The sequence below is a fragment of the Erythrobacter sp. genome, from assembly GCA_019739335.1.
Lineage (GTDB): Bacteria > Pseudomonadota > Alphaproteobacteria > Sphingomonadales > Sphingomonadaceae > Alteraurantiacibacter.
In genome coordinates this window covers 3,051,473-3,107,327 of the sequence record CP073261.1, presented here as the reverse complement: position 1 = coordinate 3,107,327, position 55,855 = coordinate 3,051,473, and the positions used below count along the sequence as shown (strand labels likewise).

55 protein-coding genes (2 of these 55 cut by a window edge) are annotated in these 55,855 nt (G+C 62.4%); 37 read left to right on the top strand and 18 right to left on the bottom strand.

Annotation, left to right across the window (positions count from 1 at the left end):
* The 3 genes in view from recN to ligA are tightly spaced (at most 24 nt apart) and all read left to right on the top strand, a layout consistent with a single transcriptional unit that may run on beyond the window.
* Window positions 1-337, top strand: the 3' portion of a protein-coding gene (gene recN, locus JY451_15225; protein ID QZH74971.1) for a DNA repair protein RecN. The gene continues 1,328 nt to the left of window position 1, outside the view; only the last 337 of its 1,665 coding nucleotides appear in the window; the start codon falls outside the window, past its left edge; the stop codon is at window positions 335-337.
* The gene (locus tag JY451_15220) at window positions 337-606 is read left to right on the top strand and encodes a hypothetical protein (GenBank protein ID QZH74970.1); all 270 of its coding nucleotides are present in this window, start codon (window positions 337-339) and stop codon (window positions 604-606) included. Before recN ends, JY451_15220 begins: the two co-directional genes overlap by 1 nt.
* 24 nt (window positions 607-630) lie before the next feature.
* Entirely contained in the window at window positions 631-2,700 is a 2,070-nt protein-coding gene (ligA, locus tag JY451_15215) for an NAD-dependent DNA ligase LigA (protein QZH74969.1), read from the top strand.
* 33 nt (window positions 2,701-2,733) lie between these two features.
* Here the strand turns inward: ligA and JY451_15210 are convergent, their stop codons facing one another.
* The 5 genes from JY451_15210 to JY451_15190 form a co-directional block, all read right to left on the bottom strand.
* On the bottom strand, window positions 2,734-3,405 hold the full coding sequence (locus tag JY451_15210; protein QZH74968.1) for an SDR family NAD(P)-dependent oxidoreductase: 672 nt from the start codon (window positions 3,403-3,405) through the stop codon (window positions 2,734-2,736).
* Between the two features lie 66 nt (window positions 3,406-3,471).
* Entirely contained in the window at window positions 3,472-4,011 is a 540-nt protein-coding gene (locus JY451_15205) for a DUF2459 domain-containing protein (GenBank protein ID QZH76757.1), read from the bottom strand.
* A 134-nt stretch (window positions 4,012-4,145) separates the two neighbouring features.
* The gene (locus JY451_15200) at window positions 4,146-5,051 is read right to left on the bottom strand and encodes a 50S ribosomal protein L11 methyltransferase (GenBank protein QZH74967.1); all 906 of its coding nucleotides are present in this window, start codon (window positions 5,049-5,051) and stop codon (window positions 4,146-4,148) included.
* Complete coding sequence (locus tag JY451_15195; protein QZH74966.1) at window positions 5,048-5,962, bottom strand: MBL fold metallo-hydrolase; 915 nt, start codon at window positions 5,960-5,962, stop codon at window positions 5,048-5,050. The genes JY451_15200 and JY451_15195 overlap by 4 nt, the downstream gene beginning before the upstream one ends.
* Window positions 5,952-6,677, bottom strand: a complete 726-nt coding sequence (locus JY451_15190; GenBank protein QZH74965.1) for an SDR family oxidoreductase — start codon at window positions 6,675-6,677, stop codon at window positions 5,952-5,954. The genes JY451_15195 and JY451_15190 overlap by 11 nt, the downstream gene beginning before the upstream one ends.
* Before the next feature lie 484 nt (window positions 6,678-7,161).
* Between JY451_15190 and sdhC the strand changes: the two genes are divergently transcribed.
* Genes sdhC through JY451_15165 form a run of 5 tightly spaced genes read left to right on the top strand, consistent with a single transcriptional unit; the run spans window position 7,162 to window position 10,774 of the window.
* Window positions 7,162-7,542, top strand: a complete 381-nt coding sequence (gene sdhC, locus JY451_15185; GenBank protein ID QZH74964.1) for a succinate dehydrogenase, cytochrome b556 subunit — start codon at window positions 7,162-7,164, stop codon at window positions 7,540-7,542.
* Window positions 7,543-7,550: 8 nt separating this feature from the next.
* The gene (sdhD, locus tag JY451_15180) at window positions 7,551-7,967 is read left to right on the top strand and encodes a succinate dehydrogenase, hydrophobic membrane anchor protein (protein ID QZH74963.1); all 417 of its coding nucleotides are present in this window, start codon (window positions 7,551-7,553) and stop codon (window positions 7,965-7,967) included.
* Window positions 7,967-9,811, top strand: coding sequence for a succinate dehydrogenase flavoprotein subunit (locus JY451_15175; GenBank protein ID QZH74962.1), 1,845 nt, complete (start codon window positions 7,967-7,969; stop codon window positions 9,809-9,811). The genes sdhD and JY451_15175 overlap by 1 nt, the downstream gene beginning before the upstream one ends.
* Window positions 9,812-9,842: 31 nt before the next feature.
* Window positions 9,843-10,337 (top strand): hypothetical protein, encoded by a 495-nt coding sequence (locus tag JY451_15170; GenBank protein ID QZH74961.1) that lies wholly within the window; start codon window positions 9,843-9,845, stop codon window positions 10,335-10,337.
* Between the two features lie 41 nt (window positions 10,338-10,378).
* Window positions 10,379-10,774, top strand: coding sequence for a VanZ family protein (locus JY451_15165; protein QZH74960.1), 396 nt, complete (start codon window positions 10,379-10,381; stop codon window positions 10,772-10,774).
* Here the strand turns inward: JY451_15165 and JY451_15160 are convergent.
* Window positions 10,746-11,372 carry a peptidylprolyl isomerase gene (locus JY451_15160; protein ID QZH74959.1) on the bottom strand — a complete coding sequence of 209 codons (627 nt, stop codon included), beginning with the start codon at window positions 11,370-11,372 and terminating at the stop codon, window positions 10,746-10,748. The two genes, JY451_15165 and JY451_15160, sit on opposite strands and share 29 nt — an antisense overlap.
* A 117-nt stretch (window positions 11,373-11,489) precedes the next feature.
* Between JY451_15160 and JY451_15155 the strand changes: the two genes are divergently transcribed.
* Window positions 11,490-12,899, top strand: coding sequence for a cell envelope integrity protein CreD (locus JY451_15155; protein QZH74958.1), 1,410 nt, complete (start codon window positions 11,490-11,492; stop codon window positions 12,897-12,899).
* 22 nt (window positions 12,900-12,921) lie between these two features.
* On the opposite strand, the gene JY451_15150 is transcribed toward JY451_15155, so the two are convergent.
* From JY451_15150 to JY451_15135, 4 genes are read right to left on the bottom strand one after another with little or no spacing between them, the layout of a single operon-like run.
* A complete protein-coding gene (locus JY451_15150; GenBank protein ID QZH74957.1) occupies window positions 12,922-13,485 on the bottom strand; it encodes an ATP-dependent Clp protease proteolytic subunit in 564 nt (187 codons plus the stop codon).
* A gap of 36 nt (window positions 13,486-13,521) precedes the next feature.
* Entirely contained in the window at window positions 13,522-14,688 is a 1,167-nt protein-coding gene (locus JY451_15145) for an alpha-hydroxy-acid oxidizing protein (protein ID QZH74956.1), read from the bottom strand.
* Between the two features lie 24 nt (window positions 14,689-14,712).
* Entirely contained in the window at window positions 14,713-15,339 is a 627-nt protein-coding gene (locus tag JY451_15140) for a DUF1109 domain-containing protein (protein ID QZH74955.1), read from the bottom strand.
* Complete coding sequence (locus JY451_15135) at window positions 15,336-15,884, bottom strand: sigma-70 family RNA polymerase sigma factor (GenBank protein QZH74954.1); 549 nt, start codon at window positions 15,882-15,884, stop codon at window positions 15,336-15,338. Before JY451_15135 ends, JY451_15140 begins: the two co-directional genes overlap by 4 nt.
* 157 nt (window positions 15,885-16,041) lie before the next feature.
* Between JY451_15135 and JY451_15130 the strand changes: the two genes are divergently transcribed.
* Window positions 16,042-16,446 carry a BlaI/MecI/CopY family transcriptional regulator gene (locus JY451_15130; protein ID QZH74953.1) on the top strand — a complete coding sequence of 135 codons (405 nt, stop codon included), beginning with the start codon at window positions 16,042-16,044 and terminating at the stop codon, window positions 16,444-16,446.
* Window positions 16,443-18,287 carry a hypothetical protein gene (locus tag JY451_15125; GenBank protein ID QZH74952.1) on the top strand — a complete coding sequence of 615 codons (1,845 nt, stop codon included), beginning with the start codon at window positions 16,443-16,445 and terminating at the stop codon, window positions 18,285-18,287. Before JY451_15130 ends, JY451_15125 begins: the two co-directional genes overlap by 4 nt.
* A gap of 14 nt (window positions 18,288-18,301) precedes the next feature.
* On the opposite strand, the gene JY451_15120 is transcribed toward JY451_15125, so the two are convergent.
* The gene (locus tag JY451_15120) at window positions 18,302-18,949 is read right to left on the bottom strand and encodes a hypothetical protein (GenBank protein ID QZH74951.1); all 648 of its coding nucleotides are present in this window, start codon (window positions 18,947-18,949) and stop codon (window positions 18,302-18,304) included.
* On the bottom strand, window positions 18,909-19,769 hold the full coding sequence (locus tag JY451_15115) for a neutral zinc metallopeptidase (protein QZH74950.1): 861 nt from the start codon (window positions 19,767-19,769) through the stop codon (window positions 18,909-18,911). Before JY451_15115 ends, JY451_15120 begins: the two co-directional genes overlap by 41 nt.
* A 77-nt stretch (window positions 19,770-19,846) precedes the next feature.
* Here JY451_15115 and JY451_15110 point away from each other — a divergent pair, with 77 nt between their 5' ends.
* From JY451_15110 to JY451_15095, 4 genes are all read left to right on the top strand, one after another.
* Window positions 19,847-20,602: a 3-hydroxybutyrate dehydrogenase gene (locus JY451_15110; protein ID QZH74949.1), complete on the top strand. Its 756-nt coding sequence runs from the start codon at window positions 19,847-19,849 to the stop codon at window positions 20,600-20,602.
* A 153-nt stretch (window positions 20,603-20,755) separates the two neighbouring features.
* The gene (guaB, locus tag JY451_15105; GenBank protein QZH74948.1) at window positions 20,756-22,207 is read left to right on the top strand and encodes an IMP dehydrogenase; all 1,452 of its coding nucleotides are present in this window, start codon (window positions 20,756-20,758) and stop codon (window positions 22,205-22,207) included.
* Window positions 22,204-23,382, top strand: coding sequence for an RsmB/NOP family class I SAM-dependent RNA methyltransferase (locus tag JY451_15100; protein QZH74947.1), 1,179 nt, complete (start codon window positions 22,204-22,206; stop codon window positions 23,380-23,382). The genes guaB and JY451_15100 overlap by 4 nt, the downstream gene beginning before the upstream one ends.
* A 63-nt stretch (window positions 23,383-23,445) precedes the next feature.
* Window positions 23,446-23,943: a tetratricopeptide repeat protein gene (locus tag JY451_15095; protein QZH74946.1), complete on the top strand. Its 498-nt coding sequence runs from the start codon at window positions 23,446-23,448 to the stop codon at window positions 23,941-23,943.
* A gap of 82 nt (window positions 23,944-24,025) precedes the next feature.
* Here the strand turns inward: JY451_15095 and JY451_15090 are convergent, their stop codons facing one another.
* Window positions 24,026-24,508, bottom strand: a complete 483-nt coding sequence (locus JY451_15090; GenBank protein QZH74945.1) for an RNA pyrophosphohydrolase — start codon at window positions 24,506-24,508, stop codon at window positions 24,026-24,028.
* 145 nt (window positions 24,509-24,653) lie between these two features.
* Here JY451_15090 and JY451_15085 point away from each other — a divergent pair, with 145 nt between their 5' ends.
* The 4 genes from JY451_15085 (at window position 24,654) to JY451_15070 (ending at window position 30,343) form a co-directional block, all read left to right on the top strand.
* On the top strand, window positions 24,654-26,639 hold the full coding sequence (locus tag JY451_15085) for a 2-oxoacid:acceptor oxidoreductase subunit alpha (GenBank protein ID QZH74944.1): 1,986 nt from the start codon (window positions 24,654-24,656) through the stop codon (window positions 26,637-26,639).
* 47 nt (window positions 26,640-26,686) lie between these two features.
* A complete protein-coding gene (locus tag JY451_15080; GenBank protein QZH74943.1) occupies window positions 26,687-27,721 on the top strand; it encodes a 2-oxoacid:ferredoxin oxidoreductase subunit beta in 1,035 nt (344 codons plus the stop codon).
* A 109-nt stretch (window positions 27,722-27,830) separates the two neighbouring features.
* Entirely contained in the window at window positions 27,831-28,934 is a 1,104-nt protein-coding gene (locus JY451_15075; protein ID QZH74942.1) for an NADH:flavin oxidoreductase, read from the top strand.
* Between the two features lie 125 nt (window positions 28,935-29,059).
* Window positions 29,060-30,343 (top strand): sugar transferase, encoded by a 1,284-nt coding sequence (locus JY451_15070; GenBank protein QZH74941.1) that lies wholly within the window; start codon window positions 29,060-29,062, stop codon window positions 30,341-30,343.
* Between the two features lie 4 nt (window positions 30,344-30,347).
* On the opposite strand, the gene JY451_15065 is transcribed toward JY451_15070, so the two are convergent.
* Window positions 30,348-31,574, bottom strand: coding sequence for a glycosyltransferase family 4 protein (locus tag JY451_15065; protein ID QZH74940.1), 1,227 nt, complete (start codon window positions 31,572-31,574; stop codon window positions 30,348-30,350).
* Between the two features lie 82 nt (window positions 31,575-31,656).
* On the opposite strand from JY451_15065, the gene JY451_15060 reads away from it, so the two are divergent.
* The 6 genes from JY451_15060 to wecC all read left to right on the top strand — a co-directional run bounded on the left by JY451_15060 (window position 31,657) and on the right by wecC (window position 38,979).
* Entirely contained in the window at window positions 31,657-32,577 is a 921-nt protein-coding gene (locus JY451_15060) for a metal-dependent hydrolase (protein QZH74939.1), read from the top strand.
* 12 nt (window positions 32,578-32,589) lie between these two features.
* Window positions 32,590-33,981 (top strand): deoxyribodipyrimidine photo-lyase, encoded by a 1,392-nt coding sequence (locus tag JY451_15055; GenBank protein ID QZH74938.1) that lies wholly within the window; start codon window positions 32,590-32,592, stop codon window positions 33,979-33,981.
* Window positions 33,982-34,024: 43 nt separating this feature from the next.
* Window positions 34,025-35,266: a class I SAM-dependent methyltransferase gene (locus JY451_15050; GenBank protein ID QZH74937.1), complete on the top strand. Its 1,242-nt coding sequence runs from the start codon at window positions 34,025-34,027 to the stop codon at window positions 35,264-35,266.
* Entirely contained in the window at window positions 35,263-36,504 is a 1,242-nt protein-coding gene (locus tag JY451_15045) for a beta-lactamase family protein (GenBank protein QZH74936.1), read from the top strand. Before JY451_15050 ends, JY451_15045 begins: the two co-directional genes overlap by 4 nt.
* Before the next feature lie 88 nt (window positions 36,505-36,592).
* Window positions 36,593-37,714, top strand: a complete 1,122-nt coding sequence (gene wecB, locus JY451_15040; protein QZH76756.1) for a UDP-N-acetylglucosamine 2-epimerase (non-hydrolyzing) — start codon at window positions 36,593-36,595, stop codon at window positions 37,712-37,714.
* Complete coding sequence (wecC, locus tag JY451_15035) at window positions 37,711-38,979, top strand: UDP-N-acetyl-D-mannosamine dehydrogenase (protein ID QZH74935.1); 1,269 nt, start codon at window positions 37,711-37,713, stop codon at window positions 38,977-38,979. The genes wecB and wecC overlap by 4 nt, the downstream gene beginning before the upstream one ends.
* Window positions 38,980-39,048: 69 nt before the next feature.
* Here the strand turns inward: wecC and JY451_15030 are convergent, their stop codons facing one another.
* Both JY451_15030 and JY451_15025 read right to left on the bottom strand, forming a co-directional pair.
* A complete protein-coding gene (locus JY451_15030; GenBank protein QZH74934.1) occupies window positions 39,049-39,399 on the bottom strand; it encodes a PilZ domain-containing protein in 351 nt (116 codons plus the stop codon).
* 112 nt (window positions 39,400-39,511) lie between these two features.
* The gene (locus tag JY451_15025; GenBank protein ID QZH76755.1) at window positions 39,512-40,249 is read right to left on the bottom strand and encodes an acyltransferase; all 738 of its coding nucleotides are present in this window, start codon (window positions 40,247-40,249) and stop codon (window positions 39,512-39,514) included.
* 123 nt (window positions 40,250-40,372) lie between these two features.
* On the opposite strand from JY451_15025, the gene JY451_15020 reads away from it, so the two are divergent.
* Genes JY451_15020 through JY451_14980 form a run of 9 tightly spaced genes read left to right on the top strand, consistent with a single transcriptional unit; the run spans window position 40,373 to window position 49,100 of the window.
* Window positions 40,373-40,999 (top strand): class I SAM-dependent methyltransferase, encoded by a 627-nt coding sequence (locus tag JY451_15020; GenBank protein ID QZH74933.1) that lies wholly within the window; start codon window positions 40,373-40,375, stop codon window positions 40,997-40,999.
* Window positions 41,000-41,048: 49 nt separating this feature from the next.
* A complete protein-coding gene (locus JY451_15015) occupies window positions 41,049-42,593 on the top strand; it encodes a hypothetical protein (GenBank protein ID QZH74932.1) in 1,545 nt (514 codons plus the stop codon).
* Entirely contained in the window at window positions 42,590-43,669 is a 1,080-nt protein-coding gene (locus JY451_15010) for a glycosyltransferase family 4 protein (GenBank protein ID QZH74931.1), read from the top strand. Before JY451_15015 ends, JY451_15010 begins: the two co-directional genes overlap by 4 nt.
* A gap of 10 nt (window positions 43,670-43,679) precedes the next feature.
* The gene (locus JY451_15005; GenBank protein QZH74930.1) at window positions 43,680-44,063 is read left to right on the top strand and encodes a hypothetical protein; all 384 of its coding nucleotides are present in this window, start codon (window positions 43,680-43,682) and stop codon (window positions 44,061-44,063) included.
* Window positions 44,063-44,947, top strand: a complete 885-nt coding sequence (locus JY451_15000; GenBank protein ID QZH74929.1) for a sulfotransferase domain-containing protein — start codon at window positions 44,063-44,065, stop codon at window positions 44,945-44,947. Before JY451_15005 ends, JY451_15000 begins: the two co-directional genes overlap by 1 nt.
* 13 nt (window positions 44,948-44,960) lie before the next feature.
* Window positions 44,961-45,845, top strand: a complete 885-nt coding sequence (locus JY451_14995) for a sulfotransferase (GenBank protein QZH74928.1) — start codon at window positions 44,961-44,963, stop codon at window positions 45,843-45,845.
* 16 nt (window positions 45,846-45,861) lie between these two features.
* Complete coding sequence (locus tag JY451_14990) at window positions 45,862-46,662, top strand: sulfotransferase domain-containing protein (protein QZH74927.1); 801 nt, start codon at window positions 45,862-45,864, stop codon at window positions 46,660-46,662.
* Window positions 46,655-47,674, top strand: a complete 1,020-nt coding sequence (locus JY451_14985; protein ID QZH74926.1) for an NAD(P)-dependent oxidoreductase — start codon at window positions 46,655-46,657, stop codon at window positions 47,672-47,674. Before JY451_14990 ends, JY451_14985 begins: the two co-directional genes overlap by 8 nt.
* A gap of 13 nt (window positions 47,675-47,687) precedes the next feature.
* On the top strand, window positions 47,688-49,100 hold the full coding sequence (locus JY451_14980; GenBank protein ID QZH74925.1) for an oligosaccharide repeat unit polymerase: 1,413 nt from the start codon (window positions 47,688-47,690) through the stop codon (window positions 49,098-49,100).
* Between the two features lie 184 nt (window positions 49,101-49,284).
* On the opposite strand, the gene JY451_14975 is transcribed toward JY451_14980, so the two are convergent.
* Window positions 49,285-50,010: an SDR family NAD(P)-dependent oxidoreductase gene (locus JY451_14975; protein QZH74924.1), complete on the bottom strand. Its 726-nt coding sequence runs from the start codon at window positions 50,008-50,010 to the stop codon at window positions 49,285-49,287.
* A gap of 1 nt (window position 50,011) precedes the next feature.
* The gene (locus JY451_14970; GenBank protein QZH74923.1) at window positions 50,012-51,502 is read right to left on the bottom strand and encodes an amidophosphoribosyltransferase; all 1,491 of its coding nucleotides are present in this window, start codon (window positions 51,500-51,502) and stop codon (window positions 50,012-50,014) included.
* A 405-nt stretch (window positions 51,503-51,907) separates the two neighbouring features.
* Between JY451_14970 and JY451_14965 the strand changes: the two genes are divergently transcribed.
* The 3 genes from JY451_14965 to JY451_14955 form a co-directional block, all read left to right on the top strand.
* Window positions 51,908-53,296 carry an O-antigen ligase family protein gene (locus JY451_14965; GenBank protein QZH74922.1) on the top strand — a complete coding sequence of 463 codons (1,389 nt, stop codon included), beginning with the start codon at window positions 51,908-51,910 and terminating at the stop codon, window positions 53,294-53,296.
* Window positions 53,297-53,383: 87 nt separating this feature from the next.
* The gene (locus JY451_14960) at window positions 53,384-54,082 is read left to right on the top strand and encodes a polysaccharide export protein (GenBank protein ID QZH74921.1); all 699 of its coding nucleotides are present in this window, start codon (window positions 53,384-53,386) and stop codon (window positions 54,080-54,082) included.
* Between the two features lie 40 nt (window positions 54,083-54,122).
* Window positions 54,123-55,855, top strand: partial view of a polysaccharide biosynthesis tyrosine autokinase gene (locus JY451_14955; GenBank protein ID QZH74920.1) — the 5' portion only. 430 nt of this gene lie beyond the right edge of the window; only the first 1,733 of its 2,163 coding nucleotides appear in the window; its start codon is at window positions 54,123-54,125; its stop codon lies off the right edge, out of view.

Below are 55,855 nucleotides of genomic sequence, written 5' to 3'. Positions count from 1 at the left end.
GAAAGTGGCGCTGGCCGAACAGGGCGGGGCGGCGACGGTGATCTTCGACGAGATTGATCGCGGCGTGGGCGGCGCAGTGGCCTCGGCCATCGGCGAACGGCTGGCGCGGCTGGCTTCCGGCGGGCAATTGCTCGCCGTCACCCACTCGCCGCAAGTCGCCGCGCGGGGCGGCACGCATTACCTGATCGCCAAGGCCTCGAGCGGCACGGTAACGCGCACTTCGGTGGCGCTGCTGGACGAAGGCGGGCGGCAGGAGGAGATTGCGCGGATGCTGTCGGGCGCGGAAGTGACGCCGGAGGCCAGGGCGCAGGCGGATCGGTTGCTGGAGGGGGTTTGATGGAAGTCGATAACCTATTCATAAAAGCGACTATCTGGTCATTGTTTGGGGTTTTCACCCTCGTTGGGGTCGCTTTTCTCGTCATTGGATTGTTTGCTCCGAATGCTCCCTTTTGGCCTGCGATCATCTGCGGGACATTTTTCATGGCATTTTCGTTTGCTGCTTTTCGCACCGCAGCCAGCCCAACTTGGGCTAAGTTTGTTATCCTTTTCGTACCAACTCTAGGCCTCACACTTATCATCCTTTGGCTGGCGACAGCACCAAAGTGACGCCAATCCACATGGTGTTCGCAAATGAACAATGAATCTCCCACCGAAGCCGAAGCCGCCAATGAGCTGATGCGGCTCGCCCGCGCTATCGCCCATCACAACCGGCTCTACCATGCCGAAGATTCGCCGGAAATTTCCGACGCCGACTATGACGCGCTGATCCGCCGCAATGCCGAGCTGGAGGCCGCGTTCCCGCATCTGATCCGCGAGGACTCGCCCTCGCGCGCCGTAGGGCATGAAGTAGCCGCCTCGCCGCTCTCCAAGGTCACCCACGCGGTGCGGATGATGAGCCTCGACAATGCCTTTGCCGACGACGAGGTAGCCGAATTCGTCGCGCGGGTGCGGCGCTATCTCAATCTGGCGGAGGACGCGCCCGTAGCCTTCACCGCCGAGGACAAGATCGACGGCCTCTCCTGCTCGCTGCGTTACGAGAACGGCGACCTGGTGCTCGCCGCCACGCGCGGGGACGGGCAGGTTGGGGAGAACGTCACCGCCAATGTCGCGCATATCGGCGATATTCCGCAGCGACTGGCGGGCGCGGGCTGGCCGCAGGTGTTCGAAGTGCGCGGCGAAGTGTACATGGCGAAGGCGGACTTTGCCGCGCTCAACGCCGCGCAGGCGGAAGCGGGCGGCAAGCTGTTCGCCAATCCGCGCAACGCGGCGGCGGGATCGCTGCGGCAGAAGGATGCCGGCGTCACCGCGCAGCGCCCCTTGCGGTTCTGGGCGCATGGCTGGGGGGCGGTCGAGGGTGCGCTGCCGGGGGCGACGCAGCACAAGGTGATCGGCGCGATTGCAGAATGGGGCCTGCCCGTCTCGCCGCTGTTCACCCGCGCGGCTTCGGTCGAGGAAATGCTCGCCCACTATCGCGCCATCGAACAGGCGCGCGCGGACTTGCCCTATGATATCGACGGTGTGGTCTACAAGGTGGACCGGCTCGACTGGCAGGCGCGGCTCGGCTTCGTCGCCAAGGCCCCGCGCTGGGCGCTGGCGCACAAGTTCCCCGCAGAACGCGCGCAGACCACGCTGGAAGCCATCGACATCCAGATCGGCCGCACTGGCAAGCTCACCCCGGTCGGACGGCTCACTCCGGTCACCTTGGGCGGCGTCACCGTTACCAATGTCACGCTGCACAATCGCGACGAAATCGCCCGGTTGGGCGTGCGACCGGGGGACCGGGTGGTGGTGCAGCGCGCGGGCGACGTGATTCCGCAGGTCGTCGAGAACCTGACCCGCGAGGAGGAACGGCCTGCCTTCGCGTTCCCCGATCACTGTCCCCAATGTGGCAGTGAGGCGGTGGCCGAGGAGGGCGAAGTCGATGTCCGCTGCACCGGTGGGCTGGTCTGCCCGGCGCAGCGCACCGAGCGGCTCAAGCATTTCGTCAGCCGCGCTGCGCTCGATATCGAGGGGCTGGGCGAGAAGACCATCGACCAGTTCTTTGCGCTCGGCTGGCTGGAAAGCCCCGCCGACATCTTCCGCCTCCACCAGCGCCGCGAGGCGATCCTCGCGCTGGAGGGGTGGAAGGACAAGTCTGTGGATAACCTGTTGGCTTCTGTGGAAAACAAGCGCGCGCCCGATGCGGCACGGCTGCTGTTCGGCCTCGGCATTCGCCATGTCGGCGCGGTGACAGCGCGGGACCTGCTGAAGAATTTTCATTCGTTGGAGGCGCTGCGCGAAACCGCCGAAAGCGCCCGCGCTGGCGATGCCGAGGCAGCGGCCGCGCTCGGTTCGATCGACGGGATCGGCGGGGCAGTGGTCGAGGCGCTGGGCGATTTCTTCCACGAAGAACACAACCGCCAGGTGTGGGACGACCTGCTGAGCGAAGTCTCACCGCCGCGCTACGAAGTGCAGACCGTCGATTCCCCCGTTGTCGGGAAGACGGTGGTGTTCACCGGCAAGCTGGAAACCATGAGCCGCGACGAGGCCAAGGCGCAGGCCGAACGGCTGGGCGCGAAGGCGGCGGGATCGGTCAGCGCCAAGACCGACCTGCTGGTGGCCGGGCCGGGCGCGGGATCAAAGCTGAAGAAGGCGGCGGAGCTGGGAATCGAAGTGATCGACGAAGCGGGCTGGGCGGAGATCGTCGCGGCGGCAGGGTGAGCGGGGTGAGCGGGGTGAGCGCCCGCATCCGCCCTAGTCGTTCGGCAGCAGGTTGATCTCGCGCACGCAAGAGGTGGCCGCTTGCGAGAGCGCGAAGATCACCGCGTTGGCGACATCATCGGCCTGGAGCTTGGTCGGCTTGCTCTCGTCGAAAAACGGCGTGTCCACCATGCCGGGGGTAATCAGGGTGCAGCGCCCGCCCCACTCGCGCATTTCTTCCGCCAGATTTCCCGCCAACCCCTGCACGAACCACTTGGTCGCGCCATAGACCGAGCCTTGCAGGTGAATGCGCCCTGCGTGCGATCCGGTGATCACGAAATGGCCCTTGGTCTTCCGGAGCTGTGGCAGGGTGGCGTGCGCGGTGGCGAGCACCGCAAGGATGTTGAGGTGGATCATCTCGTGCCATTCACCCGGATCGCCGGTCTCGATGCCGGGGTGCTTCACGCCCATTCCGGCATTGGCAAAGACAGCGTCGATCCCGCCGAACCGCTTCACGGCGCTGGCCACCGCTTCATCCAGTGCCGTGCGATCGGTAATGTCGCAGGGCAGGGCAAGCGCACGTTCGCCCAGTTCCTGCCGCAATGTCGCCAGCTTGTCGGCGGAGCGGGCCAGCAAGGCCACGTTCCATCCACTCCGGCTGGCAGCGCGGGCGGTTGCGGCGCCGATGCCGGAAGAAGCACCGGTGATGAGGAGTGTTCTGGTCATAGAGGAGGTCCGGGATTGCGAGAGGGTATGCGAAACGAATGATCGGATCGCGCAGGCGTTCCGCCGCTAGCTTGCCTCCGGAATCCACTTCATCACTCCGCCGGCCAGCGGGGTCCATGTACCCATCGGAATTCCCGCCTCGGCCAGTCGCGCACCGACCCAGGTATTGCAGGTGTTGATCGCCGAATAGTCAGAGAGCGCTTCGTAATAGGCATCGTCCGAATAGCTGCCCTGAAGGATTTCGCGCTCGCTTGCGGGCATGGCGGGCAGGTGGGCTTCGATGCTCGCGACCAGCCGCCCGTATTGCTCGTCGGAAATTCGCAGGCGGCGGTGGTTCTCGCCGGGAGCGGGACGGATATAGTGACTGAGGCGGATCAGGCCTTCGCCCCCGAAGGTGGAGATGCGCAGCGCGGTGAGGGGTGAGAGATCGCTCCACTCGGCCACGTTGAGGAACACTTCGCGCTCGCCGAACCCGATGGCGATGTGGGTGGGCATTTCCCCTGAGCGATGCGGGAGTGCGGCACTGGGGAAGGTCTGCCGCGAGTCCTTGGTTGTGCTGACAATCGGCACGATGATCGAGGTGTGGATGCCGTTGGTTTCGACCATTATATCGATTCCCTCGGCGGGTTCCTGCCAGTCGGAATCCTGCGGGATCGAACTGCCCAGCCAAGCGGCCAGCGGATAGCCCGCCAGCAATATGCCGAGCAGCGCCAGCAGCCCAAGAGCCGCCTTGCGCAGCTTCACCCGGTGAAGCGGTGCCGCAACCACAGGATCGACCAGTCGCCCGCGTGCAGGCGGTGTTGCAGGCGGAAGCCCGCGCGGCGGTAGGCGGCGCGCACCAGCGGTTCCTGCCGGATCAGCAGGCCGGAGAGCAGGATACTGCCGCGCGGGGCCACGGCTCCGGCGAAGTCCTGCGCCATTTCCACCAGCGGCCCGGCGAGGATGTTGGCGATCAGCAGATCGAACGGCGCTGCGGCTTGCAGCACCGGATCGTCCATTCCGTCGGCAATCACCATCGTCACTTGCCCGGGGCCGGCGCCCAACCGCACCCGGTTGCGCTGCGCGTTCTCGATCACCGAAGGCTCGCAGACCGGGTCGATGTCGCTCGCGGTCACCACCGCGTGCGGCCACAACGCCAGAGCGGCGAAAGCAAGCAGGCCGGTGCCGGTGCCGATATCGGCGACATGGCGCGGGTTCAGCCCCTGCTGGCGCATGGCATCGAGCATGACGAGGCAGCCCGCCGTGGTGTGATGGTGCCCGGTGCCAAAGGCCTGCGCGGCGGGAATGCAGAAATCGGTGACGCCGCGCGTAGCGGCGGGTGGATGATCGGGAGTGTGGACGTGGAAGCGGCCCGCGCGGATCGGCGCTACGGCGCGCTGGCTTTCGCTCACCCAGTCGGTATCGGGCAGACGCTCGGCGACGAGGCGCGGGGGCGTGCCGTCGAACAGGGCGCGCACTGCCTTGCGCTGCGCTTCTCCGGGCTTGGCGGGGACGTAGGCGTCGAGGCACCAGCAGTCGGGTTCGTCCGGATCGACTTCATATCCGGCGAGCACGATGGTCTCGTCCCAGTCATGCACAAGTTCGCGTCGGTCGAGCGCGGCCTCGACTTCGTCCTTTGAAGCGATTGCGGACAGTTTCCAGCTCATTGCGCCCCTTCCACTTGCTGCGCCTCCTCTGCCAGCCTGGCGGTCAGGCGGGCGTCCTGCAATTCGGCATATTCGGCGCAATTCATGCCGCTGGTGAGATCGCCCGCCAGCAGCTTGTCGCGCATCCCGCTGGCCGAGGGGTGCGGAGTGAGGAGCAGGTCGCAATCGAGATCCATCAGCCGGGCTAGACCTTGGCGGAACTCAGCGACATATTCGGGATGATCGGAGAAGCGGTAGCCATCGGCGCTGATGGCGGAGAGGCTGTCGGCATAGACGATGCTGAGGCAACGCGTGTCGTCGCAGCTTTCCCAGCGATAGCTGCGCGCTCCGGGTGTGTGACCGGGCGTAAAAATTGAATCGATCTCAAGAATGTCGAAACCGATTGAAGAACTCCCTTCGAGCCCTTCTTCAGTCATCACCGGCGTGAAGGGTTCGTTGATGGTGAACTGAGGGTCGGCGGGTGCTGCCCGCCCGGTCGTATAGCTTTCACCCGACTCCGGGCCTACCATCAGCAAGGCACCGCTCGCCTGTTGGAGCCGCGCCATGCCGCCAACGTGATCGTGATGCTCATGGCTGGCGAGCAACAATCCGATATCGACCGGATCGATGGCAAGCGCAGCGATGTTGTCGAGCACGACGCGCGCGCCTGCTTCCGTCCCTGAATCGATCAGTACGTGCTCGTCCTGCCCGGCGATCAGGATCGCGGAGATGCCGCAGGTGCCGACGTACCAGGTGTTGCCGTGAATGCGGAACAGCGGGCCGGGCTTGTCCCAGTCGTCCCAGTCCTCGCAGGCTGCTACCCAGGCCGCGCGCATTTCGGCGTCGGCCTGCTCCATCTCGTCGGCCTGCGCCAGCGCTGCCGATGGCAGGAGCAATGCGGCAATTCCTGCCCATACGAGTCTACCGGACATAGCTGGCTCCATTGGCATCGATCACCGCGCCGGTCATGCTCCCAGGCGCATCGAGCGCGCAGAATACAGCAATCGCGGCGATTTCCTCCGGCTCGGCAACCCGCCCCAGCGGAATATCCGCCAGCAGCCCGGCACCGCCTCGACTGGCGAGATAGTCCCCCGCCATCGCCGTGTCGGTGAACCCCGGCGTGACCGCGAAGCTGAGGATTCCTTCGCTCGCATAGCCGCGCGCGATGGTCTTGTGCATTGCTATCATCCCGCCCTTTGCGGCGGCATAGTGCCAGTGCGCGGGCGAATCTCCGCGATAGGCGGCGCGGCTGGCGACATGGACGATCCGGCCCCCATTGCCTCCTTTGGCATTCCCGCGCTCCTGCCAGTGGCGCACCGCAAAACGGCTGAGCTGCGCGGCGCTGGTGAGGTTGATCCGCAAGGTATCCTCCCAGCGATCCAGCCATTCGATATCACTGGCGTGAAGCGGGTTCTGTTCGAAGAATCCGGCGTTGTTCACCAGCACGTCGATCCGCCCGTCGAGCCGGTCGAGCGCTTCTTCCCACAGCATCTGCGGGGCGGGGGGATCGGCGAAATCGGCAGCGATCGTGCGGGCGTCCACGGCCCGCGTGGCATGGCCGATGACCGTGCAGCCGCGCTCCGCCAACTGCTGCGAAATCGCCCTGCCGATACCACGGCTGCTGCCGGTGACGAGAATGTGTGTCATATTGCCGCTTTAGCGCCGGGTGCCGGAGTGGCAAACCCGGAAGTGAGTCCCCGCGCAGGCGGGGACCTCGGCGATTTGCGGCTCGACCTTCAAGGAGGTCCCCGCGTGCGCGGGGAGTGCAGGCTAAGACCAAAGGTGCGCTTGTCACGCGCGCACCATCCGCTAAGAGCGGCGATCGATAGATGTGAACCACCGGGACGGAGCCGATTTTGGCCGAGTGCGAGGAGCGCGGAGGAAGCGATGCCAAAGCATCGTGACCGACAAGCGACGCTGCAATCGGCCAAAATCGGCCCGCCCCGGAGGGGTTGCCTTGGGAGGCCCCTCGGACAGCGTCGTCTTGCTTGGACGGGCCACCAGCCCGCCCTGCGCAAGACTCCTTGCCGAGAAGCCTCCCAAGGCAATCACGGTGGTTCACATCTATTGATCGCCGCTCTAGTGGAGCGCGACCTTTCAGGACACATCGGGACTCGCCCGGAGGAACACTATGGCCAACCGCCCGCTATCGCCGCATCTCAGCATCTGGAAATGGGGGCCGCATATGGCCACCTCGATCCTTCACCGGGTCAGCGGCAACGGCATGGCCTTTGTCGGACTGCCGGTGCTGCTGTGGTGGCTTGCCGCACTGGCGAGCGGGCCGGAGGCCTACGAGACCTTCACTTCTGCCGCCACCAATCCGCTGGGATATGTGGTGCTGGTCGGCTTGAGCTGGGCCTTTTTCAACCATCTGTCTTCGGGCGTGCGCCACTTCGTTCTCGATATCGGCGCGGGTTACGAGCTGGAGACGAACAAGCGCTTTTCGTGGGTCTCGATCGCGTCGGGTGTGGTGCTTACTGCGGCATTCTGGGCCGCGCTTCTTCTTTTCTAGGACTGATCATGGGTAGACGAACTTCTCTCGAACCCTTCGGCGGGAAGGGCACGGCCATCGGCCACGTCCGCGGTCTCGGCTCGGCGCATCACGGTGCGCACCATTGGCTGCTGCAACGCTTCACTGCGGTCGGCAACCTGGTGCTGATCGGCTTCCTGGTCATTTCCTTCCTGCTGCTGCCCGATCTGTCCTATGCCACGGCGCGGGACTGGGTGTCGCAGCCGGTGCCCGCGCTGGCGCTCGCGCTGATCATGGTCAACACCTTCTGGCACGCGCGGCTTGGCGTGCAGATCATGCTGGAAGACTATGTCGATACGCCGGGCAACAAGTTTGCCGCCGTGCTGCTGCTGAACGTGGCAATTTTCGCCGGGTCAGCGTTCGGGCTGTTCTCGCTGGCCCGCCTGGTATTCGGAGGAGCCGCATAATGGCCCGCAGCCAGACATTCGAAGTGGGCGGCCGCGCCTATCCGATTACCGATCATACCTATGACGTGGTGGTGGTCGGCGCAGGCGGATCAGGCCTTCGCGCGACGATGGGCGCGGCGGAAGCCGGGCTGAAAACCGCGAACATTTCCAAGGTCTTCCCCACCCGCTCGCACACTGTCGCAGCGCAGGGCGGGATCGCCGCTTCGCTGGGCAACAACAGCCCCGATCACTGGTCGTGGCACATGTACGATACGGTCAAGGGTGCCGACTGGCTTGGTGACCAGGACGCGATCGAATACCTCGCGCGCGAAGCCCCGCAGGCGGTTTACGAACTCGAGCACGCAGGCGTCCCATTCAGCCGCAATGCCGATGGCACGATCTACCAGCGCCCCTTCGGCGGGCACATGCAGAACATGGGCGAAGGCCCGCCCGTGCAGCGCACGGCTGCTGCAGCGGACCGCACCGGCCACGCCATGCTCCACGCGCTCTACCAGCAGAGCCTGAAATACGCGGCGGACTTCTTCATCGAATACTTCGCCATCGACCTGATCATGCAGGGCGAAGGCGCGAACAAGCGCTGCGTCGGCGTGATCGCGATGTGCCTCGACGATGGCACGATCCACCGCTTCCGCGCCCACGGCGTGGTGCTGGCGACGGGTGGCTACGGTCGCTGCTACTACACCGCTACATCGGCCCACACTTGCACCGGCGACGGCGGCGGCATGGTGCTGCGCGCGGGCCTGCCCTTGCAGGACATGGAATTCGTCCAGTTCCACCCCACCGGCATTTACGGCGCGGGCGTGCTGATTACCGAAGGCGCGCGGGGCGAGGGCGGTTACCTCACCAATTCCGAAGGCGAGCGGTTCATGGAACGCTATGCCCCTTCGGCGAAGGATCTGGCGTCGCGCGACGTGGTCAGCCGCTCGATGGCTCTGGAAATGCGCGAAGGACGCGGCGTCGGGCCGGAGAAGGACCACATCTACCTCCACCTCGATCACATCGATCCCAAGGTGCTGGCTGAACGCCTGCCCGGGATCACCGAAAGCGGCAAGATCTTCGCCGGGGTGGACCTCACCCGCCAGCCGCTGCCCGTCACCCCGACGGTGCATTACAACATGGGCGGCATCCCCTGTAACTACCACGGCGAAGTGGTGACGCTCGGGCCTGACGGGAACCCCGACCATGTCGTCCCCGGCCTGTTCGCGGTAGGCGAAGCGGCCTGCGTTTCGGTGCATGGTGCCAATCGCCTCGGCTCGAACTCGCTGATCGATCTCGTGGTGTTCGGCCGCGCGACGGGCTTCCGACTCAAGGAAACCATCACGCCGGGCACCGCGCATCAGGAGCTGCCGGGCGACAGCGCCGATTTCGCGCTGGGCCGCCTCGATCACTTCCGCTTTGCCGATGGCGGCTCCCCTACCGCGCAGGTGCGCAGCGAAATGCAGAAGACGATGCAGAAGCACGCCGCCGTGTTCCGCGATTCCGCGCTGATGAGCGAAGGCGTGCGCCAGCTTGGCGAAACCAACAAGCGGCTGCAGGACGTGAAGGTGCACGACCGCTCGCTGATCTGGAATAGCGACCTGATTGAGACGCTGGAACTCGATAACCTGATGGCGCAGGCAGCGGTGACAATGCACTCCGCTGAAAACCGCAAGGAATCGCGCGGCGCCCACGCGCACGAGGATTTCCCCGAGCGGGACGATGCCGAATGGATGAAGCACACCGTGGCCTGGTTCGATGGTTGGGGCGGCAGCGGCGGCGCGGTGGAGATCGGCTATCGCCCGGTGCACGAATATACGCTCACGGACGATATCGAATACATCAAACCGAAGAAGCGTGTGTATTGATGGGTGGATAGCAAAGCGAAGGGGACTTGGAATGGCTGTTGGCGACCGGGTTACCAAGCGGGGTTTTTTCACCAAGGCGCTTTATCTGCGCTCGCAACCGTCGCATGAACTCGAACAACGCTTGGGCTATCGCACGGGCCGGCTATCACAGGGCTGGTCACTGTTGTTTATGGACGATATGCTGACGGAAACCGACTTTGAATTCCGCGGCTACAGCCAGATGAGCGGCGGGGTAGCCCAGGGTCACCTTCCAAATCCCCCCGATCCGCGGAATTCCGAACAGTGGTTAAGGGATAACAATTTCGACCTGCCGCGCCTGAAGCAAAAGATCATTCGCGAAGTGTTCGCCTATACAGGCCATGAACGGCTGGCGAAGGTGGTCCCGCTGGCGGGCGAATTCGGCGAGGACGATTACCCGCCTGGCAGCGGAATTCCGCAATGGACAATCGTTCGCCCCAAGGGCGTGCAGTTCAGGGTTGCTGCCGAAATCGGACCGGGCATGGTCTATCTGGGAAACTATACCTGAGCATCTGGCGCAAATATCGGGCGCAGACGGAACGCAGGACGTTGTCGACCAACCTCATCATCCCGGCTTGGTCAACTGCAGTGCTGGCTATGCTCTATTTCGCTCTCGCCCCTGCAGAAGCGGGCGGGATCGGCGGCGCCGAATATCACGGCGTCGCCTTCATGTTGCTTGGCCTGTTCACCCCGGCGGCTTGGCCAAGACTGCAACTGGTGACGGTCTGGATGGGGCTGCTGGCACTGGCGGGGATAATTGAAATCGCTCAATTTCTCATGCTCGCTCGACGAGTGGCAAGTGCCGAGGACTGGTTCCTTGGTGCAGCAGCTGCCACTATTGGCGTGATCTGCTACCGGATCTGGATTTGGCTATATGCTCGCGTGCAACGAGAGCGATGTGAGGCGGCTGAAGAGCCTACTCCGCCGCCACCCGCGCCTCGGTAATCACTACCGGTTGCGCCAACATCTCCCCACGCATCCAGCCTTCGCCCTTGTCCGGATCGATCGGGGCGGCGTGGATCGCCTCGACCACGTCCATCCCTCCGGTAACATAGCCGAAAACGGCATAACCGTTGCGCCAAACCGGATCTTCGGCTTCGGGATCGGCATCGAGCCCGGTTTGGTCGCCCAGCATGATCGAGAAATCGCCCGTCGCGCTGCCCGACTCACCCATCGCCATGGAGATCGCGCCGCGGGTGTGGGTCAGGCCGGTCTGGGTGGTCGACTCGTGCGGGATCGGCGGCAGGGTTCGCTCCGGATCATTCTGGGCGCCGCCCTGGATCAGGCCGTTGGGCTGATCGCCCCACTCCAGCTTCATCGCCCGGTAGAACACCGCACCGTCGAACCGCCCTTCCTCGACATATCGGAGGAAATTGGCGGCGGTGAGTGGCGCGCGCTCGCTTTCCAGCGTGATGGTGATGTCGCCCATCGTGGTTTCGAGCACGACGTCAGTGGTGGCGAATATGGGAGCCGGTTCGGGAACCTCCTGTGCGGCGAGCGGAGTGGCGATGAGCAGGGCGAGCAAGGCAAGAAGTCTGGTCATGCCCCTGATTGTGCTGCGTATGGCCACAAGGTCAACAGCCTTTCAGACCATTCACCTGCCATTCAATTCATCGCTCACAATGCACGGTTCGTCGTATAGCTTTAAGGAGGTGAAGCGATGTCCCGAGAACGAAGCCCCGGCATGAAACTGTTCATGGCCGGACTGGTGGCAGCAGTGCTGATCGTGCCGCTGATGATGGTCTACGCGCTGGTCTGGGATCGCGAGAACCAGTCCCAAAACGCGCAGGCGCAGATCGAGGCAGGGTGGGGCGGGGCGCAGACCATCACCGGGCCGCTGCTCGTTATCCCCTATACGGGGACGGTTTCCGAAAGCGAGACGGTGAACGGCCAGCAACGCGAGGTGCGCCGCAGTGTGGAGCGGGAACTGTTTGTCTCGCCCGCGCGGCAGCAGGTGGAAACTGCCATCGATCCCGACCGCAAGGCTTACACGATCTATGAAAGCGTGGTCTATCAGGCCGATATCAGCGGCACGGCCAGCTTTGCGCTGGACGAGGAACTGGCGCGGCTCGGAGTGACGCGCGAGAGCCTGCAATTCGACCGCGCCGAACTGCGTTTCGGCATTTCCGACCCGCGTGGGCTGACCGACGGGGCGCAGGTTCGCGTGGGCGGGCAGGTGGTGCGGCTCAGCCCCGGCAATGGCCCGAACGCCACGGCCGGCGCGGGCTTTTCCGCCCCGGTTGCGTGGGACGGCGCTGCGCCCTTGCAGGTCAGTTGGGAATACGGACTGCGCGGCAGCCGCTCGCTCGCGCTGGTACCGCGCGGCGGGAAGACCGCTTGGACCGTCAGCTCGCCGTGGCCGCACCCCAGTTTCACCGGCGGCTTTTTGCCCGATGAGCGCGAGGTAAGCGCCCAGGGCTTCACCGCCACTTATGCCGGGATCACCAATCTCGCACTCGGCCAGCGGTTGCTGGCGCTGGAGGACGGCGGCATGGCGCTGATGGCCGATAACATTGGCTACGATCCCGCCTTTGCCATCGACAGCAACATGGCGGCGAGCGGTGGCAACTCGGGCCCGGTCAAGATCGGGCTGGTCGATCCGGTCGATCTCTACAGCCAGGTGGATCGGGCAGTGAAATACGGCTTCCTGTTCATCGGCTTCACGTTTGCTGTGTTCTTGATGTTCGACGTGGTGGCGGGGGCGCGGGTGGCGAGTGCCGAGTACCTGCTCACCGGCGCGGGGCTGGTGCTGTTCTTCGTCATGCTGCTGGCCTTTGCCGAGATGATTGGCTTTGCGCTGGCCTATGTTGTGGCAGCGGCGGCGATCATCGGGCTGCTGACGGCCTACAGCGCAGCGGTTTTGGGCACTTGGCGGCGTGCGGGCTTTATCGGCGCGATGTTGGCCTCGCTATACGCGCTGCTGTTCGTGCTGCTGAGCATGGAGACCTACTCGCTGGTGATCGGATCGCTGCTACTCTTCGCGGCGCTGGCGGGCATCATGTATGCCACCCGTTCGGTCGATTGGGCGCTAGTGCGGCGCAGTGAGGACGGGATGATGCCGGAGAGCTGAGAAGGGAGAAGAAGGAGCCGGGTCAGATCACCCCTGCGATCAGGCCCAGCTCCTTCGCTTCCTCGCAATTGACGTACCAGTTGTCGGGAGCGCGGCGCTGCACTTCCTTGAACGTGACCCGGCTTCCCTCGATGATGCAGCGAAAGCCTTCTTCCTCGATGGCAATTGAATGCTCGATCTCATTGAGTGCCGCCTTGAGTTGCGCGGTGCAGCTTCGCAGCGGACCGGAGAGATTGATCGTCCGGGAAATCTGCCGCTCGTGAATCAGTAGGCTTGTGCTCCTCGTCATGAAACGATGCGCGATTGGAAATCCTGCCATGAATGTCGCCCCGGCCGAATAAACAACCGCCTTGCCGAGAAAGGCCACGATACGCCCTGTCCCTCGCAGCAGGCGGACATCGTCGGCCATTGCCCGCGCGACTTCCGGATTGCCGCCTAGCGTGGTGATGGCGATCACCAGCATTCCTTCGGTAGGCGCAGCGGCGAGCTGGTTCCGGAATTCCTTGTACATGGCATCGTCCATGCTGCCGATGAGGCGCAGCTGCGGTGCCGCGAGAATATCTTCAGTTGAAATCGTATCGGCCATTCTGCCCAAACGCTGGCGCAGGCAGTTGGCTCCAGCCTAGCGTCGCCGCAAGTGATCGGAAGTGAGCTGGTCCACCCGGCTTACCCCCATCAGTTGCATTCCCCGGCGGATCTCGGTGTCGAGTAGACCAATGGCGCGATCCACGCCCGGCTGACCCGCGGCGGCCAGCGCGTAGAGGTACAGCCGCCCGCCGCTCACAGCTTTCGCGCCGGTCGCCAGCGCTTTCAGGACATGGGTGCCGCGCCGCACACCGCCGTCGAGGATGACCTCGACCCGGTCCCCCACCGCCTGCACGATCTCGTCGAGCTGGTCGAACGGGGCGCGGCTGCCGTCGAGTTGCCGCCCGCCGTGGTTTGAGACCATGATCGCATCCACACCCATATCCGCCGCCCGCCGCGCATCGGCCACCGACATGATCCCTTTCAGGCAGAAGGTGCCGCCCCAGTCATCGCGCAATTGCTCGGCTGCCTGCCAGTTGAGGCCGGGATCGAGCATCGAATTGAAGTAGTCCTGGATCGAAATCGCCTGCCCGCTGCCCGCCGCGACGTGGGTGGACAAATTGGGCAGGTCGAATTTCTCGCGGAACAGGAAGTTCAGCGCCCATGCCGGGTGCCTCGCGTAGGACAGCACGTTGGACGGAGTGAACCTCGGCGGAGTGGTGAAGCCGGTGCGCTTGCAGCGTTCGCGGTTGCCTGAAACTACCGTGTCCACTGTCAGCGTGATCGCATCGAACTTCGCCGCCTTCGCCCGCTGCGTCAGCGCCGCGTTCAGCCCGCGATCGCGATGGTAATAGTATTGCAGCATCTTGGGACCGGACCACTTTGCGCTCACTTCCTCGATGCTCACGGTGGAGAGGCTGGAAATGCCGAACCACAGCCCGTATTTCTCCGCCACCGCAGCAACTGCGCGCTCGCCGTGCCAGTGGAACAGTCGCTGGAGCGCGGTGGGGCTTAGCATGAGAGGCAGACGGCTCTCACGGCCCATGACGGTGATCGAGGGATCGACATTCTCTGCCCCCACCAGCACATCGGGGACCAGGTCGACTGCATCGAAGGCAGCGGTGTTGCGGTCCTTGGTGCCCTCGTCATCCGCGCCGCCGTCGATGTAGTGGAACACCGGGAAGGGCAGGCGACGCCGCGCCAACTCGCGGAAATCCGCGATATTGTGGCACTCGGCCAGCCGCCGGACTTTTCCGATTTTCATGAGCAGCACGCCTAGCGCGCCGCGTCACCAGCGCAAGAGCTTCGGCCCCGTCAGCCAGCCGATTGCCGCCATGGCCAGCATCGGCAGGCAGTAGAGGGTGGCCATGAACAGCATCCCGAGTTCGGGGCAGAACGGCGCATATGCCGTCATCGCCACGGCTCCGCCGAACAATCCTGCCACCAGCCCGGCGCGGCGCAGATCGGTGGGGGCAAGCGCCCTTACGGCCAGCACGGCTCCGGCAAATCCCAGCGGGCTCATCACCAGCATGGCAGTAAGGCATCGCCGCCATGTCGGAGCTTCAATCACGGGGCCGATCATCGCCAGTTCCAAGCCCAGTAGCGCGACCACCGGTATAAACGGAACGGCCAGCGCACCGATAGCCCAGCGGGCCGAGCGTCCCGGCTTACCGAGCACGATCAGCGCGCCGACGCTCAGGAGCAGCACGGCGATGGAGAAGCCCCATTTCACCGTGATTGGGCCGATTCCGTTGGCCCCGACCGAGGCAAATGCGCCATCCAGCACCAGCGCCACGCCCAGCACGCACAGAATCATCGCAGCCAGCAACGGCAGGGCAAAACGTCGCGCGGCCCCCTGCGGCGGTATTACACCGTCTTCGGCGAGCCGATCAATCAGGGCATCGATATCGGTCATTCCCCGCGTTCTTCCACCAGTTCCTTCAGCCGCAGCATTCCGCGATGCACACGCAGTTTCATTGCCGACACGCCGATGCCGATCTTCTCCGCTGCCTCGCGATTGGTCAGGCCATCGATATGGGTCAGACGGATCGCCTGCGCCTGCGCTTCGGGCAATTGCTCGAGCAGATCGGTAATATCGATTCCCGCAAATGTATCTGCCGCCACGCCCAGATCTGCGGTGTCATCAAGCACCAGCCGGCTGCGCCCGCGCCGCCGCCAGTGATCGATCAGTTTGTAATTGGCGATCGCAAAGATCCACGGCGCTACGGGCCGCCCCGGATCGAGCGTGTGGCGCTTGCCATGCAAGGCGATCAGGCATTCCTGCAACACGTCCTCCAGTTCGCTGTCCGCACCGATCTTCCGCGCCAGCATCGCGCGAATGCGCCGACTCGCCTCGGCCAGAAAATGTCGATAGGCGACACGGTCTCCACCGCGCGCCGCTGCCATCAAGCGATCGAGCGGCTCGGAATCAGCAGTTGGTGGAATATCGGTTCGTTCCATGCATCGATGCGGTTACCCCATTTCGCGCGCGTGGGCGAAGGGGTTACATCAAGGCCACATCCCGCTCTCCGGTTTCAAAGCACCGGTTGCATTCAACCAGCGTTCAGATTACAAACGTAATCGTAAGGCTGTCGATGCGACCATTTGGGAGGTCACAATGAGTGGGGATTCAGCTTCGGGTACTGGTGAAACGGGTGCCGAACGCATCAGCGATGCCGAGCACGCAGTGATGGAAGCGCTGTGGCGCAAGAGCCCGCAAACCGCTGCCGATGTCTGCGAGGCGATCTGTGCTGAACGCGGCTGGTCCATCCCCACGGTCAAGACGCTGCTTTCCCGGCTGGTGGCCAAGGGCGTGCTGGCGACGCAGCCTGATGGCCGCCGCTTCCTCTACACCCCGCTGATCGAACGTTCCGCCTATCTCGGCACCGAGTCGAAACGGCTGGTCGAGCGACTGTTCGGTGGTCGCGCCGCGCCATTGTTCGCGCATCTGGCGGAAAGCGAGTCGCTGACCCGAGAAGACATCACCGAGATCGAGCGCCTGCTGCGGGAGATGAAGAAATGACCGGCCTCTCCGACTGGATGATCGACACCTTCGTCTATACTGGCGCGCTGATCGCGCTGGTGCTGCTGGTCCGCCGCCCGGTGGCGCGGCATTTCGGCCCGCAATTGGCCTATGCCCTGTGGGCGCTACCGCTGCTGCGCTTTGTGATGCCGCCGATCACCTTGCCCGCGTGGATGAATCCGGGCGAGCCCGTGGAACAGGTGGCGCAAGGCACCGGGGCCGAGCCGCTCATGGTGGTTATCTCCGAAGCCAGCGCCGCTGCAGCGCCGGTTGCAGCCCCGTACGCCACCGCGCCCGCTGCCGAACCCCTGGCAGGCATTCCGCTTACCGAATTGCTGCTGGTCCTGTGGCTGGGCGGGGCGCTGTTGTTCCTGCTGGGGCGGACGCGCGATTACATCCGGATGCGCCGCGATCTGCTGGCCGATGCGCGCCCGATGGGCGAAGCGGGCAAGGTCCGGCTGGTGGAAACGCCTGCCGTGAGCGCGCCTGTCGCCTTCGGCATTCGCGACAAGGTCGTCGCGCTGCCGGTCGATTTCATGGCGCTGATCGACGTGAAAGCGCGCGACATGGCGATCGCGCACGAGCTGGCGCATCACCGCGGCCACGATCTTCTCGCCAACATTGCGGCGCAACCGCTGTTGGCCTTGCACTGGTTCAATCCGCTCGCCTGGTGGGGCTGGCGAGCGATGCGGATCGATCAGGAGGCGGCCTGCGATGCGCGGGTCGTTTCCGGGCGGGCGCGGCCGGAACGGGCGGCCTATGCCGAGGTTATCGCGGGCTTTGCTGCCGGTGAGCATCTCGCACTGGCTGCTCCGATGGCCTGCCCGGTGCTGGGCGAGAAGTCCATCATCCACCGATTGAGGAGCCTCACCATGTCCGACATTTCCACCCGTCGCCGCCGTATCGGCATCGTCGCGATCACGACCACCGCGCTGGCGCTGCCGCTGACCGCGTCGATCACTTACGCCCAGCCGGGGCAGGAGCAGGACGTCGATGCGCCTGCTGCCTCAAGCGACGAGAGCGAGATCGAGCGCCGTGTGGTGCGGATCGACCGCCGGATGGGCGGAGAGGGCGATGTCGAAGTGGAAGTCGACGATTCCGGTGAACACCATGTCGAAGTCACGGTCATCCGCGAAGGCGCCGAAGGCGAGGATGGCGAGCGCCGGATTGTCCGCCGGGTAGTCCGCCGCGGCGAACATGGCGACATGAGCGAGGCTGAGATCGAGGCGATGATTGCCGAAATGGAAGCCGAATTCGCCGGGCTGGACGCGGAAATCCAGCGCGAGGTCTCGCTGGCCATGGCCCACAGCGCCCGCGCTGCCGAAGCGGAAAACCGCTTTGTCGTCATCAACGAAGGCGAGGAGCGCCGCCACAATATCGACGCGCGGTGCGATGGCGAGAACACTGTGGTCCATCAGGACCTGGGCGATGGCCGCCGGGCGATGATAATCTGCCACAGCGCGATTCAGGCCCATGCCGCAAACGGTATCCGTGCAGCAATGGCGGCGATTTCAGCAAACGAACACCTTTCGGCAGAAACGCGCGCGGAAATCCGCCGCGAACTGGAAGAAGCCGCTGCCGAAATGGAAGCCGCGCGCGAAGAAATGGAAGCTGCGCGGATCGAAGCGCGGCGCGTATCTTTCCACGTTGCGCCTCCCGCTCCGCCCAAGCCTCCGCGTGCTGCGCCCCAACCCGTACGGGCATCGGTAGCCTACAGGTTCTCCGCCGAGCCCGCTCCGGCATTCCAGCCTGCCAGCCTGCTGGTCCCGGCAATTACGGAAGAGTGCAACGACACCGAGCCGCAGCGCACCACCCGCTTGGTGGCGCGCGTTACCGCCTGAGCCCGTCCGCCGGACTATTCGGCTGTTGGCTGGACGATGGCACGACTGACGAAGACCGTATCGTCGCCATCGCCAGTCATCGCCGTTGCGACAGTGTGCTGCGGTTGGGCATCCGCGTCCAGGCGCGCCACCATGTCGGGCGTGGCAGGACGCGCGGGGTAGGGGCAGCCGCGCGCCTCGCCCAGGCCCTTCAGGTAGGCGCGGCGCATCTGCCCGGCGACGATCGCCTCCCGGAACTCGAATTCGTGATTGTTCGCGCCCGATAGCTCGCGGATGATCCCGCGAAAGGGAATGAACATCCCCACTGCACGTTGTGCCACGCCGCCAGGTGTGAGCCGCCGCTCGCGCGCGACGCGGGTGTCATAGTCGTCCCCCAGTACCGCATCGAGATCGCCGATGCCGGAAAGGATGGCGGCGCAATCGGCCATTCCCCGGTTGGCATAGGGATCGCTGCGCGCCGCGATCAGGACAGCGGGAATCGGATCGCGAGCCAGGTTAAGATCCGTCAGCGGTGTCATCGCCGCATCGATCAGGTCGGGCTCGCGGTCGCTCACATCGTCCTGCGCCATTGCAGGTGTCGCGGTGAGCGCCAATCCGGCAGCGGCCAGCGCCGCCCGCACCTTAGCCCGCTTGCAGGATTTGCCGGTCACATTGCAGGTCATCGCCGCTCTCCATGCCGAGCCGCAGGGCGTTCATGCGCTGCTGGCTGGTCCCGTGGGTGAAATTCTCTGACGAGACGCGCCCGCCGGTCAGGGTATCGTCACCGATGGCGGCAGCGGCGTTCATGCCTTCTTCCAGATCGCCAGGTTCGATCAGGTTGCGGTTCTTGCCTGCCCACACGCCGGCGTAGCAATCGGCGTGCAGTTCCATCATTACCTGTAGCTGGTTGGCGCGGCGCGGGTCCTGCTGCTGGGCACTGCGGATCTGCCCGGAAATGCCGGTGATTGTCTGCACGTGGTGGGCATATTCGTGCGCGACGACATAAAGGCGCGCAAAATCGCCGCCGTTGCCCGCCATGCGCGCGAGTTCGTCGTAGAAGTTGACATCGATGTACATCGTCTCGTCCGCGGGGCAATAAAACGGCCCCATGCCGACCGAGCCGGGACCGCAGCCGGTGTTGAACTGCTGCGAAGTGGCAAAACGTAGCGTCGGCTGGCGGAATTCGAGGTTCTGTGCAGCGAACAACGGTTGCCAGGTGTCGTTGAGCGATGACAGCGCGTTACAGGTTTCAGTCGCATATTCATTCGATGAACAGATTGCCTGCGCATCTTCGCCGGAGGGAGCCTGGGTCACCTGTCCTTGTTGAGTGCCTTCTACCGTGGCGAGCATCTCTGCCGGGTCTACCCCGAACACCAGCGCGCCGATCAGCACGATCACGATGCCACCGCAGCCCAGCTTTCCGCCACCACCCAGACCGCCGCCGCCCCCGCCGCCAGTGGTGCCAACCTGGATATTGCCGGTATTGAATGGATTTAGCCTCATCGAAATCCCCGTGCCTGTTGCCCTGCTATCGCCCTGAACCTAGAGCCGTGGCGAATTCAACCCGCAAGGAGAACCAAATGTTCCTCGAAGGCAAGCGCGCACTTGTAACCGGCTCCACTTCGGGCATCGGCCTCGCCATCGCCCGCGCGCTTCATGCCGAGGGAGCGCAGGTTGTGCTCAACGGTTTTGGCGATGCGAACCAGATCGCGCAGCTTTGCGAGGAACTGGGCGCAACCCATTCGGGCGCCGACCTGACCGATGTCGCCGCGATCGAAGACATGATGGCGCAGGCGGGCGGTGTGGACGTGCTCGTCAACAACGCCGGGATGCAGCATGTCGCCCCGGTGGAGGACTTTCCGCCGGAGAAGTGGGACCGGATCATCGCGCTGAACCTCTCCGCCGCTTTCCACACCGCGCGGCTCGCGGTGCCGCACATGAAGCGCGCGGGTTGGGGCCGGATCATCAACACCGCCAGCGCCCATTCGACTACCGCCAGCCCGTACAAGGCCGCCTATGTCGCCGCCAAGCACGGGATCGCCGGGCTGACCAAGGTGCTGGCGCTGGAACTGGCGGAACTGAACATCACCGCCAATTGCATTTCACCCGGCTATGTCTGGACCCCGCTGGTGGAAAACCAGATCCCCGACACGATGAAAAGCCGCGGGATGACGCGCGAACAGGTGATCAACGACGTTATCCTCGAACGCCAACCGTCGAAGAAGTTCTCGCAACCGGAGGAAGTGGGCGCACTGGCAGCGTTCCTCTGCCGCGACGTGGCGCAGAACATAACCGGCGCCAACTACGAGATCGATGGCGGGTGGACGGCGCAATAGGAAACGGAGAGGCCGTAAGGGTATTGTCGGCGTTTGGTTCGACAATGCCAGGGACCCCCCGATCCTCTTTCTCTCCCCGCCCCCTAGCACCTGCCACATAGTGCGGTTACATGGGCCGCCACGAATCACCCGACACATGAAGTGGCAAACCCCATGGAAATCCGCACCGGCCTTACTTTCGATGACGTGCTGCTCCAGCCGTGCGCAAGCGATATCCTGCCCAGTCAGGCGAGCACGCGGACGCAGCTGACGCGGGGCATTGCGCTCAATATCCCGGTGCTTTCTGCGGCGATGGATACTGTCACCGAAAGCGAAATGGCGATCGTGATGGCGCAGCTCGGCGGGATCGGAGTGCTGCACCGCAATCTCACCATCGACGAACAATGCGCGGCGGTGCGCCGGGTCAAGCGGTTCGAAAGCGGCATGGTGATCAATCCGATTACCATCACTCCTGATGCAACGCTGGGCGAGGCGCAGGCGCTGATGGACCTGAACCGCATCAGCGGGATTCCCGTTACCGCTGCCGATGGCACGCTGTGCGGCATCCTTACCAATCGGGACGTGCGCTTTGCCGATAATCCCGCGCAGCCGGTGCGCGAACTGATGACGAGCGAGAACCTCGCCACCGTTTCCGAAGGGGTGACGCAGGAACAGGCGCGGCGCATCCTGCACCAGCGGCGGATCGAAAAGCTGCTGGTGGTGGACGCCGCCAACCGCTGCGTCGGCCTGATTACGGTGAAAGATATCGAGAAGGCCGTCCTCAATCCCGATGCCACCAAGGATGCCACCGGCCGCCTGCGCGTCGCCGCTGCTACTACGGTGGGGGACAAGGGGTTTGAGAGGACCGAAGCTCTGGTCGATGCCGAATGCGATGTCATCATCATCGATACCGCGCACGGGCACAACAAGGCGGTGGCCGAAGCGGTGACGCGGGCCAAGAAGCTCTCCAATCACGTGCAGGTGGTGGCGGGCAATGTGGCCACGGCGGAAGCGACCAGGGCGCTGATCGATGCGGGTGCTGACGCGGTGAAGGTCGGCATCGGGCCGGGTTCGATCTGCACCACGCGGATTGTCGCCGGCGTTGGCGTGCCGCAGCTGACCGCGATCATGGACGCTGCCAGCGCCGCCGGAGACGTGCCGATCATTGCCGATGGCGGCCTGCGCACCAGCGGCGATGCGGCCAAGGCGCTCGCCGCCGGGGCGAGCACGGTCATGGTCGGCAGCCTGCTGGCGGGGACGGAGGAAGCGCCGGGCGATACCTTCCTGTTCCAGGGACGTTCGTACAAGGCCTATCGCGGCATGGGCAGCGTCGGCGCGATGGCGCGCGGCTCTGCCGATCGCTATTTCCAGCAGGACATCAAGGACCAGATGAAGCTGGTTCCCGAAGGGATCGAGGGGCAGGTGCCTTACAAGGGCCCGGCGCGCGATATCGTTCACCAGCTCGTGGGCGGAGTGAAGGCGGCGATGGGCTATACCGGCAGCGCCACCATCACCGACCTCCAGAAGAACGCGCGCTTCATCCAGATCACCAATGCGGGGCTTTCCGAAAGCCATGTCCACGATGTGAGCATCACCCGCGAAGCCCCGAATTACCCCACCCGGTGACTCCTTCCGCACGCGTCCAGTCCGCTATCGAGATCCTCGATTCCATCATCGGCGCAGCGCGTCACAAGGGGCCTCCGGCGGACCGGCTGATTGCGCAATGGTTCAAGGACCACCGCTTCGCCGGATCGAAGGACAAGGCCGCGATCCGCGAACTGGTCTACGATGCGATCCGCGCCTGCGGCCCGATCCCGGCGGAAGGCCGGGCAGCGATGCTCGGGCTGGCGGACGAGCGGCCTGACCTCAAGGCGCTGTTCGACGGGACCCCTTATGGCCCCGGAGCCATCGAGGAAGACGAGCTGGTGGCACCCGGCGGCATCGCTCCTGAGTGGCTGGAAGACCGGCTGATTGCTTCGGGCATCAGCGAGGAGGAGGCGCAGAGCCTGCTCTCCCGCGCGCCGCTCGATACGCGGATCAACAGGCTGAAGGTGGCTGAAGGTTTCGGGGATTTGCCGGAACCGGGCGAACCCCTGCCGCTCCCCAACGCGCTCCGCTTTCCCGCAGGGACGCGGGTGGAGGAGTGGGAGGCCTACGCACAAGGCCTGATCGAAGTGCAGGATCTCGGCAGCCAGATTGCCTGCGCATCGGTGGGAGCCGCTCCGGGCGATTGCGTGATCGACCTGTGCGCGGGCGCGGGCGGCAAGACCTTGGCGCTTGCGGCGGCGATGGCGAACGAGGGCACGCTGGTGGCTGCCGACACCGACAAGCGGCGGCTCTCCCAGCTTGGCCCGCGCGCCGAACGGGCGGGGGCGGAGATCGCGCATACCCTGCTGCTCGATCCGGGGCGCGAGGCGGAGGCGCTGGCAGAGTGGCAGGGCAGGGCGGACCACGTGCTGGTCGATGCGCCCTGTTCGGGAACCGGAACCTGGCGGCGCAATCCGGAAGCGCGCTGGCGGCTTACTCCTGCCGAGCTTGGGAAGCTCGGCACCTTGCAAGCGCGGCTGCTGGAACTCGCGGCTGGGCTGGTGAAGCCGGGAGGGCATCTCACCTATGTCGTCTGTTCGCTGCTCGATGAAGAGGGCGCAGGGCAATTCGCGCGCTTTCTGGAGGAGCATCCCGAATGGCGTGCGGTTCCCTCCGCTGTGCCGTTCGGCACGCCGCACGGCCCCGGAGTACGGCTGACACCGTCCGGTCACGGGACGGACGGATTTTTCATCGCGCGTGCAGCATTGGCGTGATAACACTAGGGCCAGATGGACGCTTACCCCGCCTCTTTCCCGTCCAGACTCAAGGAGCTTGCCATGCGTTTCGGACCCGCCGCCGCTGCCCTGTCGCTGTTCGTTGCGGTGAATGCCAGTGTCGGCCACGCCAGCCAGGAAGCCCCCGATCCGCGCGCCGAAGCGCTGGTGGCCGAAGGGCGCGCGCATCTGGCGCAGGGTGACACGCAGGGCGCGATCGACGCATTCGAAGCGGCGCTGACAGTCGATCCGGGGTACACGCAGGTCTATATCGATTTGGCTGAAGTGGCGCGGGCCGAGGGGCTGCAAGGCAAGGCGATCCGCTATTACCGCGAGGCGCGCGAACGCGATCCGGAAAACCTCGCCGCGATTTCAGGCGAGGGCGAGGCGCTGGTCGAAAAGGGCGCACTGGCCGCCGCGCGTGAGAACCTCGAAGTGCTGCAAAGCCTGTGCGGGGATGGCTGTGTGGAAACAATGGCGCTTGCCGCCGTGATCGATCGCGGACCGCCGGTGATGACGGCGGAAGTGGTGTCGCCGGTGGATGAGGTGACGCAGAACTGAGAATGGGCTTGGGTCCCCGCGAAGGCGGGGATCTCATGCGGATTCGCGCTTGTCCGCCCGAGGTTCCCGCCTTCGCGGGAACTCACAAATATGAGCGAAACGCCGCCACTACCGCCTCGTAAACCGGCACCTTGAACGGCACGATCAGCACCGGCAGCAGTTCCGGATCGACCCATTTGTACTCGCAGAATTCGGGATGCTTGTGAGCATCAAGGTCAATATCGGTCTCAGAACCGGTGAACCGCACCAGATACCAGCTTTGCCGCTGGCCCTTGAACTTTCCGCCCCACAGCTTGCCATGCAACTCAGGGGGAAGATCGTAGAACAGCTCGCCCTCCATCCGATGCAGAATCTCCAGATGTTGTGGCGAAATGCCCGTCTCCTCGCCCAGCTCGCGCAGCATGGCGGTGTCGAGGTCTTCGCCGTCATCCACGCCGCCCTGCGGCATCTGCCACCAGTCGCCTTCCTTGTTGTCGATCCGCTTGCCGACGAAGGCCTCGCCCGCAGAGTTGATCAGCATCGTGCCCACGCAGGGGCGGTATTGGTCGCGGTCGGGTCTGGTCATGGGCGCGCTGTAGCTGCGGCGGTGGACGGGTGAAAGCCGCCTGTTGCGTTGCGGACAGAAAAACTTGATTGTTTACGCGGGCAGCGATCCCTAGTTCGCACCCCAATACAAATGCGACGGGTTAGTCGCGGCAGGAAAGCAGAACATGGCAAGCCAGTTGGCCGATAAGCGGCCCGATCTTTCGCAGCAGGACGCGGTCACGGTCCGCTTTGCCGGGGACTCTGGCGACGGGATGCAGTTGACCGGCGGCCAGTTCACCTTGTCCAGCGCGCTGGCAGGCAACGACTTCGCCACCTTCCCCGATTTCCCCGCCGAAATCCGTGCCCCGCAGGGCACGCTGTTCGGCGTTTCGGCATTCCAGATCAACTTCGGCAGCAAGGAAATCAGCACTGCGGGCGACGCGCCGGACGTGCTGGTGGCGATGAACCCGGCGGCGCTGAAAGTGAACCTCGGTGCGCTCAAACCCGGCGGCCTGGTCATCATCGACACAGGGGAATTCACCAAGCGCAACCTCGAAAAGGCCAAGTACGAGGTCAATCCGCTGGATGACGATACGCTGGCCAAGTTCGACACGCTGAAGCTCGACATCTCGGCGATGACCGTGGAAGCGGTCAAGCCCTTCGGCCTTGGCAACAAGGATGCCCTGCGCTGCAAGAACATGTGGACGCTGGGGCTGGCGCTGTGGATGTTCGATCGTCCGCGCGCGCCCCTGCAGGAATGGCTGCGCGGGAAGTTCAAGACCAAGCCCGAACTGGCCGAAGCGAACATCGCCGCGCTTGACGCGGGCCATGCGTATGGCGAAACGGCGGAATTGGCCGGACCGCTGCGGCAGGTACATCTCGATCCGGTGCCGACCGCGCCGGGACTCTATCGCACGATCACCGGGGCCGAAGCGGTCTCGCTCGGCTTGGTCGCTGGCGCGCGGCTGCTGCGGCTGCCGATGTTCTTCGGCGGCTATCCAATCACGCCGGCCAGCGCGATCCTGCACCATCTGGCGCGGTTGAAGGAATTCAACGTCACCACCTTCCAGGCGGAAGACGAGATTGCCGCGATCTGCGCCGCCATCGGCGCGAGCTATGCGGGCAGTCTTGGCGTCACTTCGTCCTCCGGCCCCGGCATTGCGCTGAAGGGTGAGGCGATGGGCTTGGCGATCATGACCGAGCTGCCGCTGGTGATCGTCAACAGCCAGCGCGGCGGCCCCAGCACGGGCCTGCCGACCAAGACCGAGCAGAGCGATCTCTACCAGGCGGTCTATGGCCGCAACGGCGATGCGCCGATGCCGGTGATCTCCGCGCGCAGCCCCAGCGATGCTTTCGAATGCGCAATAGAGGCGTGCCGCATCGCGGTGCAGTACATGACCCCGGTGATGCTACTGACCGACGGCTATATCGCCAATGCCAGCGAACCGTGGAAAGTGCCCGACCCTGAGCATTTCGAGCGCTTCCCGGCAGAGTTTCTGACCGAAAAGAACGGTCCTGACGACACGCTGCTGCCCTACAAGCGCAACGAGTTGGGCGGGCGGCCGTGGATCAAGCCGGGTACGCCGGGCCTGATGCACCGCATCGGCGGGATCGAGAAGCAGGTCGATACCGGCCATATCGATTACTCGCCCGATAACCACCAGCTGATGACCGACGCGCGCAAGGACAAGATCGGCAAGATCAAGGTCCGCGACCAGCAGGTGAGTGTCGGCACGAAGGGCGGCAAGCTGGCGGTGGTCGGCTGGGGCTCCACCTACGGTCCGATCCACCAGGCGGTCAGCCGCGCGCGGGCGAAGGGATTGGACGTCAGCCACATCCACGTCCGCCACATCTGGCCGCTGCCCGCCAACCTTGGCGAGCTGCTGCACAGTTACGAGCACGTACTGGTGCCGGAAATGAACACCGGCCAGTTCAAGACCCTGCTGCGCGACCAGTATCTGGTTGATGCGACCCCGCTGACCAAAACCAGCGGCCAGCCGTTCAGCATCGGCGAGATGGAAGCGGCGATTGGGAAGTATTTCGATGGCGTGGCCGGGAACGAAGGCGGCGTCGTCGCTCCCAACGACCAGCAATTGCCCAGTCCCGAATCTCAGCCCGACGACGGAACCACGCCGCGATCGTTGCGAATGCATCATGATCGCGACAACTAGTCCCAACGAACGCGCGATGAACCGCCTGCCAGCCTCAGAGACCTGATATGAACGCTCCCGTCAAAATCGAGACCACCCTCAAGGACTGGGAAACCGACCAGGAGGTGCGCTGGTGCCCCGGGTGCGGGGACTATGCGATCCTCAAGGCGGTGCAGCGCACCTTGCCGCAGTTGGGTTGCGATCCGGCGAACACCGTGTTCGTCAGCGGCATCGGCTGTTCGAGCCGCTTCCCCTATTACATCGAGAGCTACGGCTTCCACACCATCCACGGCCGCGCGCCTGCGGTGGCGACGGGGGTGAAGCTGGCGAATCCCGAGCTCGACGTGTGGTTGGTGACGGGGGACGGTGACGGGCTATCTATCGGCGGCAACCACATGATGCACGTGCTGCGGCGCAACGTGAACATGCAGATCATGCTGTTCAACAACGAGATCTACGGCCTGACCAAGGGCCAGTATTCGCCCACGAGCCGCATCGGCACCACCAGCCCTTCGACACCCGGCGGTTCGATCGACCGGCCCACGCAGCCCTGCGCCTTCGCGCTGGGCGCAGGCGCACGGTTTGTGGCGCGCGGGTTCGATGTGTCGAAGAACCTGCCCGACGTGCTCAAGGCTGCCCATGCGCACAAGGGCGCGGCCTTCATCGAGATTTTCCAGAACTGCATCGTCTACAACAAGGATGTGTTCAACGATTTCGCCGCGCCGAAGGGAGCGGAGGACAACCAGCTCTGGCTCCAGCACGGCGAGCCGATGCTGTTCGCAGGCGGGACCAAGGGCATCAGCCTCGATCACGAGAACCTGCAGATGCAGGTGGTCGATGTGGTGGACGGTGACTGGCAGGCAGCGGGCGTGATCCGCCACAACGTCACCAACCGCTCGCTTGCGCACATGTTGGTGGAACTGCCGTTCGGCCCGTTCCCGATGGCGCTGGGTGTGCTGTATGACGATCCACGCCCCTCGTTCGAGACGCAGGTGGTCGAGGAAAACCGGCGGCTGAGCGAAGGGAAAGAGCCCAATCTTGCGGCCTTGCTGGGTAAGGGACAGACCTGGCGCGTGGACGAAAGCGAGGGTCATCCGGCCTAGCCTTCAGACGGGCCGAAAGGTTTTCCTTAGGGCGCTAAACCAGGTTGCAGCGCGCAACCTGGTTTCCCAACTGGTCGCCAGATAGCCAACCTCTCGAAGGAATTCCGCGATGTCCGTCCTGTTCCAGCCGTTCACGATCCGCAATCTCACGCTGAAGAACCGCGTGGTGATGGCCCCGATGACACGCAATTTCTCGCCCGAGGGCGTCCCTGGCGCTGATGTCGCCGAGTATTACCGCAAGCGGGGCGAGGGCGAAGTCGGGCTCATCATCACCGAAGGTACCGGGGTGGACCGGCCCGAATCGCGCAATGAGCCGAACATTCCGCGCTTCCATGGTGAAGATGCGCTGGCGGGCTGGGGCGAAGTCGTCAGCGCCGTGCATGGCGAGGGAGGGGCGGTCGCGCCGCAGCTCTGGCACACCGGCCTTGTCCGCGAACAGTTCCCCGATCGCCCACGCCCCGGACCGGCGGAAGGCCCTTCCGGCCTGTTCAAGGCAGACACCCCCTATGGCCGCGCGATGAGCGAGGAAGATGTCGCCGATGCCGTCGATGCCTTCGTCCGTGCGGCGAAGGAATCGGTGCGACTCGGTTTTGATGCGATCGAATTCCACGGCGCGCACGGCTACCTGATCGACCAGTTCTTCTGGGGCGAAACCAACCGCCGCGATGACCGCTGGGGCGGGGCCACCTTGCCCGAACGCACCCGCTTTGCTGCGGAGATCATCCGCCAGACCCGCGCGGCTGTGGGCGATGTGCCGCTGATCCTGCGCATCAGCCAATGGAACCAGCAGGATTACACGCGCCGCCTCGCGCCTACGCCTGCCGAACTGGAAGCCTGGGTCGCGCCGCTGGTCGACGCCGGGGCGGATGTGCTGCATTGTTCGCAGCGCCGTTTCTGGGAGCCCGAGTTCCCCGAAATCGACGGCGAGAAGGGCCTCAATTTCGCCGGATGGGTCAAGAAGATTGTCGGCGTGCCGACGATTTCGGTCGGCTCGGTCGGGCTGGACGGCGATTTCTTCGGCGCCTTCTCGGGCCAGAATGCGCCCCCCGCCGAACTGGGCGATCTCGAAGCGCGGATGGAGCGCGGCGAGTTCGACCTGATCGCCGTGGGTCGCGCGCTGATTTCGAATCCATACTGGGCGAGAATGCTGCGCGAAGGGCGCGGACATGAACTTGCCGGGTACTCGACTGAGCATCTCGCGACGCTCGTCTGAGCGCGAAGACCTGCGCCGAAGTCTTGCGCTTTTTACATTCGGGGCGTAAATCACGCGCCTTCGCACTTGCACAAGAGCGGATTTGTTCGCCTTAGTGGGGGGTTGAAGGTGATTGCGCTATGTTGATGGCTGCGCCCAATGAGCTAATTCAGGACGAGCGGAGCATCTATCGCTCCTTCTCGCTGCAGGCTGTGACCTGTGTGTTCCTTGGATGTCTGCTGCCTCCCCTGCTCTATTTTGGCAGCCGGGCGGCGCTGTTTCAGCCGGGACCGATAACCAATTCCGTCGTCGCAACGATAATCGCTTCGGTGGTGGGTATTTTTCTTGCTCGCCGCGTTAATATCTATCCCGGAGTGAAGCAGTTCGGATCCGTCATCCCGGCGTTCCTGATGAGCTTTGGCGTAGTGGCGATGGCGATTTTGGTGCTCCGCCTGAAATACTCCATTCCGGTTTTCGGGGTCAATTTCGCCGCGTCCATCTGCGTTTACCTTGTGGTGATGGTTCTCGCGACGCGTTCTGATCAGAACATCTTCTACACTGTTCCCGGGGGCCGCATTACCCGTTTGGCAAACATCGGCTTGCAAACGCGCCGGCTTATGGAACCGATCCTGCCAAGCCAGCGCGGAGCAATGATCGTAGCCGACTTGCACCACGATCATGCCGATGCGTGGGATCGCATGCTGGCCAATGCTGCCTTGCAGGGCATTCCGGTGTTCCATTTCAAGCAGGTGTTCGAGGCTGCGACCGGTAAGGTGCAGATTGAGCATCTTTCGGAAAACAGCTTCGGCTCACTGTTGCCGAACATGTCGTTCATGCGACTCAAGCGTCTGGCGGATATCCTACTCTGTCTCCTGATGTTGCCGCTGCTGATTGTGCCGCTGTCCCTAGTGGCGGTGTTGATTCGCATGGATTCGCCGGGCCCGGTGTTTTTCCGCCAGCGCCGCATCGGTTATCGCGGGGAGCCGTTCCACGTTCTCAAGTTCCGCACGATGCGCTGCGAAATGGCGGCTGAGGATGAAGAAACCCGCCGGCGCAAGGCCATGACGGGTGATGCCGATCCGTGTATCACCAAATTCGGCCGCTTTTTGCGCCAGACCCGGATCGACGAATTGCCGCAGATGTACAACATCCTGCGCGGCCACATGAGCTGGATCGGCCCCCGGCCCGAAGCGCTGGAGCTGTCACGCTGGTACGAACAGGAAATCCCGTTCTACGCCTACCGCCACATCGTCCGCCCCGGCATCACCGGCTGGGCGCAGGTCAATCAGGGCCACGTGACCAGCCTTGATGACATCGATAACAAGCTGCAGTACGACTTCTATTACATCAAGAACTTCTCGTACTGGCTCGACTTCGTGATCCTGGCACGCACGGCGATGGTGGTCTTTACTGGCCACGGAGCGAAGTAAGTCATTAGCCGCCTGGAGTGAACTGCGCCGCAAAGCGCTCCCATTTTGCCAGGACTGCGGCGCGGTTGAAACCGCTCGCCACCAGTTCGCGCGCGTTGCGGCCCTGTTCCAGTCGCACTTCGGGATTGTCCGCGTAGAAAGTGAGCAGGGTAGCCAGTTCCGCCGCCGCACCGTTGGCGATCACCGCGCCGCATCGCTGATCGGGCACTACCGCGCCAAGTTCTCCTTCAGGGCAACCGATGAACACTACCGGCCTGCCGCTTGCAGCTGCCCCGTAGAATTTGCTTGGAACGATCAGACCTTCGAGTTCAGGCAGCAACGTCACCCAATGGACATCGGGCACGGTTAGCGAAAGATGCAGGCTCTCGCGGGGCTGATAGGGCTTGAGGACGAAGTGAGCGAGGCCGCGCGCTGTAATTTCGCTCTCCAGCCGGTCTCTCAGATAGCCACCGCCGATCACCAGAAAACGAATGTCGCCCCGCCCTCCTGCTTGCAAGATCGCGGCGGCATCAAGAATCGTATCGACTTCATGCGCGCGGCCCAGATTGCCGGAATAGCCCACTACCAGGTCGCTCGCGGCAAACCCCCATTCGTTTCGCAAGGGATTTTCCGCCGCAGTAATCGGACGGATGCTTTCGTCATCGGTCATGTTGGGAATCACCACGATCCGGCTGTCGGCCACTCCCCGGCGGCGCAGCAAGTCCGCCATGCGATCCCCGATGGCAACGTTGACATCCGCCTTGCGCAGCGATTGGTCGCGCAGCGCCCGGACCATCCGCGCGGCCAGGCCATCGGTTTTGAGCACGCCGAACGCCTCGGCCACTTCGGGATAGAGATCCTGCAACCAGTTGGCCCGCTTCGCCCCCTTGAGCCGCGCAGCAAGGCCGATGGGCCAGGACAGCACCGGCGGATCGGTTTTCGCCACCACCACGTCGCCTGCCTTGGCGACCGCCAGCACCTTGGCGAAGGCGGTGACATAGAAGCCGAGATAGTCCGCAATCCGCCCGACAATGCTTCCGCGCCCGAAAGCCGAGGTAGCAACCCGGTGGATCGTTACTCCGCGATGGACCTCGTGCGGAGGGTAGGGCCCTTCGTCGCCTTCGTAGGACAGGCGGCTGGCGATCACCTGCACCTGATGCCCGCTTTCGGCGAGGTGAAAGGCGACATCGCTGAGGATCTGCGAAGTGGCGCTGCGATCAGGCCAGAAGTAGCGATTGACGAACACGATCATGGGGCCGCTCCCTAGTGCGCCGTCGGGGGCTAAACAAGGGAGAGGCATTGCTGATGGCGGCCACTTGGGCAAAAGTCGGGCAATGGACAATCTCACCCATTCGCTCGTGGGCGCACTGATCGGGCAGGCGGGCCTCAAGAAAAAGACCGGGCTGGCCATGCCCGCGCTGATTATCGGGGCGAACCTGCCCGATGTCGATGCGGCGTGCTTTTTCTGGCTGGAGGGAGTGGAACATCTCGCGTTCCGCCGGGGGATTACCCACGGGCCACCCGCGCTGGTAATCCTGCCGCTGATATTGGCAGGACTTTTGTGGGGCTGGGACCGCTGGCAGACCTCACGCGGGAAGCGGCCGGAGGGGCGGCTGCCCGTGCATTTCGGCTGGCTGTTCGCGCTCGCCTTTATCGGCTGCCTGACGCACCCCGCGCTCGACTGGATGAACGTCTACGGCATCCGCCTGCTGGAGCCATTCTCCAGCCGCTGGTTCTATGGCGATGTGCTGTTTATCATCGACGTTTGGCTGTGGCTGGGGATGGGGCTGGGCCTGTGGTTCTCGCTGCGACGCGAGAAGCGCGGCGGCGACTGGCGGGGGCTGGCGAGGGGCGTGTTGGCGGGTGTGCTGGGCTATATCGGGATGAATGCAGCGATCACTTGGCGTGACGAACTCATTGCTGAATCAACGGGGAGTTATCCGCTGAATTCGATCGCCAGTCCCGAGCCATTATTTTCGTGGCGCAGGGAGATGATCCTTGAAGATCAACCTGAGAAATTTCTCATCGGCACTGAAAAGATTGGCAACATGCCGCTGTCCTCCTGCGATCTTGCCGCTGCCCGCGCGCAAAGCACGCAGGTCGATGCCTTTCTGTTCTGGAGCCGCGCGCCGGTGCTCGGTCGGCTTGAGGACGGGCGCTGGCAGTTGAGCGATGCGCGATACTATGCGGTGCGTGACGGCCAATTCAGTGTGATCCTGCCCGATGGTCTGTGTTCGGAACCGGGCGCGAACTGATAGGGGAGCGCCATGTCCGAACCCCAAATCGTCTGGCTCCGGCGTGATCTGCGTCTGTGCGATCAGGCCGCCTTCACCGCTGCTGCCGCGCGCGGGCCGGTGATACCGGCCTATATTCTCGATGACGAGACTCCCGGCCAGCGCAAGATGGGCGGGGCGAGCCGCTGGTGGCTGCACCACGCGCTCGAAAGCCTCTCGCGCGATCTCGCCCGCCACCATTCGCAACTGGTGCTGCGGCGCGGGAACGCCGTCGAGGAACTGTGCAAGCTGGCGCAGGAGACCGGCGCGCGCACTGTCCACGCCCTGCGCCATTACGAACCGTGGTGGCGCAAGGAGCAGGGCAAGCTGAAGGAGCGGCTCGACCTGCAATTGGATGACGGCAATTACCTCCTCCCGCCGGGCAGCGTCACCACCGGATCGGGCACGCCGTACAAGATCTTCACCCCGTTCAAGGATGCGATGTTCGCGGCGATCGACGGCTATGATATCCTTCCCGAACCGAGCCTTACTTCACCGGAAAGCTGGCCCGCTTCGGATCAGCTGGAGGATTGGAGCCTGCTCCCGACCAAGCCCGACTGGGCAGGCGGAATGCGCGAGGCTTGGGCGGACGAACACGGCACCGCCGCGGCGATGGAACGGTTCGACCAATTCCTCGAGGTAGTCTCCGGCTACACCGACGACCGCAACCTGCCGAGTATGGACGCCACCAGCCGCCTTTCCCCACACCTGCATTTCGGCGAAGTCTCCCCGCGCATGCTGTGGGAGCGAATGCGGGCCCATTCCAGCGGCGGCGCGCGAATCTTCCGCGCTGAACTGGTCTGGCGCGACTATGCGCAGAACCTCGCCTGCCAGTTTCCCCGTTACGGCGAAGAGAGCTATCGCGATGGCTATGATGAAGGCCTGTGGCGCGATCCCACCGCAAGCGAGGAAGTCGCGGCAGACCTGAAGGCCTGGCAGCAGGGCCGCACCGGCTATCCCATCGTCGATGCCGGAATGCGCCAGCTCTGGACCACCGGCTGGATGCACAACCGGGTGCGGATGATCGCTGCCAGCTTCCTCGTCAAACATCTGCTGATCGACTGGCGGCAAGGCGAGAAGTGGTTCTGGGACACGCTGGTGGACGCCGATTACGCAAGCAACGCCACCAACTGGCAATGGGTCAGCGGCACCGGGGTGGACAGCAACATGTTCGTCCGCATCATGGCCCCGCTCAGCCAGAGCGAGAAGTTCAACGCGGGTGCCTATATCCGCCAATGGGTGCCCGAACTGGCCGGGCTGAGCGATCCCTACGTCCACGATCCCCAAGCCAGCGGGTGCAAGCCGAAAGACTATCCGCGCAAGGTGATCGGCCACAAGGAGGCGCGCGAGCGGGCGCTGGCGGCCTATCGGGCGAACAAGTCCTGACCACGCCTTGCTCCGCGATGGTCGTCTCGCCATAAGGCCTTGGATGGAGGCTGAAAGGGCAAGAGGCGGCGCGCTGCTCGACAGTGGGCGGCGCTACCGGGTGGAACCCGGCTGGCTGGCGCGCGCGCTGGCTCCTGCGGCGGGCAGGTTGCTCGACCGGATCGATGCCGGACTGGTGCGCGGGACGCTTTACGGCACGCTGCCCGATGGCACGCGGCGCAAGCTGGGCGGGCGCGCTCCGGGGTTCGAGTGCGCGGTGACGCTGCACGACTGGCGCGGGCTACTGCGGGTGGCCCTGGGCGGTTCGGTGGGGCTGTATCAGGCGTGGGAAGCGGGCGAATGGTCGAGCGATGACCCGGTCAGCTTCTTCGCGCTGTTTGTCGATAACGCGGCTTCGCTGGGCGACACCGCGCGCGCGAAAGGCCCGTGGCGCTGGGCGGCAAAGGCTCTGCACGCGCTGAACCGCAACACCAAGGCGCAGGCGGAGCGCAATATCCACGCACACTACGATCTCGGCAACGATTTCTACGCCGCGTGGCTCGATCCGACGATGAGCTATTCCTCTGCCTATGCCTTGGCGAGTGACGATCTTGAGGCAGGCCAGCACCGCAAGTGGGAACGGCTGGCCGAGCGCCTTGGCAATCCGGCCAACCTGCTCGAAATCGGTTGCGGCTGGGGTGCACTGTCCGGGCATTTCGCCACGCAGGGGGCGCAAGTGACTGCTATCAGCCTGTCCGACGCGCAACTGGACTGGGCGCGGCAGCGCCATCCGGCGGTGCAGTTCCTGAAGCAGGATTACCGCGATACCGCGGGCCAGTTCGATGCCGTGGTCAGCGTCGAGATGGTCGAGGCGCTGGGGCGTGAATACTGGCCCGCGTTCATGGACTGCCTCGCCCGCAACCTGAAACCGGGCGGGCGCGCGGCGATCCAGTTCATCGCCATGCGCGACGACCTGTTCGATGCTTATGCGAAGAGCGCCGATTTCATCCAGGCCTATGTCTTTCCCGGCGGAATGCTGATCCGCACCAGCGAATTTCGCCGACTAGCCGAGGCGCGCGGACTGGCATGGACCGGGCAGGAGGATTTCGGCCTCGACTATGCCGAGACGCTGAGGATCTGGCGCGATCATTTCGAAAAGGCGGCGGCAGAGAATCGCCTGCCCCCCGGCTTTGATCGACGATTTCGCGATCTCTGGCGGTTCTACCTGATGTATTGCGAAGGCGGGTTTCGCGGCGGGGCGATCACGGTCAGCCAGGTCACGCTGGTGAAGGGAGATGCGGCATGAAGAAGTGGCTGATCGGTGTGGCAGTGGCGCTTGTTGCCGGAGGCGGCATCGCCTTCGCCGCGCTCGATCAGGACCAGCGCGCATTGCTCGCCAACATGCCCACCGATCGCAACGTGCTGTTCTGGGATGTCGAAACCCGCAACGCCGCTTTCCGCGCGCTTGATGCCTTTCCCGCACTCGCCGAAGCGCGGGTGATTGAATCGGGCGAAGCGACCTATCCGCTGCCTGATGGCGCGCCGCTGGCGCTGCCGGGGTTCGATATGGACGCCTTCATGGAGGGACAAAACGCCGCCGGGGTGGTGGTGGTGCTCGATGGCGAAGTGTTGCTCGAACGCTACGGGCTCGGGTTCAGCCGCGAGGGCAAGTGGACCAGCTTCTCCGCTGCCAAGAGCTTCACCTCCACGCTGGTCGGCGCGGCGGTGCTCGACGGGCATATCGAGAGCCTCGACGATCCGGTGAGCCGCTACATCCCCGAAATGCGCGGCTCCGCCTATGATGACGTGACGATCCGGCAAGTGCTGACCATGAGCAGCGGGGTGCGCTGGAACGAGGATTATGGCGATCCGCAGAGCGATGTCGCGCGTTTCGCCGAGCATGTTCCTGACGATCCGGCCATCGATCCGCTGGTCGATTACATGCGCCAGCTGCCGCGCGAAGCGGAGCCGGGCACGCGGTGGAATTACAACACCGGGGAGACCAATCTGATTGGCGTGCTGGTACGCGAGGCGACCGGGCGCGACCTGGCCGATTACCTGTCCGAAAAGATCTGGGCACCGTTCGGGATGGAGCAGGATGCAACGTGGCTGCTCTCCGCAGGAGGCAGTGAGATTTCCGGCTGCTGCATCCAGGCGAGCACGCGGGATATGGCGCGCTTCGGCCTGTTCGCGATGGGCGACGGGATGGCGGGTGGCGAGCGGGTTGTGCCCGAAGGCTGGTTCGCCGAGGCGACCACTCCGGCGTTCGAAAGCGGGCGGATGGGGCGCGGCTACGCGTACCAGTGGTGGACCTATCCGGGCGGCGTATACGCCGCCAGCGGGCTGTTCGGGCAGGGCATCTTCGTCGATCCGGCGCGCAATCTGGTGATCGCGACACATTCCAACTGGCGGCAATCGACCGGCAACGACGGCACCGGGGCCGAGCGGAACCGCTTTTATGCAGCGGTGCAAGCGGCGGTGGATGCAAGGCGCGGGGTTGATGGTGAAGTGGTCGGCGCACCGGCGGAACCAATGGTACGGTGAATCGAGCGGTAGGACTATTTTTACGCCGCTGCGCTAGGGCGGGCGCGTGGTCGAACTCAGCCCCCATTCTCTCGTCGGCGCGCAAAGCGTGACGCCCGTCCTCCTCGTGATCGGCACGCGTCCGGAAGCGATCAAGATGCTGCCCGTGGTGCGCGCGCTGCGGCACTTGCCCGAAGTCGATCTGAAAGTCGTCACCACCGGCCAGCACCGGCAAATGCTCGACCAGGTGTTCGCGGTGTTCGGGGAGCGGGCCGACATCGATCTCGACCTGATGACGCCGGGGCAGACTTTGTCCGACATCACTGCGCGGGTCATGCGCGAGATGGATCGCCAGATCGCCGAGCATCAGCCCGGCCTCGTGTTGGTCCACGGCGACACCACCAGCGCGATGGCAGCGGCGCTGTCGGCCTTCTACAACCGCGTGCCGGTGGGGCATGTCGAGGCGGGACTGCGTAGCCACGATATCGCGCGGCCGTGGCCGGAGGAATACAACCGCATTTCCATCGACGCGGCAGCGGAACTGCTCTGGGCTCCCACAGACGGCGCGGCGGAGAACCTGCGCCGGGAGCGTCCCGGTGAGCGCGCTATCGAAGTGACCGGCAACACCGGTATCGACGCGCTGCTGCACGTAGCGGGCGGTTTGCAAGGCGGCGAACTCGATTCGCTCGGCCTCGCGCTCGATCCCGCCAAAAAGCTGGTGCTCGTCACCGGCCACCGGCGCGAGAGTTTCGGCGACGGGTTCGACCGGATTTGCGATGCGCTGGCAGCACTGGCGGCGCGCGGCGATGTGCAGGTGGTCTATCCGGTCCATCTCAACCCGCAGGTCAAGACCGTGGTCGAGGCGCGGCTGGGCGGCACGGATGCTATCCATCTGATTCCGCCTGTCGATTACGTGCAAATGGTGGCGCTGATGCAGGCCGCGCACCTGATCCTCACCGACAGCGGCGGCATTCAGGAAGAAGCGCCCGCGCTGGGCAAGCCGGTGCTGGTGATGCGCGATGTGACCGAGAGGCCCGAAGCCGTCGCGACCGGAGTCGCGCAGCTGGTCGGCACCGATGTCGTCACCATTGTCGCCGCAGCGAGCCGCCTGCTGGACGACCCGGCGCACTACACCGCCTGCGCGCGAAAAGTATTCCCCTATGGCGACGGCACGGCAGCGACGCAGATCGCCGCCAGCGTCGCCCGCTTCGTGAAAGCTCCTGCACGATGAAAGTCTGTACCGTAGGCCTCGGCTATATCGGCCTGCCGACCGCAGCCATGCTGGCGAGCCGGGGTCACGAAGTGATTGGCCTTGATGTCAACGAAAGCGTGGTCGCCAAAGTCAACGAGGGCCAAGCGCATTTTCAGGAGCCAGACCTGCAGATGCTGCTCAGCGCGGCGGTTGAAACCGGTCGCCTGCGCGCCACCACCACGCCCGAACCGGCGGAATTTTTCATCATCGCCGTCCCCACGCCGATGGTGAACGAAGGACCGGACATGGCCTATGTCGAAGCCGCCGCGCGAACGATCGCGCCGGTGCTGGCCAAGGGCAACGTGGTCATCCTCGAATCGACTTCCCCCGTCGGATCGACCGAACGGCTGGCGGAGATCTTCGCCGAAGAACGCTCTGATCTCACTTTCCCGCGCTACCGTGACGAGGACCGCGAGGCGGACGTGGCGCTGTGTCACTGCCCCGAACGCATCCTGCCGGGTCAGATGCTGCGCGAACTCGTCAGCAACGATCGCATCATCGGCGGGCTGACTACCGACTGCGCCAACAAGGCTGCGCGGCTCTACCAATCCTTCGTGATGGGCACCTGCTACATCACCGACTCGCGCGTGGCCGAACTCTGCAAGCTGTCCGAAAACGCCTATCGTGACGTCAACATCGCCTTCGCCAACGAGCTTTCGATCATCTGCGACAAGCTGGGCACCGATGTCTGGCAGGTGCGCGAACTGGCGAACCAGCATCCGCGCGTGAACATCCTAATGCCGGGGGCAGGGGTGGGCGGCCACTGCATCGCGGTGGACCCTTGGTTCATCGTTTCCAGCGCGCCCGCCGAAGCCCGCCTGATCCGCATGGCCCGCGTGGTCAACGACGACAAGCCGCACCGCGTGGTGGAGAACATCCGCGCACTGGCGGACCGGTTCAAGGTGCCGACGATTGCCTGCTACGGCATCACCTACAAGCCCGACGTGGACGACGTGCGCGAAAGCCCGGCGCTGGAGATTGTCGAGGCAGTGGCGGGGATAGACGGCGCGCAGGTGCTGGTGGTGGAGCCGAACCTCTCCGCGCTGCCGCCCGTTCTGGCAGGCCGCGCGAACGTGCGGCTGGTGACCTCGGACGAAGCCCGTGAAGCCGCCGATATCGTCACCTTCCTCGTCGGTCACCGTCAGTTCAAGCGGTTGGAGGGGGATAGCTATCTGACGAAGGCGGTGGTGGACACGACGGGGATGTTCTCGACGCGCAAGGCTAAGGCGGTGGAGCGGGATTAGGACCCGCAGGACTTGGTAAACAGCATGAGCGAACCTAGAGAATGACGAAAGCCAGGCGTTGGCTCCGACCTACCCCTGAAAAGTCCCATCCCCGCGATAGCGCGCCAGCACATTGTCATGCACGATCGGGCTGAGCAGGTTGGCAAAGGCGCAGCCGGCCATGCCACCTTCCCACCACACCACTTCGGCCTGCAGCGATTCCAGCCCCGGCAGGGTCAGCCAGCAGATCGATCCGGGGTGCATCCGGTTCACCGCTGTCGCTGAAAAGCCCGACAGTGAGAGGTCGTTCACCACGGTGTGAAAGCCGCGGCTGCCCGAAGCACGCAGTTGTGCTGGAATCATGATCCGCGTGCGTGGGGCGCTGCGATCTTCCTGCGCAACCCTGGCATATCGGCTGAGCGTGTCTCGCGTGATTGTCATGGTGCCTGCAACTCCACAAGGTGCAATGGTCGGCTCGGCGTTTCGAGCCATACTTTGCACAAGATGTCGGGAATTGCTTACCTCCGGCTTACCAGATGTAACTAACGCCGCGTTAATGGTGCTCTGCAGCAGGGTTTGTTGCATCTTCTGCCAATCCACCCAGCAAGGGCGAGTTGGTCGGGCGGGCGGGTACACCAACGACGGTCGTTCCCGCGGCCACATCTTTGGTGACAACGGCACCCGCTCCCAACACTGCATGATCGCCGATGGTGACGCCCGGCAGGATGCGAGCTCCCATTCCGATATGCACGCCATTGCCGATCTTTACCGGCGCGTAATGCGTTGTCGCATCCTTGAGTGCGATTCCGCCCGACCGGTCGTACGTACGCGAGAATATGGAAACGTGGGCGGAAACGCCGCAGTGATCGCCGATCTCAACTCCGCCTGCGGCCGAAATGATCGAGTTGTGCGAGATGTGCGTGTGTGCGCCGATCTTGCACCAGCCGTGCGAACTGATGTTGATTTTTACCCCTGATCGCAGAGCACTGCCTGGTCCGAGGGTGATATGATGAGGAGAGTCAAGAAGCACGCCGCGACCGATGCCGCTACAACCGTAGTTGTTACGCAGTCCGATCAGGCGGCCACGCACCCGCTCCTCGGCACGCAATCCCTTGTCAGGGTGCAGTAGACCTGCAAAATACCCGGCAATCACCGATATCACTTCGATCAAGGTCAATGGCACAAGGTTGCGCAGGGTCCTCTCCAACCGGGAAGACCTTTTACCCAACGGCAGATTCCAACTCCACGCTTTTACATGTTGCGCGCATTGTGCAGGTGCAACATAGACCATTTCACGCCCGCCTATGAAGTAGAGTGGGGCAGTAGATAACAGACAGAAGGTTTTCCGATGCTTCAGACAATCCGGCGCTTCTTCAAGGGGAAATTCCTCGATCGCAAGCTTGAAGGGCTTTCCATGCAGGAGCGCTTCACCGATCATTTCAAGAGCGGCTGGTGGTTTGCCAATGGGGAAAGCGTTAGCGGTGCCGGATCGACGCTGGACGCTACCACGGAAATTCGTGCCGAATTGCCCGGCTTCCTGACAAAATATGAAGTCGACGTTTTCCTTGATGCACCCTGTGGGGACTGGAACTGGATGAAGGAAGTGGAGCTTCCTCAAGGCGTTCACTACATCGGAGCTGACATTGTTCCCGAACTTATCGAGGAGGTGCGGGCGAAATTCGCTTCGGACCGGATTGAGTTCCGGCACGTGGATATCACTTCGGACCCGCTGCCGAGTGCGAAAATGATGATGTGCCGCGATGCTCTTTTCCACCTCTCGAACGCCGATATCTGGCGTTTCGTCGATAACTTCCTCGCTTCCGATATCGAGTATCTGTTGACTACGAATATGCCGCAGGTGGAAGCAAACCGGGATATCGTGACCGGCAAGCACCGCCCGCTCAATCTGGGGGCCGCGCCGTTCAACTTCGGCCCGCCCACAGACAGTTTTGCCGATTTTCACGCCCCGCGCCGGGAAAAATACATGGCGCTCTGGACGCGTGCGCAATTGGCCGAATATCGCAAGAAGTCAGGGCATTAAGTCGCTCCGCCTACCTCCAGTCACAAACAGGAATTAGCGACATTACGCCATGGTCAGGCTGATCAGCAATTATTCGCGCCTTATCCTGACCTTTGCGTTCGGGATTATCACTGTGCGCCTGATGGCCGAAATAGGGTCTGATGCGGCGCTGATCTATCTGCTGCTGATTTCAAGCACTGGCATAGCGGCGATGTTCAAATTTGCGCTCCAGAATGCGCAGGTGCCTGCTTTGGGCCTAACCGTAGACGGGAAGTCTAGCCACGATTTCACGGAGGTTTTCTGGACAAGCTTCCTGTTCGGCTGCTTCGCCGCAATCTTGTCACTCGCGATGTTCAGCGTGTTCTGGCTTTTCTCGGACGAGCTAAATCTGGGGGCACTTTCCGCCCAAACAATTTCGATCGCCATACTCAGTACAGCGATCAAGGCTTTTGCGTCTTCCATCGGCATGGTGTTTCTCAACCTGCTAATGATCGAGCACCGGATGGTAACATATAATATTCTTCTGGTGCTTGAGCGCGGACTCGTTCTGCTTCCGGCGCTTTTTGTATTTTACTTGCCTGATGGCATCTCCATTGATGAAAAACTACAATACTTCTACCTTATAGCAGCAGGACTTACCGTCCTTCTGCAAATTGTAACATGGTGGCTATCTGGCCGAACGCGGACCGATTTTCGTCTTCGCCGGGTTCCAATGCGCAAGGAAACCTCACGCTGGATCGCCAAATTCATCGGTTGGAATGCTGCGGTAATCGTAGCCTCGACAATGTTCACCCGCTGGCCACCGCTGGTGGTCAATTACTCGATGGGCGAGAGGCTGACGCTGACGATCAGTATCGTGATGACGCTGATCGGATATCAACGGCAGATTTCCATGGGATTGGTGGTCGGTCTGGACGCGCAGTTTTCCCGCTTTTTCGGTAGCGGCGAACAGTCTGCCGAAGCAAGCGCGCGCGCGCTGATACTGCGCTCAACCTATTTGCTGACTGCGTTTTCCGCCTTCTCCGTACTCGTGATCAGCCTGTTCGTGGAGCCAATCCTGCAATTGTGGTTCGGCCAGTCGCTGGCGGATAGTGGCTGGCGCCTCGAAGATTCCGCACAGTTGTTTCGCATCATGTCGATCGGCATAGCTGCCAGCATCGTCACCGAAGGGTGGATGAAATTCCTTTCGGGTCGGGGCAAGGTTATTGCGTTTGCTCCGCACCTCCTGCTCGCAGGTGCGTTCAACATTGTTGCCGTCTGGGGGGCAGTGCATTTCACCGATGGGCAGCGGGCGCTGCAATGGATTGCCGTGGCGTTCTCGTTCAGCTTTCTCGCCGTGGATATTGGCTGGATTGCCCGAAACACGGCGCAGGAAATAGGCATCGGTCTCGGCCGCCTGTTCGCGATCATGGCGCTACCTATTGCGGTTGCGCTCCTGTCCGCGTTGCCCGGGTTGTTACTCAAAGGCGATCACTGGACGCTGGTTTCGGCTGGAATTACCCTGGCGGTCATAGGCGCTGCAGGTTTGATGACGCTGTTGGCGATGCCTCGGGTTGTGAAGGTGCTGGCGGGTGCAGCAACGGCTCAGCGCGGTACAGAAGGAGCGCAGCTGTGAAGATTGCGATACTCGGGCAGATCGCCGGGCCGATTGGCGGACAAAGTCGGCTGACCGAGGCCTTCCGCCAAGGTGCGAAGGCCGAGACGTATTTCTTCGAATTCTGGGGCCACAAGAAATGGTATGGCTTGCCGATGATGGCGATGCAGTTCGTGCGGGCGTGGCTGCTGGTCATGACCGGGCGTGTCGATGCCGCCTATATCGCTGCCTCGCGTTCCAACTCCGGCATGTTGCGGGACTTACTGCTGCTGTTCCCCTTCGTCCTGGGGGGAGTGCCCATTGTGGCCCATGTGCATGGCGCAGAATTCGACGAATTCTTCCTTGATAACCGCTCCTGGGGCCGCACCAAGGACTTCTACCTGCGCGTGGTGGACAGGTTCATCTTCGTGAACGAGGTATTTGTTCCCACAGTGCCGGGCCTTGCCGAACGAAGTACATTTGTGCGCAATCCCGTGCCCGCCTTCGTCACCGCCGCCTTGGCGCAGGACCGGCAGGCCGAGTTGGCGAAATCCAGTGGTGGGCGGCGCTGCTTCGGCTTTATTTCCACTTTCGCACGCGAAAAGGGTATCGAACACTTCCTCGCTGCGGCGGAGGCTTTCGGTGATCGCGCGGATTTCGTTGTCGCCGGCGGCCCATCCATCGAAGATGAGTCCTATGGCCAGGCGATCCTGGCGCAGATCGGGACAATGCCTCAGGTCGAGTATCTGGGGTATCTTTCCAACCCGATCGGCTTTTACGAGCGCTGCGATTTCATGATCTTTCCGACCAATTTCGCATCGGAAACCAGTTCCCTGGTGGTGATCGAGGCGCTGGCCACGCGAACCCATCCGATCGTGCGCCGTCATAACCGGCTGGTCGATATCTTCGGCCAGGCTCCGATCAGCTGGTTCGATAGTCGTGAAGAGCTGCTGGAACAGTGCCAAAGGATGCTGGCGATGCCCACCGAGGAATTCGACCGGGCTTGCGATGAGGCCGTGCCATGGGTGCTGAATTATTTTCCCAGCCAGGCACAGTGGACCGATCGCGTTCAGGCCGTGGTAGAGCGCGCCGTCGCTGGTCGTCCCGAGCACGGTTGAGCGTAGCAGCATGGCGACGATCCCCTACCGGACCGAACAACTTGCGGCGGTTGGCAAGGAGTTGATCCTTGTTGGGCCGGTTCCCACTCCCCGGTGGGATGTTGCATCCGAAGTGAGCCGGTCGATTGCCTTCAATCGTCCCCTCGCGCGCGATCTCGCAGTGTCGCAGGAAGACTTCCTTGCACGTCACGCGATGGTGGTAAATCCCATGCAGGCAAGACTTGGGGCAAGGTTTGTCCGGCCCCATGAGGCGATCTGTGACGGCGCGCAATGTCACTGGGTTCTTGACGGGCGCGCCATCTTTGCCGATGCCAATCACGTCGCAGAAGCGGAACTGTCGCGCTTCGCCCCTTACTTCACCGAGGCCCTGGCCGCTCCAACGGAAGCACAATAATGGAATCGCGAAAGCTTGATTACGTGGTCATCGGCGCCCAGAAATGCGCGACCTCGTGGTTGTACTACTGCCTGAAGGATCATCCGGGCATCTGTGTACCCGACAAGAAGTACGAAGCGGGATATATCGGCGGAGCCGTGCAGCGCGAGCGGGGCGAAGCATGGTTCTTTGATCGGTTCGACCCTGAACCGGGACAGACCACTGGCGACATCTCGGTCGAATATCTGTGGGATGAAGGTGCGCATCTCGCGCTTCGACCCTACGCCGAGGGGGCAAAGCTGGTGGTCAGCCTGCGCCATCCGGTGGACCGCACAGTTTCGGGCTATTTCTGGCTGCTACGCAAGGGCGATCTGCCCAACTTGCCGCTGGAGGAGGGGATCGCCGATATCCTCAATTCCCGGCCGGGCTTTCCCGATCCCATTGCCGAGCCGCTCGGGCAGGCAGTAGGGCGCAGCCTCTACGGGCCGCAGATTCAACGCTACATCGACACTTTCGGAGCCGAAAACATCAAGGTCGTTCTTTACGAGGATATCGCGGAGAACGGGCTGGCCGCAGTGCAGGAAATCTATCGCTACCTTGGCGTCGATGACAGCTTTGAACCGCCCAGTCTGAACGCTGCCCCCAAGAAGAACAGCTATAACCGGATCCTTCTCGCCATCGAGAATTCGACCAAGAGCAAAGTTGTGGCCAAGCTGTGCAACTGGGCGCACCAGGGACTGACGCTCATTGCTCCGCGAAAGGATATCCTGCCGCGCGAACACCGCCGCAAGCTGAACCAGTTGTTTGCACCTGCAGTGGATGAGACCATCCGTGTGCTGTCCCAATTGCCTGCCGACCAGCGCCCTTCGGAAGCCCGCCTCCGAAGTGCCTGGCAGCTGGATTGACCGAGGCAGGCCTGTGATCAGCAACCCGGTCATCATCCTTGGCGCGCCGCGTGCGGGTACCAGTGTCCTGGGCCGGTTGCTGGAAGCGCATCCCGCGCTTGTCCACGTCAAGGAACCACGCCTGGTATGGCGCTATGGGAACGATGGACTGTCGGACCTGCTGCCTGCCAGCGCCGCCCGACCGGAAGTCATGGCGCATATCCGCGATTACTTCGGCAAGACGGTGGCGGCGGCGAAAGGCGATCGGCTATTGGAGAAAACTCCCAGCAATTCCCTGCGGGTGCCCTTCATCGACAAGATATTTCCCGATGCCAGATATGTCCACATCACACGCAACGGCTTCGATGCGGCGATCTCCATCCATTGGTATTGGCGCAATTTCACCAAGGGGATCGGGCAGGGGCACAAGGGATCCAAGGATTCAATCCTGAAGCAGCGACTGAAGCAGATGAAGCCCCGCCAACTGCCCTATTATGCGCTAGAGTTCATTAGCCGGGTCATCCCCCGCAGTGGCGATAGCCCGCGGACATTGTGGGGGCCGCGCCTGCCGGGACTGCGGCAGATGGTGAATGAAATGGATCTGATCGAGGTGGCGGGGATGCAATGGCGCACCTGCGTGGAGCGGGCTCGCATCGATGCCCGGGCAATCGCACCCGATCGCTATCATGAAGTGCGGCTGGAGGATCTGAGCGAGCAGAAAATGATTGATGTCCTGGGCTTTCTAGGCCTCGATTATACCGCTGAAGTCCGGACTTATTTTGCCGAGGAGTTCAAGCCTGGGATGGCCGAATCCCGTCGGGACGCCCTGTCGGGGATGACCGAAGAGCAATTGCACAAGTTACGCCGCGTCATCGCGCCGACCATGGACTGGCTCGGCTACGAAGAACCGACCGCCTGAGGGAGTTGCCGCAAAGATGAATCCGCAGATCGCCAGAGCCATCAGGAATCCCGTCTGGGCTGCTGAAAAAGCATGGCTGTGGGGACGCAGCATTGCAGGCCTGCGTGCCAGCGACAAGGTGTTCGCCTTCTACCCCAAGACCGGCAGCACCTGGGTACGCATATTCTTTTACAACCTCCTGGCTGCCCGCGAGATGGGCAGGGCCGGTGATTTCAGCTTCGATGCGGTCGATGCATCGATGCCCGAATTCGCCAATCCGAGCTTCTTCAAGCCGTGGCCGTTCCGCTCAAGCGACCGCATCCTGAAAACCCACCGCCCTTACAATCGCGTCTGGGCAGGCCGCCCATCGGTCCTGTTTACCCGCGAACCGCGGGATACGATGGTGTCCTTCCTGCATTATGCGAACGCCAAGAAGGAATTCGGGTTTGCCGGAGATCTGAACGATCTGGTTCGCCATCCTGAATTCGGGCTCGACAGCTACATGCGCTTTTATACTTCGTGGAAGCCGCATGCCGGGCTGATCATTCGCTACGAAGACCTGCGGGCAGAGCCGTTGCAGGAGTTCACGCGGATCGTCGGCCACATCGGAATCGACGCCGATCTCGCAGAAATCACCTCTGCGCTGGAGGCGTCCACGCTCGAAAGAACGCGAAAGGCGCAGGAACAGAGTTCCGAACAGTTCCGGAGCAAGTTCAAGGACGGCTTCGTTTTTGCCCGGAAGGGCGCAAGCGGGGAAGGGCAGGAGGCCTTCGACGAGGAGCTCGAAGCCTATTATCTTGAACGCAGGGCAGCTTGGGGGTTCGACCTTTATGCCTGAGACGAGCAATCGCCGCGATTTGCCGGTGCCTGCCGGCGGGCGTGTCCTTGTGACAGGTGATGCCGGCTTCATCGGCAAATGGCTGTGCCGTCTGCTGGTGGCGGAGGGTTACGAAGTAACAGGGCTCGATCAGCGCGCGCCGCAGGGAGAAATCACCTGGCAGCACATCAACTGCGATCTCCTCGATCGCGAGGGGCTGGACCGGGCGTTTGCGCAGGTGCGCCCACAGGCTCTGCTGCACCTCGCAGCCCGCACCGATCTCGAAGGCAAGACACTCGAGGATTACGAGGCCAACCGTGGCGGCGTCCGCAATTTGTGCGAACTGGTAGCGGCAACGGATAGCGTGACGAGGGCGATCTACACGTCGTCACAACTCGTCTGCGGTGTTGGCCACGTACCCAAGAGCGACCACGAATATCTTCCGTCCACCGTCTATGGTGAAAGCAAGATCGCCACCGAGATGATCGTTCGGGAATGTGATGGCGGCGGAGTGACATGGTGCCTGACCCGCCCGACCACCGGCTGGGGCCCGGAAATGAGCCCACATTATACCAGTGTGCTGAGGTTGATCGACAAGGGCCTGTTCTTTCATTCCGGCCCTGGCGCCCTCAACAAGAGCTACTTCTACGTGGAGAATATCGCCTGGCAATATCTGCAATTATTGCGCGCAGATGCGGGTGCAATTCAGGGTAACGTATTCTACCTCGCCGATTATGAACCGTTCTCGCTGCGCGATTACATCAACGCCTGCGCCAAATCTCTCGGAAAGCGGCCACCTCCGACCTTTCCGCTCCCGCTTGTGCGCGGCCTGGCGCTGGCTGGCGATGTACTTCGACGCCTGGGGCTACCGGCTCCCTTCACCGGCTTCCGCCTGCGCAATATTCGAACCGAATATCAATTCGACATGGAGCTAACCCGCAGGGTATGCGGTCCACTGCCGATTTCCTTTGAGGAGGGGGTGCGCCGCACCATTCGATGGTATCGTCAGACGCAAAAAGGCCAGCTAGGATGATCGGGCTGTGACAATGTACGCTGCCACCATCTTCATCCTGGGTGTCCTGCCCACGCTGCTGTTATTCGTAGCATCACAGTATGAGGCGAAGGGGCCGGGGCCGGCCCCTTTGAAAGTGATGGCATGGACTTGGTTGCTCGGTTACACCTTGAAGTGCATTTACCTCGGGTTTGCGGTGGTTTACGATCTGCCTTTCCGACCCGACTGGGTGGCCTTTTACATCATCGACATCGGGCAGTTCGCTATCACCCTGGCGGTGGTCAGCCTGATTGCGGGCTACTTCCTTGCAAGTGCCTATTCGCCTTCGCGCGGGTCAATACGCCCGGTCGCGGCTCCGCGCATTGATTGGCGTTTTATCTATTGGGCCTTCTTCGCGTTAAGCTTGGGCCTCATCGCTATCTATTTTCAACAGATGGGCTTCATCGAGCAGATAAGATCCCTGAGATTCGTCGCAACAAAGTTCTTTGTTGATGAAGAAGGAGATAGGAGCGCGCTTGGTTTTCTAGCTATTGGCGGTGACTGGCTGGTTGTATTCTTTATATACTGGCTTGCCATGTCGAAGAAGCTTACGAAAGTCAATATTTATACGGTGGCTATTGGTTTTGTTTCTCTTACCATGTTTTTGTCAAGTCGCCGAAATACGATCTTGGCGATCATCATCGTAGCTCTCATTGTTCTTTCTTTTCGACACATGCAAAAGCTTTCTGCAGAAGCGAAGGCCATCAAGATTGCAGGACGCCTCGGCATTCTTGCGACAGTACTCATATTTGTTTCCTTCTCGAGCCAAATACGTGATGGTTCGAGGGCTGGTCAAGGAATTCAGGACCTTAGCGTCTTCGCTGCTATCGAAGCGTCCGCCACCCATGCGTTCGAAGGTGCCTATTTTATCGATCCCGCAAAAACGGCTGGGATCATTGATCGGCTGGATACGGATAGTGAGCTGTTTCTGGGATCCACCTACGCAACGTTTTTGTTGGCACCCATCCCCCGCGTGATGTGGGAAGACAAACCGAATATTCGTCTCGGCCCCTTTGTCGCACAAGACCTCTTTACGACAGGTGGGCTGACAGGCTTCCCGCCCGGTGGTATTGGCGAACTATACCTCAACTTCGGTTGGTTGGGGATCCCGTTCGGAATGGCATTGTTTGGCGCTTTTCTATCATTCGTCAGGAAACGACAGCTCGCATCCTCTGATCAACGGTTCGCAGGCGCTCGCTACGCTTTGTTGTGCATGGTTGCGATCTATTTCGTGACCGTGGAGTTCACCGCAGCGGTGGTGATATATCTGAAGTATGCTGTCGCTATCTTCATCGTGGAGAGATATTGGGCCTTCCAGCATGCCGCGGAGATGAAGAAGGCGATTCTGAAGTCGCCCGCAGCCCGGAAGGTTTCGCAGCTCCGTCCCCGCCCTTCGGTCGCCCGTTGATATTCATTCGCGCGCCAATTGGCAGGCCCGGTTATTCATCGGCTGGATACAATCTCACCAATGAGGGGATGGCAGCGATTCAGTTAGGTCAACCGCTGCCTGTAAAATTATCCGCGCAGGAATCGCAGTGGTTGTTTCGGCAATAGAATCCCTGTTTGCTTAGCCCTCGCCAAGGTGTCGAGACTCAAATATCAACCCGCTCGCGATGAAGATTGGCGAAATCTTCCGTCAACAGCGCAGCGATGCGATCGCCCACCGTTTCTGGCGGTTTGACGCTTTGCGGGTCTTCCCCTGGGTAGGCGCGCGCGCGCATGGCAGTGCGGGTTGCGCCGGGGTCGACGATTGCAACACGGATCTGCGAAATGCGCTCGACTTCGCGTGCATGCGCCTCGAGCAGGTTCTCGAATGCCGCCTTGCTGGCGCCATAGGCACCCCAGAATGGCCGCGGCTCGTTGCCAACCGAGCTGGTTAGTCCGATTATGCGCCCCGCCTCGGCGCGCTTCAGCAGCGGATCGAATCCGGCGATCAGTGCCTGCGTGGCGAGGACGTTCAGCGTCAGCGCTTGATTGAACTGCTTGGCATCGATCTGCGTAACGGGAGTCAGCGTAGGCAATTGCGCCGCGCTTATGACGAGGAAATCAAGTTTCTGCCAGCGCTCGGCGACGGCCTGCGCCAATCGCCCGATCGAATCGCTTTCGGTCAGGTCCATGGGAGCGATGGTAGCGCTTCCCCCGGCGCTGTGGATCGCATCCTCCACCGCTTCGAGGTCTTTCACCTTGCGTCCGGTAATGATGACGTGTGCGCCCTTGGCCGCCAGTGCGGCGGCGGTGGCCGCACCGATGCCGCGGCTCGCTCCGGTTACAAGCGCGATCTTGCCCGCGAAGGGCTTTTCGGCAGCAGCTTCGCTCATCTCAGGCAACCTTGTCCGTCAGTCTTTCGCTCACCGGTAGATCCAACTGCGCGTCGCGGTCCTGCCGTCCTTCGAGATCCGTCAGGCGTGTGGGGTATTCGCCGGTAAAACAGGCGTCGCAGTACTGCGGACTGGCCTTGTCGCGCCCGGCGTGGCCGACCGCGCGATACAGCCCGTCTATGCTGACGAAGGCGAGGCTGTCCGCCTTGATGAACTTGCACATCGCTTCAAGGTCCATCCGGCCCGCCAGCAGCTTCGAGCGTTCGGGCGTGTCCACACCGTAGTAGCAGCCGTGGCCGGTGGGCGGACTGGCGACACGAAAATGCACTTCCGCAGCGCCCGCATCGCGCATGATCTCGACAATCTTCATGCTCGTGGTGCCGCGCACGATCGAATCGTCGATCAGCACGATGCGCTTGCCTGCTACGATGGAGCGGTTGGCATTGTGCTTGCGCTTGACCCCCGCATGGCGGGCGCCATCGCTTGGCTGGATGAAGGTGCGGCCGACATAGTGTGAACGGATGATGCCGAGTTCGAACGGAATTCCGGACTGTTGCGAATAGCCGATGGCCGCGGGAACGCCGCTGTCCGGCACCGGCACCACCAGGTCTGCATCGCAAGGAGCCTCTTTGGCCAGTTCCTTGCCAATGTGTTTGCGGCTTTCATAAACCGAGCGCTTGTTGAAGATAGAATCGGGGCGACTGAAATAGACATGTTCGAATATGCACGGACGCTCAGCCACATTGCCGAAGGGGCGGTGACAGCGCATGGTGCCGTCAAAATCGACCTCGATGAATTCGCCCGGATCGACCTGGCGGATGAATTCTGCGCCCACCACGTCCAGCGCCACGGTTTCGCTGGCGAAAACTGTCGCATCGCCCAGCTTGCCCATCACCAGCGGGCGAATGCCGAGCGGATCGCGCACGGCTGCCATGCCGCGCGGAGTCATTACCACCAAAGCATAGGCACCTTCGACCAACCGCAGCGCGTCCACCAGCTTGTCCAGCATGGTGGGATAACGGCTGGTGGCGACGAGGTGAATGATGACTTCAGTGTCCGAAGTGGACTGGAAGATCGCCCCCTTCTGGACCAGTTCCTGCCGCAGCTTGCTGGCGTTGGAGATATTGCCGTTATGCGCCACGGCAAATCCGCCGCTGGCCAGATCAGCATATAGCGGCTGGACGTTGCGCAGTCCCGCGCCGCCAGTGGTTGAATAGCGCACGTGCCCAGCCGCCATATGCCCCGGCAGTTCGGCCAGCGATTCGGCGCTCGAAAAGTTCTCTGCCACGTGCCCGAGCGCCCGAATGGTGTAGAACTCCGCCCCGTCGAAACTGCTGATGCCGACAGCTTCCTGCCCACGATGCTGGAGTGCATGCAACCCCAATGCGGTAGTGGCGGAAGCCTCGTCTCCGCCAATGATTCCAAACACGCCACACTCTTCGTGCAGCTTGTCGTCACCGTCCGCGTTGAGGAAGGGGTGGGTAAGGTTCATGGATGTCCGCTATGCAGCCTGGCGCCAGTCCCCAATGGCGATGTTGCGGAATGATTACAAGGGGCAGGCATCGCCTTCTCGCGGTCGCAGGGCGATACCTTCACAAGCGGTCTTGTAATAGCTGGGAGACTGCATGCGAGTGTCCAAGCACCAGAATATGAAGGTAAAAACTCGCAATAAAGGATGCAGCGGCACACTGCGCGGGTTGCCTCAGCGAGGTTCCGGTGTATGAGCCATCCTCCTCCGCAGAATCGCTGCCATTGCCTTCAGCTTCGTTTCAGGTGAAGAAGAATTATGTCACCCAGTTTGCGACCTACGCGCTCGGGCGCCAAGTGGCCTGCGGGAAAGCTGCTTGAGGGTGTAGTAACAAAACTCGCTTCTCCGCGAGCGCGCTTCATAGCGCTGATGCTGTTCCTCGGTATCGTCGCCCTGACAGGAGGCGGATCTCGCTCCGACATTGATTCCCTCATCGTCTTGCGGCCGTTGGCAGTAATCCTTCTGACCTATGCACTGATCGTTTCGCGCCCGGGCGATTTGCGGGCAGTACGCGTTCCACTATTGTGGATCGCCTTGCTGATGCTTCTCGCTCTGGTCCAGCTTATCCCACTCCCATGGGATTTGTGGACGCAATTGCCACAGCGGGACCATATTGCGCAATTCACCCAGGTGATAGGCTACCCCGAAGGACCGCGACCGTTGTCGCTCGATCCAAACCGCACGTGGAATACATTTTTCGCGCTGGTCATTCCGCTTGCTGCGGTAGCGCTCGTCGGGATTCAGGAGCAATCGAAACGACAGGTCATAATTCCCGCGCTAATGGCGGTCGGTCTCCTCAGTGCGGTTCTGGGAGTCTTCCAGTCGATGGGCGGCGATGCCCTGCATCTTTACGCTATTACCAACAGCGGCCATCCCGTGGGCCTGTTTTCCAACCGTAATCACCAGTCGATCATGTTGCTTTGGCTTCTTCTGGCGATTTGCTGGCAGTGGCCTCTCTGGGCAAGAAAGCGCAAGTCTGCTGCCATGCTGGTTGCGGTCCCCCTGGTATCGATGGTGGCGCTGTTTCCGCTCCTCGTCCTGACAGGGTCACGCGCCGGCCTGATGCTTTCCGTGCCGGTGCTGCTGGCTTGTGTTTGGCTGACGATGCGCGGCATGAACCATGACGTGCTATCAGCTAACTGGAAAAGGAAGCAGCCGGTCAGCCGTCGGCCGTTGGCAAAGATACTGCTTCTGATCCTGGCGGCCGGTTTCGTGCTGGTCCCCGTTCTGATCCTCACCTTCCTTTCAGAGGATCAGCGACAGACTGCGCTGACCCGGCTTTTCATGACCAGTGACATCGAAGAACTGCGCTGGTTATACCTGCCTATTTTCTGGCAAATGGCACGAGATTTTTTCCCGTTCGGGTCCGGCCTGGGGTCGTTTGAAGTCGCTTTTCTAATCTATGAACCCGCTGAGATCATGCGACTGCGGTATCTTAACCAAGCTCATAATGACCCCATTCAGATACTCATCGAGGGTGGTGCGTTTGGTGCACTAATAGTTGTGTTCGGGCTGGTCTGGCTTGGACGGCGCTTGTTCGTGCATATGCGCTCCGCCAATGCTGCGAGGAGGGATATGGCCCTGTTCTTGCTGATGTCGTTCGGAATTTGGCTGCTCGCGAGCTTTGTTGACTATCCCTTGCGCACGCCTTTGGCAGCCACCCTCTTCGCTAGCTTGACCGCTATGCTGAGCTTGTTAAACGCCGACGATCAGTCCACAGAGCGTCAGTCGAAACCCGCTCTGAGAGAGCGAGCGTGACACATGGCCTGTGAGAACCACACGCTTTTCGTGCAAACGGGCCTGCATTCGTTTGATAAAAGTCGTACTCGGGAATTGCTACGTCATATGAGAATGATTTTTGCGATATCACTTTCGCTAGCAGTCGCCGCGTGTGGGCCGCCGGACGTCGGGATGGATCCCAGCATCACGCGGCCTACCGGCGATGTCTTGCCGGCGCCGAGCGGTTTGGGAATAAATGGCGAATACATCTATGTTCTCCGGCCATTCGATACTGTCTCGGTCGAGCTTGCCGGGATGCCCGACATGCAGCGAGAGATCCGGATCGATGGGCAAGGAATGCTTTCGTTTCCCTTGGCCGGATCAGTCTCCGCCTCTGGCCTAACCACGACCGCGCTTGCCCTAGTGATCGAGGACAGGTTACGCGATGGGTATGTCCGAGACCCGCGCGTTACAGTCAACATGGTGGAGCAGCAGAGTCATATCCTGACGGTTGACGGGCAGGTGAGGACCCCTGGCCTCTTTCCTGTAACGCGGGACATGACGTTGATGCAGGCCGTTGCGCTGGCAGGTGGCGATACGGACAATTCGCGTACTTCGGCAGTGATGATTTTCCGGGAAGTCCAAGGCGAACAGTATGTTGGCCTCTACAATCTGGACGCTATACGTTACGGGAATTATCCCGACCCGCGAATTTATCCGGGCGACAAGGTTGTGGTGAGTTCGGACGAGGCGAGGCAGCTGATTGGTAGTTTGCAAGGCGTCACCGGACTGATCACTACACCGCTAGTCTTGCTACTTCGCTAGTCTCGCTTCATCGTATTCAAGAGAAAAAAGGGATTTCCCGTTGAACCAGCTTGCGGATCCTTCGGGTATTGGTGCGCACTATCGCAGTTCGACTACGGACGATCGTGCTGAGGCGTTAGAAGCGTCCATCTTTCAGCGGCTGTGGTCGGCCCTGTGGCTCAACCGGCTTCTCGTGGGTGGGATTGTCATCACCTGCGTCGTGCTGAGTATCGTCATTTCCCTTTTGTCGACGCCTTTGTACTCGGCGTCCGCACGCGTTCAGATCAATCGGGTGGAAAGCAATGTCACTGACGTCGAGGGGGTCGAAGCGGAAGGCGACTCGCTCGATTATGATGAATTCTACACGACCCAATACGCCTTGCTGGAATCCGTTACACTAGCGGAACGAGTTGCCCGGTCGCTGGAGTTGGCCACCGACGAGGAGTTTCTTACTGCCTTCGAAATTCCTGCAGACAGCATGATAGTAAGAGGCGATTCCAGAACTGCGAACCAGGAGATCGGCAACATTCTGCTGGAGAACTTGGCGATAGATCCGGTGCGGGGATCCAGCCTGGTTGATGTAGGCTTCACAAGCCCGTCGCGGACGCTATCGGCGCGAATAGCGGATGCATGGGTCGATGAATTCATTGAATCGAGCATTGAGCGACGCTTTGCCGCATCGAACGATGCGCGGGAGTTTCTGGAAGAACAACTCGCCGAGTTGCGCGACCGGCTGGAACAGTCCGAGCGTGAGATAGTCGCTTACGTGACAGGCAACGAGATATTCCCCGTCGGTTCGGCCGCTGAAGGCGGGGGCGCGGGCGATACGCTTACGGGGAATGCACTTTCTGCCACGAGTGCAGCTTTGATTGAAGCGCGCTCGGCCAGAATTGCGGCTGAGAGTGCATTCCGCGAAAATGCCGGCGGTCCTGAAAATCCTTTACTGAATACGTTGCGGGCTCGGCGCGCGGAACTCACTTCGGAACGTGCAGAACTGCTGACCCGTTTTACGGATGGGTATCCGCCCGTTGTGGCGATCACCAATCAGATTGCGGAGATCGAGCGTGAAATCTCTGCCGCCGAGGGACTCTCGCGAGGCGACCTGCAAAGCGCCTATCGAGCGGCAGTGGAACGTGAGCAGGCTGTGCAGGCGCAAGTCGACTCTTTGAAGAATGTATATCTGGCGGAGCAGGGCGCGAGCATCGAGTACAACATTCTTCAGCGCGACGTTGATACGAACAGGGAACTCTACAACGGCCTGCTCCAGCGCTACAAAGAAATCGGAGTGGCGGGCGTCGAGACGAGTAATACGCAGTTGGTCGATTCCGCCAAGATTCCGCGCTTTCCTTCCAGCCCCAACTTACCCTTGAACATCGTGATCGGGTTCTTGTTCGGCAGTGGGCTTGCTGCTGGCGTAGTCTTTGTTCGCGAACAGATCGATCGTAGCCTGCGTGATCCCACCGATGTCAAAAAGGTTCTTGGCTTGCCGCTTCTCGGCGCAATCCCGCGCGTCGACGAAGATGGCTACCTGGAGCAGCTTTCCGATCCCAAGAGCGAAATTTCGGAAGCTTATCTTGCGACATCCACGTTGCTGGATTTGTCGACGGAACACGGTTTCCCGCGCAAGCTGGTTCTTTCGAGTGCCGTTCCAAACGAGGGCAAAACAAGTTCTTCCTATGCGCTCGCCAATTTGCTGGCTCGGCGGGGTAAGAAAACCATCCTCGTCGATTTCGACTTGCGCAGCCCCTCTGTGGGTACAATCGCGGGCTTGCCGAACGTAGGCGGTGTGAGCAA

What these genes read in the sequence shown, in the direction of transcription:
- sdhC (QZH74964.1), top strand. Translation starts at nt 7,162, where the DNA reads ATGGCCAACCGCCCGCTATCGCCGCATCTCAGCATCTGGAAATGGGGG.
- sdhD (QZH74963.1), top strand. Translation starts at nt 7,551, where the DNA reads ATGGGTAGACGAACTTCTCTCGAACCCTTCGGCGGGAAGGGCACGGCC.
- JY451_15080 (QZH74943.1), top strand. Translation starts at nt 26,687, where the DNA reads ATGAACGCTCCCGTCAAAATCGAGACCACCCTCAAGGACTGGGAAACC.
- JY451_14975 (QZH74924.1), bottom strand. Translation starts at nt 50,010, where the DNA reads ATGAGCGAAGCTGCTGCCGAAAAGCCCTTCGCGGGCAAGATCGCGCTT.
- JY451_15075 (QZH74942.1), top strand. Translation starts at nt 27,831, where the DNA reads ATGTCCGTCCTGTTCCAGCCGTTCACGATCCGCAATCTCACGCTGAAG.
- JY451_15055 (QZH74938.1), top strand. Translation starts at nt 32,590, where the DNA reads ATGTCCGAACCCCAAATCGTCTGGCTCCGGCGTGATCTGCGTCTGTGC.
- JY451_15120 (QZH74951.1), bottom strand. Translation starts at nt 18,949, where the DNA reads ATGACCTGCAATGTGACCGGCAAATCCTGCAAGCGGGCTAAGGTGCGG.
- JY451_15140 (QZH74955.1), bottom strand. Translation starts at nt 15,339, where the DNA reads ATGACCGATATCGATGCCCTGATTGATCGGCTCGCCGAAGACGGTGTA.
- JY451_14970 (QZH74923.1), bottom strand. Translation starts at nt 51,502, where the DNA reads ATGAACCTTACCCACCCCTTCCTCAACGCGGACGGTGACGACAAGCTG.
- JY451_15200 (QZH74967.1), bottom strand. Translation starts at nt 5,051, where the DNA reads ATGAGCTGGAAACTGTCCGCAATCGCTTCAAAGGACGAAGTCGAGGCC.
- JY451_15220 (QZH74970.1), top strand. Translation starts at nt 337, where the DNA reads ATGGAAGTCGATAACCTATTCATAAAAGCGACTATCTGGTCATTGTTT.
- JY451_15150 (QZH74957.1), bottom strand. Translation starts at nt 13,485, where the DNA reads ATGGCCGATACGATTTCAACTGAAGATATTCTCGCGGCACCGCAGCTG.
- JY451_15085 (QZH74944.1), top strand. Translation starts at nt 24,654, where the DNA reads ATGGCAAGCCAGTTGGCCGATAAGCGGCCCGATCTTTCGCAGCAGGAC.
- JY451_15020 (QZH74933.1), top strand. Translation starts at nt 40,373, where the DNA reads ATGCAGGAGCGCTTCACCGATCATTTCAAGAGCGGCTGGTGGTTTGCC.
- JY451_15065 (QZH74940.1), bottom strand. Translation starts at nt 31,574, where the DNA reads ATGATCGTGTTCGTCAATCGCTACTTCTGGCCTGATCGCAGCGCCACT.
- JY451_15070 (QZH74941.1), top strand. Translation starts at nt 29,060, where the DNA reads ATGGCTGCGCCCAATGAGCTAATTCAGGACGAGCGGAGCATCTATCGC.
- JY451_15190 (QZH74965.1), bottom strand. Translation starts at nt 6,677, where the DNA reads ATGACACACATTCTCGTCACCGGCAGCAGCCGTGGTATCGGCAGGGCG.
- JY451_15170 (QZH74961.1), top strand. Translation starts at nt 9,843, where the DNA reads ATGGCTGTTGGCGACCGGGTTACCAAGCGGGGTTTTTTCACCAAGGCG.
- JY451_14980 (QZH74925.1), top strand. Translation starts at nt 47,688, where the DNA reads ATGTACGCTGCCACCATCTTCATCCTGGGTGTCCTGCCCACGCTGCTG.
- JY451_15005 (QZH74930.1), top strand. Translation starts at nt 43,680, where the DNA reads ATGGCGACGATCCCCTACCGGACCGAACAACTTGCGGCGGTTGGCAAG.
- JY451_15195 (QZH74966.1), bottom strand. Translation starts at nt 5,962, where the DNA reads ATGTCCGGTAGACTCGTATGGGCAGGAATTGCCGCATTGCTCCTGCCA.
- JY451_14985 (QZH74926.1), top strand. Translation starts at nt 46,655, where the DNA reads ATGCCTGAGACGAGCAATCGCCGCGATTTGCCGGTGCCTGCCGGCGGG.
- JY451_14965 (QZH74922.1), top strand. Translation starts at nt 51,908, where the DNA reads ATGCTGTTCCTCGGTATCGTCGCCCTGACAGGAGGCGGATCTCGCTCC.
- JY451_15175 (QZH74962.1), top strand. Translation starts at nt 7,967, where the DNA reads ATGGCCCGCAGCCAGACATTCGAAGTGGGCGGCCGCGCCTATCCGATT.
- guaB (QZH74948.1), top strand. Translation starts at nt 20,756, where the DNA reads ATGGAAATCCGCACCGGCCTTACTTTCGATGACGTGCTGCTCCAGCCG.
- JY451_15155 (QZH74958.1), top strand. Translation starts at nt 11,490, where the DNA reads ATGTCCCGAGAACGAAGCCCCGGCATGAAACTGTTCATGGCCGGACTG.
- JY451_14990 (QZH74927.1), top strand. Translation starts at nt 45,862, where the DNA reads ATGAATCCGCAGATCGCCAGAGCCATCAGGAATCCCGTCTGGGCTGCT.
- JY451_15145 (QZH74956.1), bottom strand. Translation starts at nt 14,688, where the DNA reads ATGAAAATCGGAAAAGTCCGGCGGCTGGCCGAGTGCCACAATATCGCG.
- JY451_15125 (QZH74952.1), top strand. Translation starts at nt 16,443, where the DNA reads ATGACCGGCCTCTCCGACTGGATGATCGACACCTTCGTCTATACTGGC.
- JY451_14960 (QZH74921.1), top strand. Translation starts at nt 53,384, where the DNA reads ATGAGAATGATTTTTGCGATATCACTTTCGCTAGCAGTCGCCGCGTGT.
- wecC (QZH74935.1), top strand. Translation starts at nt 37,711, where the DNA reads ATGAAAGTCTGTACCGTAGGCCTCGGCTATATCGGCCTGCCGACCGCA.
- JY451_15095 (QZH74946.1), top strand. Translation starts at nt 23,446, where the DNA reads ATGCGTTTCGGACCCGCCGCCGCTGCCCTGTCGCTGTTCGTTGCGGTG.
- JY451_15130 (QZH74953.1), top strand. Translation starts at nt 16,042, where the DNA reads ATGAGTGGGGATTCAGCTTCGGGTACTGGTGAAACGGGTGCCGAACGC.
- JY451_15110 (QZH74949.1), top strand. Translation starts at nt 19,847, where the DNA reads ATGTTCCTCGAAGGCAAGCGCGCACTTGTAACCGGCTCCACTTCGGGC.
- JY451_15135 (QZH74954.1), bottom strand. Translation starts at nt 15,884, where the DNA reads ATGGAACGAACCGATATTCCACCAACTGCTGATTCCGAGCCGCTCGAT.
- JY451_15115 (QZH74950.1), bottom strand. Translation starts at nt 19,769, where the DNA reads ATGAGGCTAAATCCATTCAATACCGGCAATATCCAGGTTGGCACCACT.
- ligA (QZH74969.1), top strand. Translation starts at nt 631, where the DNA reads ATGAACAATGAATCTCCCACCGAAGCCGAAGCCGCCAATGAGCTGATG.
- JY451_15205 (QZH76757.1), bottom strand. Translation starts at nt 4,011, where the DNA reads ATGGTCGAAACCAACGGCATCCACACCTCGATCATCGTGCCGATTGTC.
- JY451_15050 (QZH74937.1), top strand. Translation starts at nt 34,025, where the DNA reads ATGGAGGCTGAAAGGGCAAGAGGCGGCGCGCTGCTCGACAGTGGGCGG.
- JY451_15030 (QZH74934.1), bottom strand. Translation starts at nt 39,399, where the DNA reads ATGACAATCACGCGAGACACGCTCAGCCGATATGCCAGGGTTGCGCAG.
- JY451_15000 (QZH74929.1), top strand. Translation starts at nt 44,063, where the DNA reads ATGGAATCGCGAAAGCTTGATTACGTGGTCATCGGCGCCCAGAAATGC.
- JY451_15210 (QZH74968.1), bottom strand. Translation starts at nt 3,405, where the DNA reads ATGACCAGAACACTCCTCATCACCGGTGCTTCTTCCGGCATCGGCGCC.
- JY451_15045 (QZH74936.1), top strand. Translation starts at nt 35,263, where the DNA reads ATGAAGAAGTGGCTGATCGGTGTGGCAGTGGCGCTTGTTGCCGGAGGC.
- JY451_15060 (QZH74939.1), top strand. Translation starts at nt 31,657, where the DNA reads ATGGACAATCTCACCCATTCGCTCGTGGGCGCACTGATCGGGCAGGCG.
- JY451_15160 (QZH74959.1), bottom strand. Translation starts at nt 11,372, where the DNA reads ATGACCAGACTTCTTGCCTTGCTCGCCCTGCTCATCGCCACTCCGCTC.
- JY451_15090 (QZH74945.1), bottom strand. Translation starts at nt 24,508, where the DNA reads ATGACCAGACCCGACCGCGACCAATACCGCCCCTGCGTGGGCACGATG.
- JY451_15015 (QZH74932.1), top strand. Translation starts at nt 41,049, where the DNA reads ATGGTCAGGCTGATCAGCAATTATTCGCGCCTTATCCTGACCTTTGCG.
- JY451_15025 (QZH76755.1), bottom strand. Translation starts at nt 40,249, where the DNA reads ATGGTCTATGTTGCACCTGCACAATGCGCGCAACATGTAAAAGCGTGG.